The organism is Rhizobium sp. RHZ02 (assembly GCF_014851575.1).
GTDB lineage: Bacteria > Pseudomonadota > Alphaproteobacteria > Rhizobiales > Rhizobiaceae > Rhizobium > Rhizobium altiplani.
Genome location: NZ_JACUZX010000033.1, coordinates 1 through 57,671 on the forward strand (window position 1 = coordinate 1; position 57,671 = coordinate 57,671).

Below are 57,671 nucleotides of genomic sequence, written 5' to 3' on the forward strand. Positions count from 1 at the left end.
CCGCAAGGAGCTTCGACGCAATATCGAATGCCCTCAGTGACATCTGCGCACTGTTCTCCGTTGAGGAATGTCGAAACTACTTCAAGGCCGCAGGGTATGAGGCGATTTAGATGCGACAAGCTTTAGTCTGAAGCAACAAATGTCTGAGGAGATTAATCCCATGAAAACGATCATAGTAACTGATCAAGCCGCGGGAACGGCCGGCATGAAGCTGGTGGAGCGGCCCGAGCCGCAGGCGGCGATAAACGACGTCATCGTTGAGGTTCATGCGGCGGGATTCGTCCCGACAGAACTGACCTGGCCCTCGACCTGGGTCGACCGGGGTGGCCGCGAGCGAACACCATCGGTCCCGGGGCATGAGCTGGCCGGGGTGGTCACTGCTCTGGGCTATGGTACGACCGGACTGTCGGTGGGGCAGCGGGTGTTCGGCCTCACGGATTGGTATCGCGACGGGACCTTAGGGGAATACGTGGCTGTCGAGGCGCGCAACCTCGCGCCGCTGCCAGGCGAAGTCGATTTCGCGGTGGGCGCGAGCTTGCCAATCTCGGGCCTGACCGCATGGCAGGGATTGTTTCAGCACGGCCGCCTTCAGGCTGGCCAGAGCATCCTCGTACACGGTGCCGCCGGCGCAGTCGGCTCGATTGCAGTGCAGCTAGCGCGCGACTTTGGTGCTTATGTTATTGGCACCGGACGCTCCGCCGACCGTCAGAAGGCTCTCGAATTCGGGGCCCAAGAGTTCGTGGATCTTCAAAATGATGTGCTCGAAGACGTCGGTGGCGTCGATCTGGTGTATGATGTCATTGGCGGCGATATTGGAAAGCGTTCTGCGGGCCTCATACGCGCCGGAGGAACGCTGGTGTCCATTGTTGGGCCAGTCGAGGCGCGGCCCGCCGACGGTCTGGCAATCGACTTCGTCGTTGAATCCAATCGTGCCCAGCTGGACGAAATCGTTCAGCGGGTACGGGACGGACGCCTACGGACGAACATCGGCAACATCTCTACACTCGATAGCGCTATTGCCACCTTTAACTCGACCGAGCGGCGCACTGGGAAGACGATCATCCGCATTCGTCCATGATCGGTATCGATACAATACATCGATCGGCCTGATAGCAAGCGCGGTCCTCGACCTGATCCTTTTCGGCCGGCGCAACAACTCCGGCCGACACACGCTAGCGAGATTTCCAGGGCCGTCCACGGGCGGCCACTGTCCACTTGATGAGCATCGGACCGGCTACCCGCTTTGTCGCACAAAGGTTTTAGCTGCACGAGCGGAACACCGATCGCTACAATGCCATCAGAAGCCAACCTCTTTCTGATGGCGCAGGGCGAGGACCGTCAAATAATTCTCATCGATACGGTAGCGTGCAATCCGCTGTCACCGAATTCCATGAGCCATTCCCGATACTGATCGGGCAGATCTTCAATGAGCGACCCATGTAGGGATGCGCGCCAAGCGCCCGTAGACCTTGGAGAATAAATTCGCCCGCTCGCTTGGCCGCTAACGGGGTCTTCCGTCGCAAGAACTCCCGAAGTCTCTCGAGATCACGAACGGAGGCCGGAAAGAAGATTATTTGTGGCATCCGGGCGCAGCGCGCTGCTCGTCGTCGGCTCCCCACGTCGAAAGCCATTTTTCGACCTCATCGGTTGTCACATGCAGGCCGGTCGCCTGAAATTCATCCCAGGCCTTCAGGGTCTCACTCCGCAGCGCCTCCCGCTTCTCTTCACGTTCCACGTATTGCTCAATCGCTTCGCGCATGATCCAGTGGGACGAACGGCGACGGACTTCGGCCAAGTGTTGGACGCGGCCCTTTAACTCGCCATCGAGCTTCAGCGAGGTAGGTGATGCCATGTCAGCTCCTTAGTCAAAGGTAATACCCGTCGCTACTATAGGTTGCCTCGCTGCTCCTGTCTATAATCTCGTGGCAGGAGTGATTTCGTGAAACGATCGTCCCCGTATTGAAAAGCTTTGCATTTTTTCGCCCGGAGCTTTGGCCGTGCCTTCTTATTCCTTTGGTCCATATGTGCTTGTACCGGAACGCCAGTCGCTGATGCGGGATCAGACGGCCGTCCGTATCGGTAGCCGCGCTCTGGAAATTTTGGTGGCTCTGATTGAGCGACCTGGTGAACCGGTGAGCAAGGCTGAGCTGGTGTCGCGGGCCTGGCCGGATACTTTCGTCGAGGAAAGCAATCTCAAGGTGAACGTTGCGGCACTTCGTCGGGTGCTTGGGGACGCCCCCGACGGCACGCAATACATAGCGACGGTGAGCGGCCGCGGCTATCAGTTCGTGTTTCCCGTGGATATTTCCGGGCACAGTGACGCCTCCGTTATCGCGACGTCTGCCCGCAAGCATAACCTGCCGGTTTCAGCGACCCGCTTGGTGGGAAGAGATCCTGCCATTGATGCGATCGGGCATGCCCTTGAGGGCTCACGCCTCGTGACGATCGTAGGCCCGGGCGGCGTTGGCAAGACGAGATTGGCGCTCGCAATCGCTGACCGACTGACCACAGCTTATGAGCATGGCGTCTGGTTCGTTGATCTGGCGACTGTGAACGATGCCACTCTCGTACCGTCGTCGATCGCCACGGCGATCGGATTGAGGGTTCACTCGGCAAATATCAAAGCTGCGATCGCCGCCTTCGCGGCCGACCGGGATTTCATGCTTGTCCTCGACAATTGTGAACATGTTGTCGAAGCGGTGGCTGCTTGCGCAGACGCGATTCTGGCTGCCGCAGCAAGGGTGCGAATTCTCGCGACAAGCCGAGAACCAATACGGGTTCTTGGAGAACAGATCCATCGCCTGCCGCCGCTCGAAACCCCACCGGAGGCGTCCGGACTTTCTGCAGCCGGGGCTTTGGCGTTCCCAGCCGTCGAGCTCTTTGTCGAACGCGCGGCTGGAAGTCGCAACGAGTTCAAGCTCAGCGACGAGAACGCACCAATCGTTGCCGAGATCTGCCGCAGGCTCGATGGTCTGGCACTCGCAATCGAACTTGCAGCGCCTCGACTGGAGGCATTCAGTACACGCGAACTCCTCGATATTCTTTCCGATCAATCTCATGTGTTGAGCGATAGGCGCGGCCGTGACTCTCGCCACCATACCTTGGCTGCGACGATGGACTGGAGCTACGGACTGCTCGTCGAGCCTGAACGCGTCCTGCTGCGACGCCTCTCGGTCTTTGCTGGAGCCTTTAGTCTTGAATCCGCTTGCGCCGTTGCGGTCGACAAAGGTCGCCCCCGCTCTGAATGCATTCACGCTGTCGCGAACCTCGTTGCGAAGTCGCTTGTCTCGACGGAGCGAGGAGAGTTCGGGACGCAGTACAGATTGCTCGATACGACACGCAGATATGCGCTGCAGAAACTTGCCGAAAGCGGCGAAAGCGACAGCATGCGTCAACGCCACGCCGAACATCTCCTCGAACTCGCCAAACGCGCTGAAGTCGAATGGAAAATTCGGCCGACCGCCGACTGGCTCGCCGAGTACGGGCGGAAGATGGATGATATCCGCAGTGCTTTGGGCTGGGCGTTCTCCGGGAACCGCAGCGGCGCAATCGGCGTAGCGCTCACGGTAGCGGCTCTTCCCTTCTGGGAGCATCTATCGCTCGTGGAAGAGTGTCGCGCGGGGGTGGAACATGCTCTTAGCAGTCGCTTTGCCAATTTCCGCAGTGCGGGCGACGAAATGAAGCTGCAATTTGCCTATGGAACCACGCTGCTTCATACGCGGGGGCCCCTCCCCGAGGTCAAGGCAGCCTGGACGGCAGCACTCGGTTGCGCCGAGTCACTCCGCGACACCGACTACGCGCTCAGATGTCTCTGGGGGTTGTGCGACTATTTCACATGGACGGGCGACCATCGCGCCGCTCTGGCGATGGCGGAGAAGATCCGAGAGCTGGCAACCGATCGCGGCGATCTCGACGCACGCAATAATGTCGGCAGGCAGGCGGGAACTGCCCTGCGTTACCTCGGTGAGCTTGCCGACGCACAGCATCACCTTGAACGCATGATAGCCAGATACATTCCTCCCGTGACTCGCTCGGACACTGCGCGGTTTCAATTGGACCCGCGATCTGCGGCGCGGGGCACCCTTGCAAACGTTACCTGGCTACAGGGACATCCCGACAAGGCGGTTGCCATGGCACAGCGTCAATTGGAAGAAGCGCGCGCCGCGCAACATGCCCTCGCGCTCTGCAACGCCGTGGTCCATACTGCCTGCCCTATCGCGCTGCTGACGGGAGACCTTGTTGCCGCTGAGCGCCTGCTTGTCGCCATCGAAGCTCATGTCGCCGAACACGCCATGACGGTTTGGAGTGCCATGGGCCGCTGCTTGCGCGCAGAGTGGCTCCTGCAAAGCGGCGACGCAGCTGGACTGGCAATCTTGAGAGGCGCGCTTGATGAGCTTCTCGCTGTGGACTTCCGCATGCGGTGCCCATTCTACATCGGCGTTTATGCTGCGGATCTGGGAAAATACGGAGACGTCGAAGCGGGGCGCATGGCAATCGACGAGGCCCTCTCACTTTCGGCTTCGACCGGCGAAATTTGGTGCATGCCTGAACTGTTGCGCATAAAGGCGGATTTGTTGGGCAAGGAGGGCGACCACCGGACGGACAAACCCGCCGAGGCGCTTTATGTGCAAGCAATCGATCTGGCACGCCGGCAGGGCGCACTGTCATGGGAGTTGCGCGCGGCGACGGCTCTGGCCGAGCACTGGCTTCGGACGGATCAAGACGTCAAGGCCGCAGGAGTTTTGGCGCCCGTCTACGGGCGCTTCAACGACGGGTTCGCAACCCGTGATCTTGCTAGAGCTCGCGAGCTCCTCAATGTTTTGAAGGACGTCGGCAGGAGGCGCGCGGCCGCCGTCCCTGTCACTCGGCGCGCAAAGCGTACTCAGTCTGCTCCCGAGCAGTAAGCGATCGCGTACGACCATCCAAAAGCAGAAGCACCGGAGCGATCGCCGCAATGACGGCAAAGATCGTGAAAGCCTCAAGGTAGTGGGTGCCTTCGGCCGCCATGATATGCAATGAGGCCGGTCCGAGGCCCGCGCCAAACGTCAAAGCCATGTAGTTGATGCCGAAGAGCTTACCGAAGCTGCGCATTCCGAAGCGCTTCGCCAGGAGATAACCGATCGCGTCACCTTCCGCTCCGGTGGCAAGGCCGAAAAAGACGGCACTGACATAGACTGGGATGAGACCCTCCGAGCTCAATAAAATGAGGTGACCGACAGCGGGTGACAAAAAGGCCAGGCTGGTCAATGGCACCGGCGGCAATCTGTCGAGCAACGCCCCATAGCCGAGGCGCATGGCGATGAAAGCGAGGCCCACAAGGCTCATGACAAAAGCTGCATTCGCCGGATCGGCCCCGCGATCCGCCAAAACGACAGGAAGTGAAATCGATCCGGCCGCAGCAGCGAAGTAATTGAAAAAGAAGGCGGCCAACATAAGCCAGAAGCTGGCGGTTTCCACCGCCTGGCGAACAGTGTGGCCCTCGCCCCCTGAACCCACGACCTCCCGACGTGCAGGTGGATCGCGAACAACGAAAAGCGCGACAGGTAGCGTAGCCGCCACGGACACCAGACCGGCAGCCACAAAGGCAAAGCGCCAGCCCCACACTGAAATCAGGAATGCGAGGAAGGGAGGAACCGTCGCGATCCCAAGTCCAACGAAGGCAAGCATGGCACCCAATGCGAGACCGCGTCGTGAGGAGAACCATCCGACGATCATATAGGTATAGGGCACGCCGGTCTGCGCGGCGCCCATGAGGCTCGCCACAACGACGGCCACGATGAATGTCTCCAGGCTATTTGGCGCGATTCCCACACCAACAAGGCCGATGGCCATCGACACGGATGAAACAACAAGCACCCGACGCGGACCGAACCGATCCGTTAGTGCACCCACTACGGGCGACATGAGACCGTTTACGATGGCTATGGGTGCGACCACGGCGGCCACCACTGTCCGATCCCACTGAGTATCCGCGGTGATCGGTACAATGAAAACGCTAAAGCCATAGATCAGCACGATCCCGATGCTGAAATACATCCCCACGCCTGCACCCAACACGATCGCAATCCGTCTGGTTCGCCCCGCCGTCCTGTCCATACCCATATGAGCCTTTGGTTGGTGCCGCTCTCGGAGACCGCAGTCCGCCCACAGGCGTCGATATCGTGCTGACGGGATTGCGGCTCGGTTCACCGAATTTCCCCGATCTTAACCAGCCTCGCAAGCGCATCCGCGTTAGAATTTTCGCAATCACCCCAACGAACCACGGGAGCTAACGATGCCGCGCACGCAAAAGACTTCTATCCAACCGGACGACCCGGATCGCCGAGCTGTTCTTTGCGCTGCGGGAGGCGTTGCTCTCGGCGGAATTGCCGCCGCCCTCGGCGGTAGCGCCACTGCCTTCGCGGAGGAAACGCCGGCAGCAACCCGCGCCACGGGTTCGCTAGGCGCCCGGCTCCAGGGTGTGCAGCATTTCGGCCTCACCGTACAGAACATGGAACGCGCTTATGAGTTCTACACGGCAGTGCTCGGCGGAACCGAAGTCTTCCGCCACGGCGATTTCCAAGGCGACGCGGTCCAGAACACGCTTTTGGCCGACCAGGAAATTCTCGCCAATCAACTCGGCGTAAATCCACGGACAATCGGCGTTCCCGATCTCAGAGGAGGCACCCAACGCCTCGACGTGCGGTTCATTCAGTTCGATAATGTCGTAATCGAACTGTTGCAGTATCGCGATGCCGACCAGCCGATGGGCGGCCCGAAGGCTTTCGCCGAACCGCTGGAGCACATGAGCCCGGCCTTCCCGCGAATGATGCACATCTGCTTCCATGTCGGAGACGATGTCGACTTCAACCAGTTCATCGCCGATCTCGAGGCGGAGTCCGCACGACGCGGAATGACGCAGGTACGAGCAAATCGCATCATTCGCGTTTCGACTGAAGTGGAGCGAAAGGCGGCTCCTTTGAGTGCTAACACCAACAAGGTGACTGTCGCGCCATCAGACGGATGGGAACTGATCTATTGCAAAGGCCCCGAGGGGGAACAACTGGAGTTTGTGAAGGCGCTCGGGCCGGTGAAAAAGCGGTTTGCCGACGCGCTGGCAGCGCATCTGCAACTCGCCGCGAAGTAGTCCCAAAACGCATCGACATCACGTCTCAAACCGGTCCTGGCTTTGTCAGCGGCCACTGCGATTGGGCGAGATAGGGAGATATGACATGATCAGAACATTGCGGCTGCAAACCTCGGCTATTCTGCTTGGTGGCCTGCTTGCGGGAACGGTTCTCCAAACGGAAGCGCTCGCACAGGAAGGTCCGGGACAGGGCTATGCCAAAATTGCCAGCGGAGCTTACTCGGTCGTTGCCGAGGTCCGTGCCAAACCGGGCAAGGAGACCGAACTGAGAGCCATCACGCTTCCACTCATCGACCTCGTGCGTAGCGATCCTGCAAACCTCGTCTACTTCCTGCAGGAGAGCCGAGAGACCCCCGGACACTTCATCTTCTACGAGATATTTGCCAACGAAACCGACTTCGAGGCACATAACGCAATGCCTTATGTGAAGGAGTGGTTTGCCAAGCTACCAGAACTCGCCGACGGGGGCGTGAAGGTGATGCGAATGCAAATTCTGGCGCCGGCCAGCGACTAGCAAGCCTGACAAGACCATACGTCGGCGAATGAAGGCAATCGCGGTGCGGGGAAAACACACCCGCCCCGTAGACGCCTCCGCCTACGAGACCGTCAGACCAGGAGTTGCTATATGAGACTCAAAGGCAAGGTTGCATTGGTCACGGGAGCCGCTGGTGGTATTGGCTTCGCCGTGGCGGAACTCTTCGATAACGAGGGCGCCATCGTCGTCGCGGGCGACATCAAGCCGCCCGAGCAACCATACCCCGAAGGGGTTGAAGCGGTGACACTTGATGTCACCAGCGAAGAGCAATGGGCAACCGTCGTTAGCGCGATCCTCCGGAAGCATGGCCGCCTGGACGTGCTGGTAAATAGCGCCGGCATTATCGCTTACGAACCCCTCGACAAGTTGGAAATGAAGGACTGGCTGAAGATGATCGCCGTCGACCAGACCGGCGTCTTCCTCGGCATGCGGGAAGCAGTTCGTGTCATGCGCAAGCAGCAGGCGGGTTCGATCGTCAACATCTCCTCGATATGGGGCAGTGCGGCAGTTGCAGGTGCGCATTCCTACCATGCCGCCAAAGGTGCTGTCCGCAACATGTCCAAAAACGCAGCGATAACGTTCGTATCCGACGGGATCAGGGTCAACTCCGTACATCCGGGCTTCATACATACGCCGCTCACGGACAAGCAAGCGCCAGCACTCAACGATGCCGTCATCGCCATGACTCCGATGAAACGCGGCGGCAAGCCGATCGAGATCGCATATGGCTGTCTCTACTTGGCTTCCGAAGAGGCAAGCTACGTGACCGGCATCGAATTGAATATCGACGGGGGTTATCTCGCCCAGTAGCGCGAGGGGAAATGAGGATCATAAAAGGCCCCTGTCCTGCAAGCCGCTCCGGGCGGTCGGCAATCGCGGCACCGCGTAGGATCGCTCACGAGACGGCTGCAGCACATCTTTTCGGAAGTAAGCGTCATTTAACAATCGTGATGCCTTCTCAGCAGTAAGGTTCTCGGTAGCGGCACCCTTGATCGGCTGCTGCAATTCCAAATGAAACAGACCGCGTCGAGACGAGGCAGTCACCTTAAATCAACGGAGGCCAAAATGCTCAGTAAAGCCTTTGAAGCCCAATGCGCCGCTGTAAACGTTCACTGTACTGACCAGCGACAACGGCAGAAAGCCGGCCTCACTCTCTTCGCTCTTGCGCTCGGAAGCTTCTGTATTGGCACATCCGAATTCGCGAGTATGGGAATTCTGCAGCTGTTCTCGGCGAGTTTGCAGATCGATCTGCCGGCCGCTACGAACGCGATAACAGCATACGCATTCGGTGTCGTGATCGGTGCACCCCTCGTCACGCTGGCCGCGGCTCATCTTAACCGCAGAACTTTGCTTCTGTTGCTTATGACTGTCTTCGTGTGCGGAAACATCCTCTCAGCCTTGGCGACAGGCCTCGGCACGCTTGCGGTGGCTCGCTTTATCAGTGGCGTGCCCCAAGGCGCCTACTTCGGGGCGGGTGCGGTCGTGGCATCATATATTGTCGGCCCGGGACATGGTGGGAAAGCGTTCGCCCTCGTGATGAGCGGCCTGACGATTGCCACGATCGTCGGATCACCACTCGCCACCTTCCTCGGCCAAAACCTGGGATGGAGGAATACCTACTTTGCCGTTGCAGCTCTCGGCGTGGCGTCCGCCGCTGCGTTGTGGCTATGGCTCCCCAGGGCGAATGCCTTGAATGGCGGTTCAATCGTCCGAGAGCTAAGTTCGCTCGGCAAACCGGCGGTCTGGTGGATGATGCTGGTGGCAGCGCTTGGCGTATCGAGCATCTTTGCCGTCTATACTTTCATCGGCCCTTTCGTGACCGATGTCGTTTCGATGAGCCCGGGATGGATCCCGATCGCTCTCGCCCTGTTCGGGATCGGCATGACGGCAGGAAACCTTCTTGGCGGCAGAATTGCTGACCTGCACCCGGCACGCGGCATCGTGGTGGGCTTCGGGAGCGCCGTCATCGTACTCGCGATCGTTGCCAGCTTCGGCTCCAACGCCCCCACGCTTTTCGTCGGGCTTTTCTGCGTCGGGGCAACCATGATGACAGCAATACCCACGATCCAGGTCCGCCTTACGCGACTTGCGCCGGAAGCCCCAACTTTGATGGGTGCCATGAACCTGGCCGCTCTCAACGTCGCAAATGCCATCGGCGCCTGGGCGGGCGGGCTGGCCATCGGCAGCGGCCTGGGTTTGCTCTCTGCGGTATGGGCAGGGTTTTGCCTCACCCTTCTGGGACTTGGCGCATTCGCACTTGTCCTGCGCGGCAGTCCGCGCATGGCTCCCGCGCAATGAGCAGTGACATTCAAGCAAGCACAAGGCTCGTCAGCAGCACCCACGACGAGCATGAGTGCCATCGTCTACCCCTTGGTGTTGGATTTTCGTTGCCCTGGTGAGTAGATCTCCGTGAACCGCTCTCCTGTCGCGTGGACCGACCCCCATAGTTATCGAAACCTCGGAAGTCTCAAGAATGATCGGGGCTAAAGACTGAAGCGACATTCTCACGCGCTAACGCCACAAGGCCGATATTGGAACAGCGGACAAACGTTCTCCGAAAGGGATCACCTTCTGGTGGTCATACAAGACCATGCCCGAAACAAACCGTTCTCCGGATGCTTCGGCCAGAATTCGCAATCCCGAAAAATCGGAATTCGAGACGGATGCTGACGCTTTTATCCCGATACCGACGATCCGCCCTCTTGTATCTTCGATGACGACATCGACTTCGTTCTGCTGCTTGTCACGAAAATGCGAAAACTCGAGGCGGGTTTGCGCGCCGCTGGCGAGTTTAAGGATCTCTCCAAAAACGAAAGTCTCCAGCAACGCCCCGAACTGACCCCTGTCGTCGCGAAGGCGGTCGAGAGAGAGGTCTCGAAGGGATGCGAGAAGGCCGGAATCGAGGAAATGTATTTTCGGTGTCTTCGTCAGACGTTTCAGTTTGTTGGAAAACCAGGGTTGTACGGTTCGAGCGAGGAAAAGGCTCTCGAAGATGCCGACATATTTTTGCGTTGTGATGTGGTTCATCCCAATGGCCGCGCCAGTTCTGGAATAGTTCACGAGCTGTCCCGAATGCTCTGCCAGAATGCGTAGCAGGCGCGGCATTTGAGCGATCTGCTCGATTTGCGCGACATCGCGAACGTCGCGTTGAACGATCGCCTGGACATAATCCGCATACCAGTCCTGTCTGCGGCTCAAGGTTTTGCGGCCCAGTGCCTCGGGATATCCACCGGCCAAAACTGCAGCCATAAGGTCGTCTCCGAAGATTGGCTCTCCGGCCTTGGCTTCGTTTCGAAAGGCGTCGCGCAGGAAGCTGCTGCCAGCGGTTCTGATCTCGCTTTGCGCAAGCGGCAGCAATCGAACGACCTCCATGCGCCCTGCGAGCGAGTCTGCCACGCGTGGCAACGTCATGAGATTGGCTGAACCGGTCAGAAGGAAACGCCCTGGGCGCTGGTCGGTATCCACGCTTTCCTTGATGGCCAACAACAGCTCGGGCGCGCGCTGAATTTCATCGATGATGGCGCGATCCATACCTCTTACAAAACCAACTGGATCCTGTCGCGCTGCGTCCAGGGTCGTTGCATTGTCCAGCGTGTAATACTCCATCCCCTCGTTGGCCATCTTCTTGGCCAACGTCGTTTTTCCTGATTGTCTGGGACCGACGATCAGTACGACTCGCGTGTCTGACATGGCGTCGGCAATGCGTTGCTCAACGAGCCTTGGGTACAGCGCCACAGCTTCATTCCTTTGATGACTGTTTGAAATTAGGGCTATGACCGATTGAAAGTCAAGGAATGACCATTTGAAATCTGCATGGCGACTGATTGAAAGGATAGGCGCTCGACGCAGGCGAGGACAGGACGTTAAAAGTCTCGGCGACCTTGTAGGCGCTATAGTGTTGCAGCATCACGCCGCCCGAGCCGATACGGATCGAGCACGTGCGTGCAAGTAGATAGGCGATCAGCGCCTCGGGTGCGGAACTCGCCAGGTTGGTCATGCTATGATGCTCGGCGACCCAGAAGCGGTGACAACCGAATTCCTCGACCGCAATGGCCAGCTTGACGGCCGCCACAAGCGCATCCGCCGCGGTCGCACCAGCTTCGACCGGGGCCTTGTCCAGCAAGCTGAGAAGATAGGTCATCACATCGGCTCACAAATAAGTAGATATTTAGCTCGATAGGAAACCGCTTTCTCTTTGGAGTTGAAAGAAAGGAAAAAAGCACCGTGCGGCTGAGGTGGGATGACGCTACCGTCAGGCAGGTATGAACGATCTTGATTATGGAGTGAATTCGATGCCCGAAGCCTTGGAGAATGTAAGGGTAACGCTGGCATCAAGGCCCAAAGGGCTGCCGTCGCCTGAGAACTTCCGAACCGAGCGCGGCCCCCTGCCGACGGCCGCAGAAGGTGAGGTCCTTCTGCAGGTTCTTTATCTATCACTCGATCCCTATATGCGCGGACGCATGGATGACGCGAAATCTTATGCTCCACCCGTTGCTATCGGCGGGGTCATGGAAGGCGGCACGGTTGCCCGCGTCATCGGCAGCCGCAACAGCAATTTTGCGCCGGGCGACATCGTCCTGTCCCATTCGGGCTGGCAGACCTACGCTACATCGAGCGGCGACGGGCTGAGAAGGCTTGACGCCACGCAGGCACCCCTGACCGCGGCGCTCGGCGTGCTCGGCATGCCAGGCTTCACCGCCTATGCCGGACTTCGCAATATCGGCAGGCCAAAGCCCGGCGAGACCGTTGTTGTCGCCGCAGCAAGCGGCGCCGTCGGATCGGTTGTCGGCCAGATTGCGAAAATTGAAGGTGCAAGGGCTGTCGGCATTGCCGGCGGCCCTGAGAAATGCGCATTCGTCCGCGACGAACTAGGCTTCGATGTTGCAATCGATCACCGCGCCAAGGATTTCAACGCCCAACTCGCGTTAGCCTGCCCCGATGGGATTGACGTCTATTTCGAGAATGTCGGCGGCCCCGTTGCCGAAGCGGTCTTTCCTCTTCTCAATGATTTCGCACGCATACCCGTCTGTGGCCTGATTGCCCACTATAACAACGAACCGGCAGAAGGCGTCGATCGCCTTCCCGGCTTCATGCGAGCCGTGCTTCGCAAGAGCCTGACGGTGCGTGGCTTCATTCAGCGCGAATTCGCGGACCAGCGGCCCGATTTTCTGAGCGAAGCGTCGGCATGGCTGGCCGACGGCCGCCTGAAATTCCGCGAGGACATCGTCGATGGCCTGGAGAATGCCCCCGAGGCCTTCATCGGCCTGCTGCAGGGCAAGAATTTCGGTAAGCTGATTGTACGTGTCAGCGAATAACATCAAAAGTAGAGATGCCCACTTGGCCCGGCGGCTAGCGGAATGCCTGCAAGACTGCCGAGGCCGATCGGAACGACTGCAAACAGCCCGGGGCGCTGGAACGATCACCGACCGGCACAAGCCCGTTTTCACCGACGACGATGCCAAATTCCAGTTCATCCGCGGGGCAGCCCGGAAGCGACCCGTGAATTAAGCAGAGTATCGCTCCCGCCCCCTGCAGCCGGCAATCGATGATGAAATCAGCGGTGGTGAACAACATACCCTCTACATGGCTGTTCACCGTCGTGACTATGCGGTGAACTTTATGAGTGGAGACCGTCATAAAGGCATCGCATGCGCTTTGGGCGCCAAACCTCCAGACTTCATCATGTGGTGGGCGTCGTTTTCCGTCTGCCTTCCTTCGAAGCACTGCGCCATTACTTCTCGGCCTTGAACCGAAAGGATCGGAACCAACGACCCTGTTACTGCAAATTCCCTCTGTGGCAGATTCGTAGGCGAGCCAGGGACTTGGCCTAGCGGCGGTGTGTCTATTGGATACTTGCCTCTGACCACCTCTGGCGGGCGCGTTCCACGATTTCACCTTCAGAACGTGCCCCTTCCTGAAACAAGGCGATCACCATAGCAGCGACCTCGACCCTTGCCCTGCGGTCGCGCTCAATTCCGTTCTCGCGACAGATGCTCTTTAGAGCATGCTTGATGAATGAGAAGTCCAGGTAATATGGAGGAATGTTGCGGGCGTCGAATGGCGCACCTCGCAGAAGGATGCTGCTCTGAACCGGAGCGGCTGCTCCGAGGTATTCTTTGTTCACAGCCGTCTTTCGCAAATCAGCCTCCGTGTCATTCGATAGAGCCGTTAACTGCTAAGATCGAATAAGCGTAGCAGATTTAGTCTTTGCTAATAAATCGCGTGACCGACGTTATCTACAGTTTTTTGGGAGGGGCCGGCTGATTGGCAGTGGGCGGTGCTTGGGGACGTCAAGCCCGCGGGTCTTCGGCAGCAAGCGGTCGTCTAAGCACAGCCTTGCTCAACGATACTGGGTTCTACTAACGTTGCGCGGTATGTATGCCAGGGAGAAATCATCATGCGCCTGACAATAGCAATCAGCCTCGTAGTCTTGGTGCCCTTGGCCGCGTTCGCCAAATCGCCATCCGATATCGCCGACCTCGTGGGCTCGCGAGCCGCTGGCGCCGAGAGCGAAATGCAGGCGCGGGGCTATGTTGACGTGGGCGGCAACAATACCTGGTGGAACGCCGACAAGAAGCAGTGCGTCAAGGTTCGCGTCTCTCAGGGGCGTTATGCATCGATATCGCAGATTAAGGCATCGTCATGCGGCCAGAAGGCCACAGGCGCCGTGAAATGCCCGCCCGATCTGTCCCAAGCCGACCTCTACAAATATCCCGGTTGCAGCCTGTAGCGCGTGGCGGACTCTAGGAGTCTGGAGTTCAGGTCATGCGCAAATGGGAGTGGACTCTGAACAACGTTGGGACGCTGATTGCGGGACGCGATATACGATGGTTAACACTCCCTGCGAGCTCGCATCGACCGAGTGGCGATGCCGCGAACCGGAATGGCTTTGCAGCGCACGCGAATGAGAGCTGCGCACTGGTGCATTCCAAGGACCAGTGAAACCAGGAGGTCCTGCCCGATTTCGGTTGAGTGTAGCGTCGGAATTGAACCGGCGTCACGCGATCAACCCAACTTAAGTCCCTGAAAATCAAACATTCTGGCGTAGGTTCTGTGCAATATCGCGAACCTCTGTGGTAAGGTATCGCGCAATCCTGGCAGGCGCAGCGTCAGGAGAACGAGTTTATTGGTACCATGGCGACCGGGCTTTGACGTTCTCGCGCGTGCCGCGAGTTAACGCTCCGAGCATTTGGTAGGGCTTGGACCGCAAGACAAGCACGATTCTGCGCCGGTCGGAGAAAATGACGGATCAAACAGCGGTGTGGTTCACCCCTTCGAACCAATCGAACTGTCGGACGTTCAACGAGATCATTAGCCGTAACCTCGAAAAGATACTCACTCCCATCAGGACTGCCCGGTGACCTATCCGCAACTCCGATCCGAAGACCCGGAACTGGCGATTGAGACACGAAGCGGGTTACCCGCTTTGGTTTTGGCAGCGCTTGGTGTCGTTTACGGCGATATCGGGACCAGTCCGCTCTATGCGTTTCGCGAGGCTCTGCATGCGACAGCAGGATCGGGATCGCACCGGGAGAACGTGCTCGGCATTCTTTCGCTGATTGTATGGGCTCTGACGATCGTCGTCACGGTGAAGTACGTAACGTTCGTTCTGAGGGCCGACAATCGAGGCGAAGGCGGGACGCTCTCCTTAATGACGCTTGCACGCCAGAGTTTCGCTGGGAAGCCGGCATGGATCCTCGTTCTGGGCGTCGCAGGCGCTTCCCTGTTTCTCGGCGACGCGATCATAACGCCTGCAATCTCCGTGTTGTCCGCCGTCGAAGGAATCCAGGTCGTCGCCCCTGGGCTCTCCGGATGGATCGTGCCGATCACCGTCACCATCATTGCTGTGCTGTTCTTCGTACAGCGCTTCGGGACAGGCGGGGTTGCATCGGTGTTCGGCCCCATCATGGCAGTCTGGTTTCTAATTCTCGGAATAAGTGGCGGCATCCATATTCTCGACGACTTAGAAATCTTTAGCGCCATCAACCCGCTTCATGGCATTCTATATGCCTCGAGCAATGTCGGGCACGCGATCGCCGTCCTAGGAGCAGTGTTTCTTGCGGTCACAGGGGCGGAGGCGCTCTATGTGGACCTGGGCCATTTCGGCCGACGGCCGATCGTGACGGCATGGTTTTTTCTCGTCTTCCCCTGCCTGCTTCTGAACTACTTCGGACAGGGTGCGTTCGTGCTTGCAAACCCGGATATGACGAAGCATCCCTTTTTTGACATGCATCCGGAATGGGCGCGGGTGCCGATCGTGTGTATGGCAACCGCGGCCACGGTCATTGCGAGCCAAGCAGTTATCTCGGGGGCATATTCCCTTGTTCGTCAGGCAATGCACCTCAATGTGCTACCGCGTCTCCAGATCCTGCACACCTCGGAAACACACTCCGGTCAGATCTTCATGCCGCAAGTGAACGCGTTCCTTTTCGTATTCGTCGTAGCACTCGTTCTGTATTTCAGGAGTTCGAGCGGACTTTCTGCCGCATACGGTATCGCGGTTACCGGCGAGATGCTCATCACCAGCGTGCTGCTCTTCGTCGTGATGAAGCACATCTGGAAATGGACGACCGCGACCACTGCAGCCGTCATCGTCCCGCTCTTTCTCATTGACGCCGGGTTCTTCGTCGCAAATATCGCCAAGTTTCCTGAGGGAGGATGGGTTCCGGTCACCGTGGCATGCACCATGGGCCTTATCATGCAGACGTGGATGGCGGGACGCCGACTGTTGGCCGCCCGCACACGTGCCGATGAAGTTCCGCTCGAGGGTATCATCCACAGGCTTGCCAAGCGGCCGCCTCCCACTGTGCACGGAACGGCCGTCTTTCTGACGAGCGACGTCGAAGGCGCGCCCACGGCGTTGCTGCACAGCCTGAAGCACTACAAGGTCCTCCATGAGCACAATGTCATCCTCAGCGTCGTCACCGCGACGGAGCCGTTCGTGCCTGACGAGGAGAAGATCTTTCTCGAGAGTTTCAGTCCTCTGTTCAGCCGACTGGTGATTACGTTCGGATACATGGAGACGCCGAACATTCCGCGCGCCTTGGTGCTTGTGCGTAAGCTCGGACTGAAGTTCGATATCATGTCGACGTCGTTCTTCCTGTCACGCCGGACCATCCTTCCTTCGAAGAAGGGCGGAATGCCCTTCTGGCAGGATCGGCTGTTCATCGTTCTCGCGCAGAACGCAGGCAATGCCACCGATTACTTCGGCCTTCCCAGTGGCAGAGTAGTGGAACTCGGGCTTCAAACTGTCATCTGACTGTTTGTTGACTGCGACGATGTCGGCGCCTGCTGGCGGAACCGCGAAGACAGCCGTTGCGTTTTCGCTGCGGAGGACGTGCTCGATGTCAAAACATGGCGAGATTTCAAAAGACGAGGTATCTGAACTCGAGTTGGCGCAACAGGTTTCGTCCGAAGCTCACGAGGGGCAGATGGACAAGACCGGCAATCCGTACATCAGCCACTGCAAGCGAGTGGCTGATCGCGTCGAAGGTGCAAAAGAAAAGACAGTCGCATTCCTTCACGATATCGTGGAGAAGTGCGACGGGTGGAACCTCGAACGTCTTCAACAATTGGGCTTCAGCAATGGCGTCATTGATGCGGTGAACGCTCTGACCCGCCGCAAGGACGAAACCGACGATCAGTTTGTTATTCGAGCAGTCGAAAACAAGATCGCCTGCCCTGTAAAGATCGCCGATCTCCAAGACAATTTGCAGCAGGCCAACGTGGTAGGATCAGATCCCGTGAAATACAAACGAGGCTTGGAGCTTGTCGCAATGATACAGGCGGATCCAAATTTGACAGGTTTGACTTGAAGGAGTGTCCCTTCCTCCTGTCCATCATAACGAATCCCCCCGGCTACACAGTTGTTCATTTGGCCCGCCGCTCAGGAATCTCATGCGTTTGAGTATCGTCACTCGGCATGGACCAGACAGGCAAGCCTGCCATAAAACTGCAAACTGCTCCAGGCAGGCTTGCGAATCGCATAAGTGTGTGCTTATGTGTAATCATGATCGAACATGATATTTTCCGTGCTCTGGCGGATCCGACCCGCCGCACGATTTTCGAAAAGCTCGCGAACGGCAGCATGAACGCCACTACGCTGCGCCAGGGCATGGATATCAGCCAGCCGGCGATGTCCCAACATCTCGCGGTCTTGCGAGCGGCAAGGCTGGTGCGTGAACAAAAGGAGGGCCGCTTCGTGAACTATGAAGTCGATCCCGACGGGCTGGCCCTTATCGCGCAATGGCTGGCGAAATACCGCGCCTACTGGCCGGCTCGCATCGACGCTCTCAAGCTCTTGCTGAAGGATATGGATCAATGAACGACGTGAAGGCCAAGGTGCAGGCGAAGGTGCCGGAAAGCGGTTTCGAGCAGAGATACGAACTGGACGCGTCGCCGGAGAAAGTCTGGCAGGCGATCAGCATCGCGGAATTCCGGGAGAAGTGGCTGCCGAAGGAGGCGCTTGCCGAGCCACAGTCGCTCTCTGAAACGCCGGGCAAGGAAATCCGCTACAAAATGCGCGACGATACCCCGCCCCATCTCGAAAGCACCGTCACCTTCACGATCGCCCCGAATGGATCGGGCGGAACCAGCCTGCGGATCCTCCACGAGCTGACCGGCGCGACCTTCGAGCGGCTGGCGAAAACGGTCGCCAACGGCAACAGCCCGCCCCTCATGCTCGCCGCCTGACGCGGCAAGCCCCCGAAAAATCTCGAATGATTGGAGTTCGCCGATGCGCGAAGCAATGCAACTCGTCCCTATGGTCGTCGAACAATCCAGCAGAGGAGAGCGGTCTTTCGACATCTATTCCCGTCTGCTTCGTGAGCGGATCATCTTCCTCAACGGGGAGGTGAACGACACGGTCTCGGCGCTTGTCTGCGCACAATTGCTGTTTCTCGAAGCCGAAAGCCCCAAAAGGCCAATCCATCTCTACATCAATTCGCCAGGTGGCGTCGTAACCAGCGGTCTCGCGATGTACGATACGATGCGTTACATTCACGCCCCTGTGCACACGCTGTGCATGGGAACCGCCCGCTCGATGGGCTCGTTCCTTTTGATGTCCGGCCAGCCGGGCGAACGCACTGCGCTTCCCAATGCCAGCATTCATATTCATCAGCCGCTAGGCGGATTCCAAGGACAGGCATCGGACATGCTGATCCATGCCGAGGAAATGCAGAAGACAAAGCATCGCATGACAAGGCTTTATGCCGAGCATTGCGGCCGTACCTACGAAGAATTCGAGCAAGCGATGGATCGCGACCGCTTCATGACGGCGGAAGAGGCATTGGAATGGGGCCTTATCGACCGCATCCTGCAGGTTCGGGCAGTTGCCCCCGACCACATCGACGCCACTTGAAACAAGCCCGGCGCAATCCGGGGGCACCGCTACTTCGCGAACGCACCTCATGCGCAGGTTTCGATCGAGCCTTTTGCATTCACAGGTCATGAGATTCCACGTGACATGGCGTCAGCCTGGCCCAGTGAGAGCCTGCTATCCCTCCGGGCTCTGCGCAACTTAGTGATCCACGTATTGCGCTCATCAAGGGCGATGACAAGATAAGATTTGCGTCCTGCATTCTCGAACCAACACTCTTGTTGCAATTTGGTTGTGGGATAGGAATTTTGAAGCTGGCTCTTGGAGTGTCCTTGAGTTTTCGGGACGCTGTGGAGTGCCGGTGTGACACCTGGATGGCTGGCCGTGGCGATGTGTCCAATCCTGGCACTCGTTGTGTGGGGCGTATCGCTCCGGACTAAAGCATTATTTTTCTTTATGCCTTGACCGGACATGTCGAATGAACATCATCCGGAAATCGGCAAATCCGTCAAAACCGGCGGCTTGAGCAGCTCGAAAGACGGTGGTGTTTGCGACTGCACATTCCCGTGCCACCGATTGCAGCGTTCCAAAGGCGATAGCCTCTGGCCTGTCGAGAGCAAGCCTTGCCACCCGTTCCGACCGGTCCGGAAAGACGAGCAGGCGCGTAGCAATCATCTGCCTGAATGCCTCGAGATCTTTTGGGGCACAGAGCCGACTTTGTGCCCTAACCATATGCTGACAACATTTTTGGTTGCGATCCTTGTTTCAATTCGATGCCTGCGACGACGCCGTTTCGATCATCTTGATCCAGCCGGCTGCGCGCTCCGCTGCCTCGGCAAGCACCGGCTTCGGCGCCTTGTAGTATTCTTCGACGGGAAGCTCACGGCGCAACCGAACGAAGACGATCGCGTCCTTTAGCGTCGGAAATTGCGACGGCAATGTCAGGTGCAGAAATAGCGAGACGACCGCGACCGAACGTGACCGGCCGCCACGGCAGTTGATGAGGACACTGCCTTTCTCTCGTCGCGGATAGGACGGCTTGTCAGGCAACACCTGCTCGAGTGCAGCACGCAAGATATAATGAGCGGCGACCATTTGCGTATCCGGATTCCCAGCCCCGTCGATCAACCCGATCTTGTAGTAGCGGATTTCGCCCGGCCCGTAGATGCTTCCCTGATGATCCGAAACAAGGTTGGACTTCTCGACAAAATTGAAGTCTAGATTAACGGCGCAATTGACGACGGTCGTGATCCCCCTGCTTCTCAAAAGTTCAAGATCGCTCGCTCCTTCTTTCCCGGAAATGAAAAGGTCTACGCCATAGAGTGGGTGGGCTTCGTATATTAGACTGAGCTTTGGAAGGGTATCCGCGGCTGCTTCACTGGTGCGTTCGGTTAGGGTCATTTTTTCTCCATTTGACCGCTGGATGTTTGAACCTGCGCCTGGAAAACGGGCAACCCCGATCGCGCGCACGGTGTTAGCTAGGCAGCGGCCCGAGCAATTCTTGTTTCGCTGATTTGACGCGCAACGCGCTCCAATGTCGGATATATCGCACCCTGCCCGGTCGCGACGTATCCTGGACATAGGAACTCCGTCGAACCGGCCGGAACTTTCCCGAGGGTCAGGGGATAGTATCGGCCTCCCGCGTTCCTGAGAATTAGCGTTGCTGCCGCCACGTCCCAAGCGTTGACGCCGAACCCCGCCGCAGCATCGGCCCAGCCGGCGGCGACATGGGCGATACTGAGCGCCGCGCTGCCGGGACGGCGCAATGTCGAAAATGTCTCGACCAGCTCCCCCAGATTGGCGAGGGCCGCATCCCGACCGTCAATCCGGAAGTCTCGTGAAACCGGATAGCCGGTTATCAAGGTCGCATGTGTCTCATCCGGGATGGAGCGAGACTGCAAGATTTTGCCATTGAGATAGGACCGGCTCAGATCCGCGGAAAACATGAACTCTGTCACGGGATCGTAGATAGCGCCGGCCACAACGCGGCCCTCGATGACTGCAGCGACCGAGACGCACCAGAATGCGAGCCCTCTTGCAAAGTTGGAGGTGCCATCGATCGGATCGACATACCATTGAATGTGGCCCGAACCGGTCTGTCCGCCCTCCTCGCCCATAATTGCGGAATCCGGTTCGTGCTCCAGGATAAAATTCCGGATCGTGTTTTCCGCCTGCTCGTCATGGACAGTAACGACGTCGTGGAGATCGACCTTGTAGTCGACAGCGACGTTTGAACGGAATGCCTTGATGAGGGGATCGTGAACGGCAAGTGCCGCGCCCTTGGCAATCTCGGTGAGCTTTTTTGATCGGGCAATTGTCTTTTCGTCCAAATGCGGCGGATCGCCAGGGGCACGGTTTTTCATCTTCTGTAATCCACTTGATGTGCGAGGCTAATGTCGGCTGGCGCCGGCAAGACGGCGCCAATTCCAGCTATTTCGTGTAATTCACCCGCCAGAAATCCTGCCATTCCTCGCGCCGGTCGAAATCGTCGAGCCCTGTGGAGGAATCGTAGGCCTGCAGCTTGGTCGAGATCCTCATCAACCCGGATGGCTCGTCGTCGGGCATCTTGATTGCCGTGCTTGTCGGGAGCTTGCCGTCCTTCATCTGCGGCGCGATGCCTTCTTCTGTCAGGATGTAGTGGATGAAGAGCTTGGCGGCGTTCGGACTCTGCGTCTTCGCCGCAATCAGCCCAAGCTTGACGTAGTTCCAACCTACCCAAGGCTCGAGTGTGGTGCAAATGCCGAGCTTGTATCCCTTGTCCTGGTTGTCGCGAAACTTCGCCGAACTCAACAGCCCGAAGAACGGGTCCTTCTGACCCGGCGCGCCAACTGCTTCCGAGACCTTGTCATCGCTATCCGTTGCAAGTGGCCCGTTTTGAGCGAAAGCCTTGATCCAGGCCGCAGCGGCACTCTTCTCGCCAGTTTCCAGCTCCTTGCCGAATTGAGCCTTGTATGCCGCGGCCACCGCCTCGCTGCCGTGGGCCTGTAGTTGATTGAACCAGTCGGTATAGTTGCCTTTCGTCAACGGATCGATGACCGCAACCTTGCCCTTCCACTTGGGCTCCGTCAGTTCCCAGATGTTGGTGACCGGGCACTTTTCATAGGTCTCGGTATTGTAGGCCCAGACATTGGCATTGGTCGATATCGCCAATGGATTCTGGAACTGTGGAGGTATCGTCGATGCCTTGTCGGCCGGGACAAAGTTTTCGACGAATTTCTCGGGCAGAAGCTGCGCGAGCGCTGCCGGCGCATCGGTGATCAGGACGACATCGCCTTGCACATTGTTGGCTTGGCTCTCGCGAATGATCATCTCCAGCTGGCTATTTGCCGAGACCTTCATTCCTGTTGCCTTGATGCCGTACTTCCTCGTGAAGTTTTCCGCCATCTCGACGATCTTGCCGGTGCTGTCATAGACGTTGATTGGCTTTTCGGCTTTTGCCGCTTGAACCAGAGCTTCAAGGTCGAATTCGTCGGCCGCTGCGACCGGAATTGCTGAGGCGGCCGCGAGGGCGGCAATCACCACACACTTCAGATTTGACATGCTTCTCATTGCTTTCCTCCCCCGTTGACTCTGACCGGCGTTTACTTGCGGTAATTCGTCCGCCAGAAGTCTTGCCAGCTCTCGCGCTTGTCGAGATCGGCCGCCGCCGTGGATGAATCGAATGCCATGAGCTCGTCGATATGCCGTGAAACACCAGACGGCTCGTCGAGCGGCAGGTTGATCTTCGAATTGCCAGAGATTTTCCCGTCGACAGTCTGTGGTGCAATTCCCTCCTCGGTCATCAGATAGTGGACGAAGAGCCTGGCCGCATTCGGGCTTTTGGTCTGGGTGGCGATCAGACCGAAACCCGGATAGAGAAAGCCGGAAAATGGCTTGATCCCGGCGCACAGTCCGAGCTTCAGACCCTTGGCCTCGTTGTCCCGATACTTCGCTGTCGAGGTAATGACGAAGAACGGATCGGCTTGCCCTGGCGCGCCGGCAGCATCGGCGACCGTCGTCGAATCCGAAAGAAGCGGCCCGTTTTCGGCGAAAGCTTTCACCCAGGCGGCAGTGGCGGTCGCACCGCCGGTATCCAGCTTTTTGCCGTAGAGGTCTTCGTATGCCTTGGCCACTTCGGCGTCGTGATGCATCTCGATCTGATTGAACCAGTCAGCGTAGAGCGGCTTGTCGAAAAGGTCGAGCATGGCGAGCTTTCCCTTCCATTGCGGTTCGGTCAGCTGCCAGATGTTGGTGACAGGGCACTTAGCGTATTTTTCTGTATTGTAGGTCCAAACATGTGCGTCGGACACGACCGTCAGCGGATTGCGAAGCTTTTCAGGGATATCCGCCTCGATGTCCGGAGGCGTCCAGCTCGTCACAATTCCTTCGGGCAACAGTTCGCCCATTGCAGAAGCGACATCCGTTGCAACACTGACATCACCGACGACATTGCCCGCCTGGCGCTCGCGGATCAACAGTTCGACCTGTGTCGCCTCATTGACCTTCTTGCCGCTCGCCTGAACCCCATATTTCTTGGTAAAGGCTTGCGCGGTATCAACAATCTTGCCGGTCACGGCGTAGACGGTGATCGGCGGCTCTTGTCTGGCGGCCTCGATCATTGCGCCGAGATCGAACGCGTCGGCGGCTCGGGCCGCTTCGCTGGCAATGGAAGCGACGGAGATTGCTGCAACATAGGCAAGTCCGGCAGCCCTGACCTTCTTCAAGTTCGTCATGTATTTCCTCCGTACCCGTTTTATTTTTGGTAGTTCATTCGCCAGAAGTCCTGCCACGTCTCACGAGCATCCCAGTCGTCAAGGCTCGTCGCCATGGAATAGGGCAGGAGCTGGTTCAACGCGGCGCCAATTCCCGAAGGCTCGTCCGCCGGCAGCTTGACATCCTTGTTAGTCGACATTTTTCCGTCGATCGCCTGTGGGGTGATGCCTTCTTCTGTCATGATGAAGTGGACGAAGAGCTTGGCCGCGTTCGGGCTGTCAGTACCCTTGGTAATCAGACCGACGCCCGGGTAAAGCCAGCCGAGCCATGGCTTCAGGTCCTTGCAGAGACCGAGTTTCATGCCCTTGTCGGCATTGTCGCGAAACTTGGCAGAGCTGATCAACCCCATGAAAGGCTGCGACTGACCTGGAGCGCCTACCGCATCGGCAGCGGCGGCATCGGCATCAGTCAGAAGCGGCGCGTTTGCGGCGAGCGCCTTGACCCAGGCCGCAGTGGCGCTTGTCTCATTTGTTTGCAGATCCTTTCCGTAGTGCGCCTTGTAGGCCGCCCTGACCTCTTCGTCCCCGTGCTTTGCCATCTGGTTGAACCAGTCGACATAGGAGGCTTTTCCGAGCGGATCCTGCATGGCCACCTTAGCCTTCCACTTCGGCTCGGTGAGCTCCCAAATATTACTGACTGGACAACTGTCGAAAAGCGCCGTGTTGTAGGACCAAACATTGGCGCTTGTGACCACGGTCAAGGGATCCTGGTATTCGACGGGAATCTTGGCGGCAAGGTCGGGCGGCAGCCAGCTTTCCGCAAAACCCTGCGGGATAAGCTGGGCGACGGCGGCAGGCGCGTCGCTGATGATCGATACGTCACCTTGAATGTTGTTGGCACGTGCTTCACGGATAATCATCTCAAGCTGGGCCGACGCCTTCACCTTCGAACCTTCCGCCTCAAGACCGTATTTCTTGGCGAAGTTCTTCGCCATCTCCACGATCTTGCCGGTGCTGTCGTAAACCGTTATCGGCTTTTCCTTTTTTGCGGCTGCAACGAGCCCGTCGAGGTCAAAACCATCGCCCGCGCCTGCAGCTCCCGCCGTTGTCGCAACGATTGATGCCGCGCAAAGCAACCTGCGAGCACTGTCTTTCATCATGCGCCTCATACTGCTCCTCCTTCAGTAAGAACGTTATTCAGTCAGTTCAAAACGCCAACGCGCAGCAATATGTCTGCCTCGATGAGACGATCTCCCTGCGCGTCGAAGACATGGAGCGCTTCTGGCGGTGCGTGGAAAAACACGCGCTCGCCTCCTTCGAGACGCGGCAATGCGTGGGTGGTCAAAAAGAGCGTGTGGTTGTCGCTTCTCAGTTCAAGGATCCAGCTGCCCCCCGTCGGCAGGACGCCGGTAACCGTCATTTCTGCGGAAAATTCACCTTGAGGCACGTCCTCGATCCTGGTGACGTAGCCCATTGCCTCCGGCCTCACGCCAACCGAACCGATGCCCCGCAAAGCTGAGTAGCGTGCAGAAAAATAGGCTTCGGCCTTGTCGGCAATATCGGAGGCACCGGGTTTGCCGAAGGTCAGGATATTGATCGGAGGACTTCCGACAAACTCGGCAACGAAGCGGTTGGCCGGCTTGTCATAGATGTCGTTCGGCGTTCCCATCTGCTGAAGGGTGCCCTCGTTCATCACGGCGATCGTTGTCGCGAGCGTCATCGCTTCCCATTGATCATGAGTGACGAAGACGATGGTTGTCTTGAACTCCTTGTGCAGCCGCTTGAGCTCTGCGCGCATCTCTAGACGAAGCCTCGCATCAAGGTTCGACAAAGGTTCGTCAAGAAGCAGGACACCCGGGTTGACCGCAAGCATGCGGGCGAGCGCCACGCGCTGCTGCTGCCCTCCAGAAAGTTGCGAGGGGTAGCGGTCGCGGTACTTGGCAATGTCGAGAGCCTGCATCACCTTCTCGACACGCGCCTCACGCTCTGCCTTCGGCAGCTTTCGCAAGCGCAGGCCGAAATCGGTGTTGCGCTCGATTGTCAGGTGGGGCCAGAGTGCGTAGCTCTGAAAGACGAGGCCCATCTCCCGCTTTTCCGGCGGAACGAATATCCCCTCGGCCACGGAGTCGATCACGCGCTCGCCAACCATGATCTCGCCGCCGGAGAGGTTTTCCAGCCCCGCGATCATTCGCAATGTCGTGGTCTTGCCGCAGCCAGAAGGGCCAAGGAGACACATGAATTCGCCATCACGGATTTCCAGATCGAGATCGGAAACAGCATTTGTCGAGTTCATGCCGTAGTTCTTTTGCGCACCGCGCAGGTTGATAGTGGGCATCAGCTTCCAAGTCCTTCTGCAAGATTTGTGCGCGTGAGTTTCTGAGCGAGCAGCGTGCCGAAATAGGCGATGCCGGCGATGATGAGGACCACCGCATTGGCGGCCTGCGTGTAGTGGTAATCGACCAGTCGGAGCGAGTAGGTCGTAAGGACGTCAGTGCTTGGCACAGCGAGAATGACAAAGAGGCTGAGGCCCTTGATGCCTGATATGAACGGCAGGAGGACACCTGTTACCAGCGACCCCTTCTGGATCGGGATAACGATCGAAACCATGCGTCGCAGCCAACCGGCGCCGGCGATCTGCGCGGCCTCTTCGGGGTCCTTTCCAAGCTGCGTCATCGCCGAAATGCCAGCACGCGAGGCATAGGGCATCTGGTCGGCAATGAGGGCGAGCACAAGAATGGTCACTGTTCCATAAAGCGCCGGCATCGGGCCCCGAGGCACTGCGAAGAGCGAGAGATAAGCGGCTGCAAATGCGATGCCGGGAACAAGGTATGGGAGGAAAGTGACCTGGCGAAGGTACACGGAGAGTGCACGCACCGGTGTGCGGATCACGACATAGCCAACGAAGAGGCCAAGAATTCCCGATGTCAGCGAGGCAAGCCCGACAATCATCATGGTATTCTTGGCCGCCGCCCAAAGGTCTGGGCTTAGCAGGATGCCGCTCTGCAACGCCACGGTGTCAAGGTTCGTGCCGATCCAGTAGTCCAGCGTGAAATTATCGAAGGTGAACTGCGCGGGGATCTTCATGACTGTAGAGAGCGCAAGGGTCAGGATCGGCAAGCCGACGCTCAGAACGAAGATCGCCGCAGCAAATGCGGTTGCCGGGATGCGCATGTTGCCGAGCCGGCTTTGCCGGTTCATCGACCCTTTCGATCCGATGGTGACGAACCGCCGGGCTTCCCTCACCAGGCGCGCATCGATCATGAGCGTGATGATGCCGATGACCATAATCGAGGCAGCCACAACGCCGGCGACACCTGTCTGGCGCGACGCGATGCTGCGAAAAAGCGACGTCGAGAGCACCTCGAACTTCACGGGCAGGCCGAGCACATAGGGGACGCCGAATTCGCCCAGACATTTCGCGAAGATCAGAACCATCGACGAGAGAAGTGCCGGGCGCATCAGCGGGAGGATGACCTGGATTGCGACCTGATACCGGCGGGCGCCAAGGATGCGGGCCGAGTCTTCAAGTTGTGAATCGAACCGACGCAGGGCCGAACCAAAAAGCAGGATGACGAACGGGGTATAGTGAAGGGCCAGGATGATCGTGATCGGGAAGCGTCCATAGGCGACCCAGTCGGGTGGGGTCATACCCATGGCTTCGAACCAGCCGGGCGTGCCGCCGATGGTGCGATTTTTGAACAAGGTCGTCCAGGCAAGCGCGAATGTCCAGGCGGGAAGCATGTAAGGCACGATGAGCGCGGTCGCAAACCATCGGCGGCCGAACATATCCGTCCTGCTGATCAGCCAGGCAAGCATCGTCCCGATCACAAGAGACAGGGCGATCGCGCCAAGCGCAACTGTCAGCGTATTGAAAAGCGGGTACCAGAAGAGGTCGGAGGCAACCGGCGAGAAGAATGCCCGGTCGAGATAGTAAAGGGTTAGGTCTCCAACCTCCTTGCCGAGGCGGCGCTCGTGACCAAACTGCACCCTAACCGCGTCGAGCACGATCGATATGATCGGCACGACTATGAGGTAGGTAAAGAGCAGAGCCACAAAAATGCCGACGAGGGTCGTTGGCTCACGCAAGGCAATCTTCAGACGGTACCGCCACCGCTGCCAGTTGGACGGTGCTGCGAGTGCGTTCTTATGAGACGCTTCTGCTTTCATGGCTTCACTGTAAAAACTCAACCGTTCCTCCCATCGCGTCATGTTCGCAGCCCAAGCTGGTCGGCCAGCACTCCGGGCGCAACAAGCCGTCCGCGGTAACACCACGGTCTCGCCCAGCAAGGGTTACGAAAATGTCCTCCGAAGGTGGACCGTCGCGATCCGCCTCCCACCAAGCAGGCCAGCTCCTTCCGGCGTGCTTGTCACAGGAGAATACAGAATAAATATTCCATATTCTCCTGCTTATAGAATGCATGATCCACGTAATCGGCATATTTGTCAACAGAAAATTGCACACGTGCGCAACGTCTATGCCGTTGTTTTTTCATGCTTATTTTTTGCTGTATATGATATTTTTCGAACGGGCTTGCAGTCAATCGATTGAGCGATGGAATAAACGCTCCGTTTCGACCGCATGCATCTTCTCCGCACCAAAGCTGGAGCCGCCTGCGAATCCCGACTTTTTGCAGCGCGAACCGGTCGAGAAATTTTCCGGTTGGAAAAGTCGAAGCTTTGTGGCCTGTGATAACCGCGCTGATTTGTTGAAAGTGGCATATGGCAACAACGTTTGTAACAGCTGAAGATGTAGCCAAGCGGGCGGGTGTTTCCCGCTCCGCCGTGTCGCGGACGTTCACTCCAGGTGGGAGCGTCTCGAAGCTTGTCAGGCGAAAGGTTCTGAAAGCCGCGCGGGAACTCGGCTATCGGGTCAATCGCCTGGCCCAGGGCCTTAACAGCGATCGGTCAAATCTGATCGGTGTTGTCGGTGCCAATCTCGGCTCTCCATTCATTTCGAAGCAGCTCGATCTTCTGAGTATCGGGCTTTTGCGCCGCGGGCTGCAATGCTTGCTTCTAAATGCTGCCGATGCTCGCAAGGACATCGCGCCGCTGATTGAGCTGTTGTTTGAGTTCAGGGTGCAGGCGATCGTGGTCCTGTCCGGCGAGCCGCCCGCATCGATTGTTGATGAGTGCATTGCCAATGGTGTCCGACTGATTCTCATCAATCAGAGGCTCGATCGCACGGACACCAACATGGTTCTCAGCGACGATTCACATGGGGCGGACCTCGCGGCCATGCGTCTGGTTGAGGCGGGATGCAAGAAGGTTGCCGTTGTCTCCGGCAGCAGCCAGACACCGGCACAGACACGGCGAGCCCATGCCTTTAGCCAGCGAATGGGTATTGAAGGCATCGAGGTCGTGGCCTGGTCCGATGGCCCGACGAGTTACGAGAGCGGATATAGGGCCGGTTGCGAACTACTCACCGATACGGCGATCGACGGTGCTTTCTGTGTTACCGACTTGCTTGCTCTGGGCTTTCTCGATGCTGCTCGCCTTGAGATGGGCCGCAGGGTTCCCGAGGAGGTCTCGATTATCGGCTTTGATGACATTCCACAAGCCGGCTGGAAGGGATACCAGCTCACAACTGTCGCCCAGTCGCTCGAGGAACTGACAGACAAAGTGCTTGGCGCCCTGGACAATGACGAGGCGGAAACGAGGCTACAAGTCGTTTCCGTAACAATGGTAGAACGCACGACGGCACGCTAGACTCCCTGGCGAATGCGGCTTTCGATCAAAAGGCCGCTATCGTCGAGAATGGGATGCGCAACCGATGCCAGATGCGCATGTATCCGCTTGAGGTCGCGCAACAGATCGAGATGCAGCGAGCTTGTCTGCACGCTATCGAGCCGGCCTTCACGAAGTCGTTGCAAATGGCGTTCAGCAGATTGCTTCTCCAGACGACGCACCTCTTCCTTGACCTCGACAAGGCGCCGGGCAAGATCCGGATCGCGCGTGGAAAAGACAGCCTGTGCCATGCGAAGACTGTCGAGTGTCAGGGCGAATAAAGCCGTTATCTCGCGGTGTCCCTCTTCAGAAAACTGCAGACCGCGGTCGATCTTCTTGGCGATTTCAGGAGCGATCCCCTTTTCGATGATGTCGCCGATATGCTCCAGATTGATTGCATATTCCACGATATCCATCGACTGCCGATGCTCGGCCGTACTCAGGCCATCGTGACCAAGCTTTGCGATGTAGACCTTGATGTCATGCTGTATGCGGTCGACCTGTCCTTCAAGCTTGATGATGCCTGCGAGCTCTGCCTGGTCATTGCGCGTATTTGCGCTGGCTGCCTGCGACAGCATTCGCTCGACAAGGTCTCCGACCGCCATCGCTTCACGGCTTGCGCCCGCCATGGCGGCGACTGGATGCGAGAGGTTGCCGCGATCGAGAAAACTGGTCTGGCTGTCATCCATCTTCGGGTCGGGTAATAGGGAGCTCGTCGCCTTGAGGAGTACCCTCGACAAGGGCCAGGCTACAAGCGCAAGGGCGAGATTGAAGGCAAGGTGCGCATCGACTGCAAAATTCGGATGTGGAAGCGGCGACGCCTCCAACAGCAACGCACCGTAGCCTGCCAATGGCAGAGCAAGGCAGACACCCGCAGCGCGCACGATCAGATTGCCAACCGCGACCCGCCTTGCGCTTGGAGGCGCTTTCAGCGTTGCTAGCACGGGGGGAACGGCGCCGCCAAGATTGGCTCCAAGGATCAGCACGATGACTAGACCGGTGTCGACCTGACCGCTTGCCGAGAGCGACAAGATGAGCACGACGACCGCAAGGCTCGATGATGCCAGGATGGCAAGGAATGCTGAAAACAGCAAAGCGACGGGCCACGCGTTTCCAAGCATCCTGATGAAGACGCTCAGCGCCGGCGATTGGCGCAAGGGTTCCGTCGCTGCTGAAAGCAAATGAAGCGACAAGAGCATCAGGCCGACGCCGATCAAAGCAACGCCGGTCCCCTGCACCGCCGTCGAGCGCCGGCGCATCAGGACAGCACCGACAAGAAGAAGGAGCGGTGACAGCCACTCAAGACCAAGCGCCACGATCCAGGCTGTGGCAGCCGTGCCGATATTGGCTCCGAGCAGAACGATCTGGGCCATTGCCGGGACAATCAGGTCACGCTCGACGAATGATGCTACCATGAGCGCGGTTGCGGTCGAACTCTGAAGAGCAATTGTCGCAATGAAGCCGGCGACCAACGAGCGAAAGCCGCTGCGCGTTCCCCTTGCCAGGCCAACCCTAAGCTTCGCGCCGAAGGCACGTGTCATCCCGTCCTTGACCTGGCTGAGGCCAAAGAGCAGGAGCGCAACTGCGCCAAAGAGATTGACGCTGACAATCGCCGATTCCATTAGCATCACTCACTATTTCGCGGCGGCCACTTAACGCCGCCCACCCGCTTCGGACTTTTGCCTCGCTCAAGCGGGCATTCTGTCCATGACGTCGTCAAACTTTATCGTAACCGACTTACCGGCATTCTGAGCGCGATCGAGGAAGGATCCCAATGCACCGAAGAAGATCGCCAGGAAGCCCTCTGTCGTTTTGTCATGGGCTTGCGGTTGCTGCCCGCAGCACGCCGCAACGATGCGATAGAGTGCGAGCCTCTCGGCCTCGACATGACCGAAGGCCAGGCAAGAGCCCTGCCTGAGGCAGTACCAATCAGCGATGAGCTCGGTCATCGGAACACTTTTGGCGAGTTCGATCGTTGCAGGATCGAGAGCGGGCAGAGCGTCTGTCACGCATTTGGCCGCTTCCCAAACGTTCATGACGGCAATTGAAGCCGCAACCTGGGCCGGCCATTCCTTCGCAAGATAGCGATGGATGACAAGCGCCTGTTTGTGCGCGCGCAAAAATTCACCGTAGCTGCTGGAGGCGAACGATCGATCGACCTCTTCCCCGCGAAATGCCACTTCCCTTGCATATCCATCCAGGATTGCCGGATTGACGGGAATGGAAGCCAGCTCGATGGCCGCGACCGATATCTCGTCGCTGGAGAGCGTCACGACCTTGAAGGCAGGCGGAAAGGCAACAAGCGAGGGAACCGCGACATTCGTCAAGTTTCGATTGGCGCGTGTCCTCCGGGTTAGCCCCTCGACATGGAGATGGCCACTGAAATGAACTTCTATGCCGACTGTGAAAAACGCGTCCTGGACCGGCTGGCGAGGTGTGCGCCGCACGACATTCGTCTCGCCGAACAGGAACCGCTCGGCCTCTGCCGCACCGTCGAACGGATCCAGCGCCGGATAATGCGAAAAGGTAAGGAGCGTCTTGCCCAGCATCCGCGCGCGTTGCGCGACGTCGTTCATCCAGGAAAGGATGAAGGGCTTGGCGCGGAGCATTGCGTTCCAGCCACCGGCAGTGCTGTCGGTAAATGCCGCCTCTTCTCCACGCCCGAACGCGCCATTCAGCGGCTCAAACACATTGGCGTCAATCATCATGAGCCAGAGCCCGTCTTCTGGTTCGACAAGATAGGAGGCATCCATCAGCCGGTATTGATTCCGCCCGTCAGGCGATGCAGCGTCATAGAGACGGTCACACGAAGCGTCGGAGCCCCCGAAGGGACTTTCCCAGTGGAGGTACTCCGCTCGCCTGAAGTAGCCGAACTCGGCCATCGGACCGAGACCTTTAGGATATCCGGCGCAATACATGGCTCGGTTGATCACGGTACCCGGTCCAGCCTGCGTCTCGTCGCTGGATATCAGGATGGTATTGCCGTTGTCCTTCAAGAATTCCTTCGTGTGGTGGCGTCCGCAAGGCCCGAAGATGTCGTGATTACCAGGCAACGCGTAGAATGCCGTTCCATGAGCATCGCGGTACCGTCTCAAGATGCTGGCCAAAGCTTCGGTGGTGCTTTTCTGCCCGTCGTCGGTGTAGTCGCCAAGGAGAACGACGTGGCGGACACGCCGCTTGGCGACCTCGTCAAGTGCCGCTGTTAAGGCGCCAGCACTTTCATTGAAGACACGCGTCGATTGACGCGTGTCGGCCCAGCTGCGCAGGGACATCCCTTCACCGTCCGCAGTGTCTCCTGAAAGACAGAAATCGCTGTTCAGTTCATGGAAATGCGCGTCTGCGATCACCGCGATGTCGGAGAAACGGCGAACGCTCATCCGCCGGTCGCTCCTTGTTCGATGGTATCAATCCAGTTCGAGGCTCGCTTCGCTGCCGCCAAAAGCATTGGTTTGGGCGTCTCGAACCATTCTTCGGGGCGAAGTTCACGGCGCTCGCGAATGTGGGAAATGGCGTCCTCGATTGTTGGGAAAAGGTCGCGCTGTTGCCTATAAATGCAAAGCGCCACGAGCGCGACAGAACGGCTACGGCCGCTCCTGCAGTTGACCAATACGTTTCCGCCATCAGCGAAGGGGTACGTATGCCGCTTCGGCATGGTCTGGCGCAGGGCACCATCAAGGATGTAATAAGCCCCGAGCATCATCGTATCGGGACTTCCCTCCCCGTCGATCAGACCGACCTTGTAGTAGCGAATATCCCCATATCCTGAGGCCCTGACGTCTTCGCTCTCCGGTTCACCTCGCACGTAGTTTATGTCAAGATTGACGGCGCAATTGACAACGGTCGTAATGCCATGCCGGCGAAGCAGACCGAGATCGCTCGCCCCGTCACTGCCGCCGATGTAAAGCGATGAGCCATGGGGGCCGAGGCCATCGGTGATCAGGCTGATTGCCGGGCGCGAATAGACTGGTCCATCCATCTCGAAATCCTTTGGTTGGTACGCTAACGCTTGTTCCGGCGCCTCGTGACTGTCATCAGCCGGAGGCAGCCAGCCTGTCAGCTGTTGGTGCAACGGCAATCGGAATACGGGCCGCATTGCTGACGCCGCTGGCCACCCCGGGCGCCGCCGCAAGCACAGGTCCACCAAATTCCAGGGTCCCAATTTCAAAAAACGGGCAGACGGCCCCGCCGGCTTCGCTGACGAGCAGTAATCCTGCCAGGCAGTCCCAGGCATTCATGTGGAGTTCGACATAACCGTCGGAACGGCCATCGGCGACATAGGCGAGAGCCATGGCACCTGACCCTGCCCGTCGCACATTGGCGCCAAGCGCAAGCAGCTCGCCCATCACACCAAGGTAGGTCTCATTCGGTACCCTGGTCGACCAGCCCATCTCGATGGAGGCGGCCTCGAACCTGTTGGTCCTGGCCGTATCAATTGATCGGTCGTTCAGCGTGGCGCCCTTGCCGCGTTCGGCGAAGTAAAGTTCGTCGAGCGCGGGGTTGAAGATTGCGCCAAATTGTGTTTGCCCGGCCTCGACGTAGGCGATCGAAATGCAGAAATGTGGAATCCCGCGTGCAAAGTTCGCAGTACCATCGACCGGGTCGACCACCCAGATCCTGTCACCAATTACTCCGCCACCTTCCTCACCAAAAAAATGATCATCCGGAAAATGCTCGGCGATCACTGCGCGGATATGCGCCTCGGAAGCGGCGTCGGTCTCGGTCAGATAGTCTTGAGGACCCTTCATGGACGACGTTGCCGTCCGCTTTCGAAAGCCCTGCAGAACAAGCTCGCCGGCTGAGCGGATCACTGTCTTGCACAGCGCTACGCGTTCTTGAGCTTCACAGAATTCGGCTTCGCGCATGAGGCCCTCCCAATTGCACACGCGTTCATATTGCACACGCGTGCAAAAACGTCAATAATGGTTTTGCAAGGCACCAAACGGATTCTCCGTCAAATATCTTGCAGGTTTGCTCACGCGTTCGCGGTGTTACACGGTGTCGATCCGGGCCACGAAATCGCGACGTGAGAGGTTCATTCGCACTCGGCGAGCGTCTGATCGTCGCCTCCGACCCTATCTTAACCCGATAGGACTTATTAGGGTCTGACAAAACATGGAACTCGATTTGATGCCGAGAAAAAAGCAGAAGGTGGAAGCGCCGGGAAGCCGTCCGTCCCTCTTGGCGCAGTTGGCGCGGGAACCGGAAAAATTGTTTTCTGCGGCCTTCCGGCAACAATATGGTGCAGTCTGCTTCCGCTACATCGATGACACCGAGAACATTGAAGTCCTCCTGATTTCCTCCCGGGATTCCGGTCGATGGATTGTGCCCAAGGGCTGGCCGATGAAAAGGAAGAAGCCATACGAGACAGCTGAAATCGAGGCCTGGGAGGAGGCCGGCGTCAATGGCGTCGTGCACAAGACACCCGTAGGCCGCTATACCTACCTCAAGTTCGTCGACGATGGCGAGATCGCGCCGATCATCGTCGACCTGTTCCAAATTGAGGTGACGGACCAGAAGAACGTGTTCAAGGAAAAAGGGCAGCGGCAAATGGCCTGGCTTGCTCCGGACGAAGCTGCCCGGCGGGTTCGTGAACTGGAACTCAAATCACTGCTGGTGGACTTTACGCCGAGAGGCAAGCGCAGGAAGCAAGAACCCCCATTGGTGCCTGACGAAAAGCCATCGCGACAATGTGGAAACGAATGAGGGTCTTGAGCGGAGTCGAACGCACGACGCCGCAAGGATTGGCTGCTCCTGCAGGAAAGCTTCTATGCGCAACGACCTAATTTAGAAATCCCAATCTTCGTCCTCGGTCGCAACCGTCTTGCCGATAACATACGACGAACCGGATCCTGAGAAAAAGTCGTGGTTCTCGTCGGCGTTCGGCGATAGCGCCGACAGGATGGCCGGATTGACCTTGCACGCCTCTGCTGGAAACAAGGCCTCGTAGCCGAGGTTCATCAGCGCCTTGTTGGCATTGTAGTGCAGGAACTTCTTTACGTCTTCTGTGAGGCCCACGCCGTCATAGAGCGCCTCGGTATATTTCGCCTCGTTGTCATAGAGTTCCAGCAACAGGTCGAAGGAGAAGTCCTTGATTTCCTGGCGCCGCGCCTCCGGCAATCGCTCGATAGCTCGCTGGAACTTGTAGCCGATATAATAGCCATGCACCGCTTCATCCCGGATGATCAGCCGGATCATGTCGGCGGTGTTGGTGAGCTTGGCACGGCTCGACCAGTACATCGGCAGATAGAAGCCGGAATAGAAGAGGAAGCCTTCGAGGAAAACCGACGCGATCTTCTTTTTCAAGGGATCGGCGGATCCGTACTGCTCCATGATCAGCGCCGACTTCCGCTGAAGGAACTCGTTTTCTTCCGACCAACGATACGCGTCATCGACATCAGGCGTCGAGCAGAGCGTCGAGAAGATCGACGAATAGGAGCGCGCGTGGACCGCCTCCATGAAGGAGATGTTGGAAACCACGGCCTCCTCATGGGGCGTTGTTGCATCCGCCATCAGTTCGACCGAGCCGACGCCGTTCTGGATCGTGTCGAGCAGCGTCAGTCCGGTGAAGACGCGGATCGCGAGCTGCTGTTCTTCCGGTTTCAGCGTCGCCCAGGAGGGGATGTCGTTCGACAGCGGCACTTTTTCCGGCAGCCAGAAATTGCCGGTGAGCCGGTTCCAGACCTCGAGGTCCTTATCGTCCTCGATGCGGTTCCAGTTGATGGCACGCACGGCGGCGGCAGTCTTCGGGGCTTTGGTTCTTACTTGGATGTTCATCTCGTTCACCTGATATCAAAGGGCACAGGAGACGCAGCCCTGCACTTCCGTGCCGGTCAGCGCCATCTGGCGAAGGCGGATGTAGTAGATGGTCTTGATGCCCTTCTTCCAGGCGTGGATCTGCGCCCGGTTGATATCACGGGTCGTCGCAGTATCACGGAAGAACAGCGTCAACGACAGGCCCTGGTCGACGTGCTGGGTGGCCGCGGCGTAGGTGTCGATGATCTTTTCCGGCCCGATCTCGTAAGCATCCTGGTAGTAGTCGAGATTGTCGTTGGTCAAGAAGGCGGCTGGATAATAGACGCGGCCGATTTTGCCTTCCTTGCGGATTTCGATCTTCGAAACGATCGGGTGGATCGAGGAGGTCGAGTGGTTTATGTAGGAAATCGAGCCCGTTGGCGGCACCGCCTGCAGGTTCTGGTTATAGAGACCGCCTTCCACGACGGCCTGCTTCAGTTCCAACCAGTCGTCTTGCGTCGGAACGTGGACCCCTGCCGTCTCGAAAAGCTCTGCTACACGCGCTGTCGCGGGCTTCCACTCAGCTTCGGTGTACTTGTTGAAATATTCGCCCGAAGCGTACTTCGAATTCTCGAAACCCTTAAAGCTCTGACCCCGCTCGACGGCCAGCCGGTTCGAGGCACGGATGGCATGATAGGTGACTGTGTAAAAGTACATGTTGGTGAAGTCGACGCCCTCTTCGGAGCCATAGTAGATACGTTCGCGGGCGAGATAGCCGTGAAGGTTCATCTGCCCGAGACCAATCGCGTGACTGTCGGCGTTACCCTTAGCCACGGCTGGAACGGACGTGATGTTGCTCATGTCGGAAACGGCAGTCAGCGCCCGGATCGAGGTTTCGATCGTCTTGCCGAAATCGGATGAATCCATCGCTGCAGCGATATTCAGCGAGCCGAGATTGCAGGAGATGTCCTTGCCCATGTGCTTGTAGGAGAGATCGTCATTGTAGTCGCTCGCCTCGCTCACCTGCAGGATTTCCGAGCAGAGGTTGCTCATGGTAATGCGTCCGGCAATCGGGTTCGTCTTATTCACCGTGTCTTCAAACATGATGTAGGGATAGCCGCTTTCGAACTGGATCTCGGCAACAACCTGAAAGAAGTCACGCGCTTTGATCTTCTTTTTCTTGATGCGGCTGTCGGCCACCATCTCCCGGTACTTTTCCGTCACCGAGATCTCGCTGAAGGCGACGCCGTAGACACGCTCCACATCGTAGGGCGAGAACAGGTACATATCCTCGTTGTTCTTTGCCAGTTCGAATGTGATGTCGGGGACAACAACGCCGAGGGACAGCGTCTTGATGCGGATCTTCTCATCGGCATTCTCGCGCTTGGTGTCGAGGAACCGCATGATGTCGGGGTGGTGGGCGTTGAGGTAGACGGCGCCTGCCCCCTGCCGCGCGCCGAGCTGGTTGGCGTAGGAGAAGCTGTCCTCAAGGAGCTTCATGACCGGGATTACGCCTGACGACTGGTTCTCGATCTGCTTGATCGGCGCTCCCGCCTCGCGCAGGTTCGTCAACGACAGAGCGACACCGCCGCCGCGCTTGGAGAGCTGCAAAGCGGAATTGATGCCGCGTGCGATGCTCTCCATATTGTCCTCGATGCGTAGCAGGAAGCAGGAGACAAGCTCACCGCGCTGCTTCTTTCCGGCATTGAGGAAGGTCGGGGTCGCCGGCTGGAAGCGGCCCGAGATGATCTCATCAACCATGTCGCGGGCCAGCGCTTCGCTGCCCTGCGCCAGCGTCAGTGCCACCATGCAGATACGGTCTTCGTAGCGCTCGAGATAACGCTTCCCGTCGAAGGTCTTCAGCGTGTAACTGGTGTAGTACTTGAACGCGCCGAGGAAGGTCGGGAAGCGGAACTTCTTATCGTAGGCGTGATCGAACAGGTCGCGGACGAAATTGAACGAATACTGGTCCAGAACCTCCTGCTCATAATAGCCTTCGGTCACGAGGTAATCGAGCTTCTCCCTGAGATTATGGAAGAACACTGTATTCTGGTTTACGTGCTGCAGGAAATACTGCTTGGCCGCTTGCCGATCCTTGTCGAGCTGAATCCTTCCGTCCTCGTCATAGAGGTTCAGCATCGCGTTGAGTGCGTGGTAGTCGAGCGTTGCGTCCGCCACCTTCGTATCCGCCACCTTCACAGGGCGTTCGAGAACTGCCGTGTCCAAAATCGTTCCAATCCATGTTTGACATTGGCGACATCCTCCACGGTGCCCAGAAGCTCGAACCTGTAGAGGTAGGGCACCTGACATTTCCTTGCGATGATGTCGCCGGCAAGCCCGTAGGTCTCGCCGAAGTTGCTGTTGCCCGCGGCAATCACGCCACGGAGGTTCGAGCGGTTCGCCGCATCGTTGAGGAAACGGATCACCTGCTTGGGGACGGCGCCCTTGCCGCCGTCGCCGCAATAAGTCGGGACGATCAGGACGAAGGGACGTTCCGCCGTAAGCGTGAGCTCGGCGCCGATCGGAATCCGCGATGCGGGCAGCCTGAGTTTTTCGACAAAGCGGCGGGTGTTCTCGGATCTGCTGGAGAAATAGACGAGCTCACCCATCGGCCGATCCTCAGGCCAGAGCGTTGATCATATCAGGTCGGAAGCCAGCCCAGTGCAGGTCACCGGCAACGACGACGGGAACCTGACGGTAGCCGAGACCCTGCACGAGCTCGTAGGCCGCGGTGTCGGTCGAGACGTCGATCACGTCATAGTTGATCCCTTGCCGATCGAGCGCGCGTGTGGTCGCCGTGCACTGAACGCAGGCAGGCTTGCTGTAGACGGTGATGGTCATGGTAATCCTCATGTCAGATAGGCGGGCGATAGCGATCGGACATCCTCCGACGTCCGGCCAAAAGTGAGCGATGATGAAGGCAGCCGCTTGCGGTCGCCGGACGCTCAGGCGCCCGTCATTCGCGCGGACGGATTTCGAAACTCAAGATCATAAGACTTCACCCCGAAGTGGCTCATGCGGCGGTCAGGGGAAGCGGCACGCACGGCAACATCCCGCACGCAATCGCGACCTTCCGGACACCCCGCCCGTGGACGTTTGCGTTGCAAGGCAGGTCTCCTGGCTTGCGGGTCATCACATTCGATCTGCCTTCCCAATGCCCTCAAGGCGTTCAGTGGACCTATCGATCGAATGCTCGCCGCTCACAGTTGCGGGGGCAGCTCCGGCATTGCTCGACCCATCATGGGCCTCACGCACCGTATTCCCGTCTTAGCTTCCGACGCGAATCGGAAGAACCTCGAACACAAGATATAGTATACGAGGCGAAAATCGCGTCAACGGATACCATCAGACAGACGCAGAAACGCTGGGGACAAATAATGAAGGCAACGAAGCCGGACCTTCGCCCGGCTTCGGGGTTCGGTGGCACGGTAGGGCTAGCCCTCTACCGCGGCTACTTCGCGCAGGCTGCGCGCGGCTTTCACCATATTGACGAGTGCGGGTTTGACCTCTTCCCATTGCGGGTTTTCAAGCCGCAGTCCGGGTTGACTCAAAGTTGGCGGTCGCTCAAATGTGTGCGCGCCAGACTGAGCAACGCTCGCATCTCCTCGGCATGAGGAACCCGCGGCGAGTGGATGTCATAGACACCCAGTCCGATTTCGTTCGGATAACCTTCTCCGACGAATGCATCGAGCAGTTCCATTTTCGACCTTGATGTCTCGATCGAGATCCCATCCGCGTCCATCGCGGCGATCGAATCCATGATGTCGTTGAACTCGGAATAGCACATGTGCGTATGGATCTGCGTGTCGTCCGCCACGTCGCTGGAGCAAATTCGGAAGCACTCGACAGCCCAATCGAGATAATGCTGCCAGGCACCCTTCCTGAGGGGAAGGCCTTCGCGTAACGCCGCTTCGTCGATCTGGATCATCGCCGCGCCCGCTTGCTCGAGATCCTTCACCTCATCATGGATGGCGAGCGCGATCTGTCGGCACACGGTCTCGCGAGGCAGGTCGTCGCGAACGAAGGACCAGTTGAAGAATGGTAACCGGTCCCGTCAGCATCCCCTTCATGGGCTGCGTTCAAGCCAGGCAAGCAGGCTTCCCCTCACTTCGGTCGTGATCTCGAATTGTACGGGACGTCCGGTCTTTCGCTGGACGACCATGGCGCGGGTTCGAATTTCTTGAACGAGAGTCCCGATTTTGATCTTAGCGCGACGCCCGCCTCGTGCCCTCTACCTCAACCCACGCGCCCTCCCGTGCAGCGGTTCGTTCATCGATCCAAATCGGCCGTCAGCATTGCAGAACACTTCAATATTTACCGTAACGTACTTCCTCTCGTGCCTCGAAAAGCGAGGATGTTGTCAGCGCCGCTAACAAGGTCAAGGTCATCATGTCGCTACGCTCTGTTACTTTCCTCCTCCTCGCTTTTTTGATGGTGGCAGGTGGGACCTCGGCGCAGACCGCTCAGGTCAGCGATGAAGAGATCAGCCAGGCCTATATCTACCTGCTTGGCCGGCTGCTGATCACGCGCCAACAACAGCTCGACTTCCAGGAAGGTTTTAAGTGGAACGAGTTGGTTCACAGGAAGCCCGGCGCGGTGGACTGGCCCAATCCGAACCTGGACGTCGCCTATTCCGAGGCCTGGGTTGCAGTCGACGAGACCAGTTGCACAATCGTCTCGGTCCCTGAAATCAAAGACCGGTACTTTACCGTCCAATTCCTGAACGGGTGGGGCGAGACGCTTGCCAATATCAACGAACGCGTCTTCCCCAACAAGGCGTCGGGCGATTTCGCCGTTTGTCTGCGAGGCGCAAAAGTGGAGCTGCCTCAGGAGGCCATCCGCATCGATCTTCCTGTTCCGCATGCTCGGATCCTTGCCCGCGTGGCCCTCGGCAACGACCCCGATCGCGCTGTCGTCCTGCAGCATGAGTTCAAGTTGCGGGCGACAGGTTCGCCGAAGCTGCCGGATATCCCGAAGACCCCGATCTTCGAGCTGGAAGAGCTTCCAGGCGTGGAGGCGTTCGATGCGGCGATCCCGGCCCTCGACAGCGAGCCGGACCTTAGTCCGGGGCTGGAGAGACTTCAGACGGACGCGAGACAGATCGCAGCCGCCGTGAAGGACAATGCTGAGGAGCGCAAACGCGTGGACGCCGTCATCAAACAGCACGCCTTTTCGGAACTCGCCAAGGCTGGTGCCACGATCGGCCATGGCGTCGTTCACAACGGATGGGCGCGTCCGGGCGTCGTCGGCGAATACGGCCTGGATTATGTGGCACGGACGCTGGTGAACAACGGCGGCATCTGGGCGAACGTGAAACCCGAGGTTCTCTACTATCGCGGCGGGAAGGACGAGAGTGGTGACGACCTTTCCGGGGACCACGTCTACAAGGTGACATTCCCCAAGGACGCGCTGCCCTCGCGCTTCGCCAAGTACTTCTGGTCTGTCATCGCTGTCGACAATGTCCACTTTCGCGTCCTGCCAAATCCATCGAACCGTTACCTGCTGAACGAGCATACGCATCCACAGTTCGGCACTGACGGCTCGCTCACACTCTATTTCGCAACGAGCAAGCCTGCCGACGCTCCTGACGGAAACTGGCTACCGATCCCAAAGGGGCAGAAGTTCCGACTGACGTTCCGCTTCTACGGTCCGCTCGATGGTGTCTCAAACGGCACGTACTGGCCACCAGCCCTGGTCAAGCTGAATTGAACCGAGCGACGCCCTTCCATGATGGAATGGCGTTCGCCGCGATGTCCACTGCCGCGAACCGCTTCTTGGGTTCTGGCAGATATCCAAGGAGAAGTACTATGCGGCTTTTTCACCTTGCCTCTGTGGCAACTCTTTGCTTCAGCGCAGGAATGCAGGCAGCGCGCGCTGCAGACATGCCCGTTACCGTCGACAATTTTACGCGCGCCGAAACCGATCTCTATTTCAACAACGCACTCAAGGATGCGGGTGGCACGACTGGCAAGTTTGGTCATCATCGCGAACCGATGTCGATCGACCATCAGACCGTTGTCCGCCCCAACCGTGATACGCTTTATTCGGTCGCCCTTATCGACCTTGAGGCAGGCCCGGTCACCGTCACTCTCCCTGACGCTGGCACACGCTTCCGATCGCTGCAGATCATCAACGAAGACCACTATCTGGTAGGCGACGAAAAGTACGACGCTGGCAGCTACACCTATACCCGCGATCAAGCTGGAACACGTTATATTCTTGTCGGATTGCGCACCTTGGTCGACCCCAACAGCCCGGATGATATCCAGCAGGTGCACAGCCTGCAGGATGCCACGAAGGTTAGCCAGACCAGCGCTGGGAAGTTCGAGGCCCCTCAATGGGACACGGCTAGTCAAAAGAAGGTGCGAGACGCCCTACTGGTGCTTGGTTCAACCATACCGGACTTCAAAGGTGCGTTCGGCGCGAAAGATAAGGTTGATCCGATCCGCCACCTGATCGGCACCGCCGCAGGATGGGGTGGCAACCCTGAACACGATGCCACCTACCTGAATGTCACCCCGCCCAAAAACGACGGAAAGACGATCTATAGGCTGTCCGTCAGGGACGTGCCGGTCGACGGGTTCTGGTCGATCAGCGTCTACAATTCCAAAGGCTACTTCGAGAAGAACAAGCTGAACGCCTATACGCTGAACAACATTACGGCTGCCAAGGCTGCCGATGGTTCCATCAACGTGCAGTTCGGCGACTGCGATAAGACGAAGGTCGAAAACTGTATTCCGACAATGGCAGGTTGGAATTACACCGTGCGCCTATACCGGCCTCGCGCTCAAGTGCTCGATGGAAGTTGGACGTTTCCGCAGGCTATGCCATCAGCACAATGACGCTTCTGGCGCAACTGCGACCCCTGTCGTCACTACGTCACGTCCGCTTTGCAGCGACAGCGACCGATGGCTCGATGACCGTTATGAAGGCGCAAAGCTGCCATTCCCCGATGCGAGCTTCTATGTCGGCTCTGGGGCCGATCGTCCGGTGCGAGGAAATGCAACACGACAAGCCGACAAATTGATGAAAGATCCGCGGCCTGCGGTACAGCTCGCCTTGGCGGTACCAGCTCGTGTAACGCGCGCCTTCCTTCGCGATCCGGTCGATGTTTGGTGTTGCATGCCTATGCGCCGCACCGCCTCCCGTATAGGCAGGTCGGTCTAAAACCGACAAACGATGCACCTGACAATCGATATACTTGCTGAGCGAGAGCAGCCCGCTTTTGGAGAAACGACTAGCTCGCCCGCAAGGTTGTGAAGTCTACACCTGCTTCGACCAACTATCACGAAGTAGCCCGAGCCGCGACGGCTAGGCTCAAACCTGTAAGTTGCAGAGCTTGAACGGCACTTCCCTTTAAGGCGCCTAGAATCTGTCCGCAATCGTGCGCCGGTTCAGGGTCTGGTGTGCGTGGGTCGTTCCGCCTCTGGCAATGTTCGCCTTCGTGATCTCACCATGCCGTGGTCCGTGGTTTCGGCTTTAGTCGCGAGCCTTTAGAAGCGTCGCGCACACCGTCACCGAGGCACACACTCAGCCGCGCCAATCCCGCACCAGATCCTCTTTGCGAACAACAACTCATGGCTCACCAACACAATTAGTGCGACACTGCAGTAGACATAGCAAGCCAGCGCTGACCATCCGATGCCGGTGCTGAGCCGCGGCCTAGATCGGTATTCTTTATGTAGTCATCGATGGCAGCGCCGCCAAATACTCTGCAGGACCAATGACAGGTTGGCGAAGTGGAAGCACAACAGAGGAACAGGCAGTGTGAGCGAAGAGACCGTAGCCGATTTGGACGTCAATTCCGCGATATTGTCCATTGAGAAGGGTGCCGACGGTTTTGCGGCGGGGCTGAGGGTGCGGTTCTCCGCTTTGTCGGATCTGCCCGGCGAGTTGGCAAACTTGCGGAGCTCCATGGTGGGTGCATCGAGCTCGCCGGTCTTGCTTTCCCTTGCAATCGTCCTGGTAGTAGTGTTGACGGCGGGCACCTTCCTCGTGCTAGCGCTGCAAGTGAACAAATGGACTGCCACGAGTGCCGGTTGGCGTAGATTTGGATTGAGTGCTGCGGCCATGGGCGTTGCTCTCACGGTGGGTCTTGTCGCAGCTCGAATGCTTGCGCCGCCGGCCCTGCCTTTGCGAACCCTTCGGCTATGGGTGGTTGCGACTGTCGTTGTCATTGTCGTTTTATATCTGACGAGACTTATATTGACAGCATCGCGACGGCCGGAGGTCCGCGGCCGGTCCTTTCATGTGCTGGCTTTGTCCCGTGACCTGTCGATCGCTATCGGTTGGGCTATAGTCGGGGTTGCCCTTGTCACCACATTGCAGATTTGGGATGCAGGGCCGGGCCTCAGGGATCTGACGCGGACGGTTTTGATGGCCATCCCGGCCTACCTTTTGCTTGCAGGTATGGTGTGGCGACACAAACGCACGATGGCCGCTGCCGTTGCCGGTCCGCACCCGCGAAGCCGTTGGCGCAGTCGTCTTTCGCGATGTTGGCCGGCGATCGTCATCGGATTTCTCGTCATCACGTTTGTCAGCAGCCAGACCGCTCTGACATTGGGGGCGCCGCTCCCCGGATCAGCGGTGATTGTAACTGTCCTCATGCTGCTTCTAACACCGCATCTCGATGCGATGCTCGGAAGCTGGGCGCAGCGTAAGTTGGAGGCCCCGGACATTTCCATCCCTGCTGCGGCTGGGCGGCAGACACTCCGCTTTGCCATCCTGATTGCTGCATTTTCCATGTTGGGTGTGCTATGGGCGACGCCATTGGCTCTCGGACTTGGCTTCGAATTGCGAAGCGTCGCGCGCGACGCGCTCGGGATGGCGTTGATTGCGCTTGTCGCGGCGTTTCTCTGGAATGTGGTCGGGACGGTGACAGAGCGTGCCGTGCTCGTAGCGGGTCCTACGCTCGGCGGTGGAGAGCCAGGAGTACCTCGTTCGAGACTGGGCACGATCGTCCCGCTGATCAGCGCCGTCGGAAAATCGAGTATTCTAGCACTGGCGCTGCTCTCGATCCTGGTGTCACAAGGCGTCAACGTCTGGCCGCTCATCACCGGCCTGAGCGTCTTTGGGCTTGCGATCGGTTTCGGTTCGCAGACGCTTGTCAAGGACGTCGTATCCGGACTTTTCTTCCTGATCGACGATGCCTTCCGTTTCGGCGAATACATCGAGACGTCGGGTGCCAAGGGAACCGTGGAGAAGATTTCTATACGGTCCGTATCGCTGCGCAACTCGCGTGGTGCAATTGCGACGGTGCCCTATGGCCAGATCGGCAAGATCCAGAATTTCAGTCGCGATTGGGCGATCGAAAAGCTGAGCTTTCGTGTTGCGTTCGACACCGACGTCGAATTGGTCCGAAGGCTCTTCAAAAAGATCGGGCAGGACATTGCCGCCGACCCGGAGCTTGCCCCAGACCTCATCGAGACTTTCAAGAGCAAAGGAATCGGCGACGTTGAGGACGGGACGCTGATCATCAAGGCGTCGTTTACGGCAAAACCCGGCAAGCAGTCGATGATCCGCCGCGCGGCCTTGGTGGCGGTCCAAACCGCGTTCAGGGAGAACGGTATTAAAGCCGTGCCGAAACCAATGACGACAAATGCCGGTCCAGCGGACTCTGGTTAGCCAACCGGCTGCTCTCCTTCTTTCTCGGGGACGCTGCCGGTCGGGCACCCTGCAGCGTCAAGTGTGCGTTGCAGCAAGCTGACACAACCACGACGACTGGTTTTGGCGCAAACCTACCGCCTGGCTGATCCGCCGAGATGTCCGCTTATGGGGAGCCTGCTAGGGTGCAAGCTATGTGCGGGATGCGGGCGCAAAGCTGTTATAGCCCGAGACATTTGGTCTTGAACGGAATCGAACCGTCGGTCCTTAACTTGATTTGATCACGCATCCGATTCGTATGCCAGTGCGCGGTATAAGATCCTCATGGGCAAATCGGCATGGCGCTCGGTGACCACAGGTAGCATCATTGCGCGAATTCTACCGCCGAACACCAAGGATATCGATCGAACACCGTTTGGGCTTCTGATCCGCCGGTGACGCCGAAGATGATGCGACGCCAAACGCCCGCGCAATTCGGTAGCGCCGATCGCAATTGCATCATCGTGACCGCTGCCAGCGCTTGGCGGCTTGGCGCTCTCCGGTATTGCTATAGTGCGTCCAGTAGCCGACATCGTGGTCTGGATGTCCGGCCACATCTGCAATGTATTCAGCATGCGATAGCGGTTATTGCCCGAGCGCAGGAGCCTGCCCGATTTCGGTTGAGCGGAGCGTCCGAATTCAACCGGCGCCGAAGCCCCCCGCTTGCCGGCGATCACAGACGTCCAAGAACCGTCCGCTTTCCGTGGATAGTCATTTCCGTGTCGTCCGCGTCGGCGCCATCTGTACAAAGAAGGATGACGGCTCGATGGAGATGGAGATCGCCAGGGCGCTACCTCTTAGCACTTGTTGACTCACCCGCGGTTGAACAATAACTTGCTAACTCAGTCGTTAGGCTTGTCCTCTTATGACGGATCAATCTCTTCAGCGTCGCCTTGCTGCCATCGTCGTTGCCGACGTGGTGGGATATTCACGCCTGATGGAGGCTGATGAAGTCGCAACGCTGGCGAACCTCAGGGAACTCCGTTTTGGCGTTATCGAGCCGGCTGTGATGCGCCACAACGGTCGCATCTTCAAGGTCGTGGGAGACGGATTCTTAATCGAATTCAGTAGCGCGGTGGGCGCGGTGGCAGCAGCGTTGGAAATGCAACGGGCCACCACTGCTGTTGAGGCTCCCGGAGACCGGCGCCTGCTTTTGCGTGTGGGCGTCAATCTGGGAGATGTCATTGACGACGGTGCAGACGTCCTCGGCGACGGCGTCAATGTCGCGGCGCGACTCGAAACGCAGGCCGCACCGGGAGGTATCTGCATTTCAGCCAACGTTCACGGCGAGATCGTCGGCAAGATCCGCGACCAATTCTTTGATGGAGGCGAACGCTACCTAAAAAACCTCACTCGCCCGGTCCACGTGTGGCATTGGCCAAATGCGCCGCAGAGCATACTGCCGCTGCCCGAATGTCCCTCGATCGCTGTATTGCCGTTCACGAATATGAGTGGGGATGAAGCGGACGCGCCTTTCGTCGACGGCTTGACCGAAGACCTGATCATCGACCTTTCCCGTACGGCTGGCCTGTTCGTCATCGCGCGCAATTCCGTGAACGGCTACAAGGGAAGGCCGGTTGATGTACGGCTGGTCGCCCAGGAACTCGGCGTCCGCTACATCCTCGAGGGGAGCGCCAGACGCGCGAGGGGCCGTGTCCGCATCAAGGCCCAATTGATCGATGCGCTTGGCGGCCAGCACTTGTGGGCCGACCGGTTTGACAGGACGGTGGAAGATGTTTTCGAGTTACAGGATGAAGTTAACGCCAAGATTGTTGAAGCCCTCGTCGGCCGGCTGACCATCCCGAAGCAGCGCAATCGGCCGAAGAACCTTGAGGCCTACGATCTGTGTGTGCGCGCCCGCCGTCTGACGGAAGAGTCGCCGCAAACTGAGCGTGAGGCCTATATGCTGCTCCAACGCGCGGTTGAGCTCGAGCCATCATATGCCGAGGCGCTCGGTCTGCTCGCCTACAACCGTTGGCTTGCCTGGACTCATTTCGGCGAGCCTGAAGATCCTAACCGTCGGATGGCGGTGACGTTCGCGCAGAAGGCGGTCGACCTGGATCCCAACGATGCCGGCTGCCGTTACGTTCTGGGAACCATTTTGGCTTATGAGCGGCGATGGGAGGAATCGGAGGCCGCCTTCGCCAGGGCCCTGGAGCTGGACCCCAACCACGCCGACACCTGGGCCGCCATGTCAGACATGTCCGTGCTGGACGGCAGGGTTGCCGACGGACTAGCGCAGATCGAAAAAGCTTTGCGACTCAATCCCTACCCAACCTGCTGGTATCTTTGTCATCTTGGGCAGGCGCAATACGCCGCGCGTGACTATGAGGCGGCAACCGCTACACTCCGCAGGGAAGACACTTATCGTACCAACTCACGCAAATTCCTGGCTGCTGCGCTTGCGCAGTTGGGCCACAGTGAGGAGGCACGGCGAGAAGCAGAATTGTTCCTGATCGCCCACCCTCATTTCACGATCGGTCATTGGCTCAGCTCCCAGCCGCTGCGCGATGCATCCGTACGAGACCACTTTGTCGACGGGTTCCGAAAGGCCGGCCTGCCGGAGATGTGACAGCGGGTGGGGACAATCGCGACGCGTTCGAGAACGTTGGAAATCATCCCAAGTTCCGTTGACGCGCGCCCCTTTCGACACCATCTGCTGCGAGATGCAAAAGACGAAGACGAAAAACAAGGAAAGCGACGATCCCGAGCTGATCAGGGAGTGGCCGCTTCCCGTGGAGGCGACCCTGGGATCTGGTGTCAGGGTGAAAGGGATCCTACAGGAAATCCGCTCCCGGCTACCATCCCCAGTCCGGAAATCGCTGGACATGCAGGCAGGCGGGCTCATTCTTGTCATGCCAGAGACTTCGAAGACAGCATTCAGAGCGACGGCATCGGCCGTTTCCAAGGCGCTCGACGACATCGCGGACCTTCCGATCATTCCCAGGGAGATTGAGGATATCCTGACCATCACGGCATCAGAGCGGAAGCGCTGGCTCGAAGACGGCCGCCTGCCCAGCGCTGGAACACGAACGGTCAGGCTGCAAGGGCGCGCAAGAAAGATCACCTTTCACGTATTCGACCCCCATGTTGTCGAAGATCTTCTCGACCGTAGCGCTGTGGACGAATGGCGCGAGGAGGACGCTGCGGCTAAAGCGGAAAATCGCAGACGGGCCGCGTATCAGGCGAAGCTGACGCGCTCGCTGAAGAAAAAAGAAAAAACCGAACCACCCGATGAAGCCGCAACCGGGTTAATCGGATGGGACGAGTTCGGGATCGACGGCCTCCTTCGGTAGTGCCACCGCATGAAGATGTCGCGAGGGTGAACCGCAGGCATCGGCTTGTCGCGTGGATCCGGCCCGCCACCATGGGCGAACTCGTCACCCCTGCCCGTCGGCAGCTTGAACATGTCGCGATCCGCCTGACCGGACAGGTCTCCCGACAAATCGAAAAGCTGCTGCGCGACGAGATGCACGACATCCCCTTCCCGCCGGATCTTGCCGTTGATTGCCACCATCGAAGATCCCAGCACTACGCGCCGGCGCTTCTCGAAGCTGCCAGTACGACGACCTTCGCCCGGCCGCCTCGTCCTCGATGGTCAAGAACATGACACCTTTCGCGAATCCGGCTTCTGGCGGCCAGGACCAGCCCGGCCGTCATCAGCCATCTCCCATCGCGGCCTTTCATGGCGCGCGCGCGATTACAGCGCCCCTCGCAGTGTGCGTCTGTCGCCTTCCGCCTTCGGACCACATTCTAGCATATCCCACACGTTCCTCGGGTCGAACTCGAACGGCAGCAAAGGGGCCGGCCGACTTCAGACCGTCTAGTTCTGGATAGCGACGCAGGGAAAGCGAACATGCTGCACTTCAGGAAAAAGCGTGAGCCCAAGAATTCACGGGGCCGGTGGCGGACTGGCAGCTTACGGCGTCCTCGACGAGATCATTCAATCGCCACCAGTTGAGGAAAGACCGCGGCCCCTTCAGTCTATCCCACGTTCTTTCCTAGAGCTTAATTTCAGCCCTCCAGAATTCTCGCGATCCTAACCAGATCTGCAACTGAGGATGCGTGCATTTTCCGCATCATATGGCCGCGATGAAGCTTCACGGTGGCCTCGGCGAGTTGAACCTCAGCGGCGATCTGCTTGTTCAGCTTCCCGGCAACAACCAAAGTCATAATCTGCCGCTCGCGATCGGTGAGTTTGGAATACCTCAGGCGCACTGCTGCCGTTTGATTTGCCTCTTCCCGTCGGGCGCTATCACTCGCCAAAGCGCGGTTCACGGCTTCGAGCAGGTCCTGTTCGCGTACTGGCTTGGTAAGGACATCGATTGCTCCGGCCTTCATGGCGCGGACAGCCATCGCCACGTCGACATGAGCACTTATCAGCACGACAGACCTGGGGTGTCGGCTTTTCGCGAGCGCCTCTTGAAACTCCAGTCCGCTTTGACCCGGCAGGCGAATATCCAGAACAATGCAGCCAGCCCGATCCGGATCATCCGCAGCAAGAAACTCTGTCACCGAACCATGGGTTTCGGCGGTCAATTCGACAGATTCAAAAAGCCCTCTCAGAGCTTCGCGGACACTTTCGTCATCATCGATGATGATGACGGTCGGCCGGCCTCTTTTGCGATCATCCATCATACGGCGCCTGTATCCTCCGCCCTTGGCAAGGTGAATGAGAACACTGATCCTCCCCCATTTTCCGCCTCTGAAGCCCAGATCCGGCCACCATGCGCTTCGACGATGGAGCGGCAAATCGACAAGCCCATTCCGATACCATCGGCCTTCGTGCTGTAGAATGCTTCGAAAATCCGATCCAACTCACCGACCGGTACCCCACGGCCTGTATCCGAGATACTCACGATTACACGCTGTTTCTGAACCGCACATCTGATGGCGATGCGCTTTGCCCTTGGCGAAGCTGTCATCGCTTCAGCGCTGTTCATGACCAGGTTGAGAACAACCTGTTGCAGTTGCGTCCGGTCTCCTACGACTTCGATAGGCAATTCCCCCATATCGAGGCCGACCTCTATCTCACGCCTTTGCAGTTCGCCCGTCAAAAGACTCAACACCTCATGCAGGGCACCTTGTAAATCCGTCTGCTCCATTCGCGCTGGTGATTTCTGAGCCATTGCGCGGATACTCGTGATAATATCGCCCGCGCGATGTCCGTCCCGAACAACCCTTTCGGCGGCCATCCGCGCCTGCTCCAGATCAGTGTGGCCCGGTTGCAGCCAGCGCAGACATGTGCCAGCACTCGTGACGATTGCCATCAGTGGCTGGTTGACTTCATGGGCAATCGAAACGGCAAGCTCCCCTGTGGCCGTCATCCGCGTCACGTGCGCGAGGTCACTCTGGCTCTGCCGCAGGGACTCTTCAGCCCGCTTGCGATCCTCGATATCAACGACGACGCCGTACCATCTCACAACATTTCCGTCTGCATCCAACAGCGGGCTTTGTCGCAAGTTGAACCATCGATATTCGCCATCGGCGCGTCTGATACGAGCATCGACCGGGCGACTTATTTTCGAAGCAACAATCTCGTCCCATGCCGCACGCATCGGCTCGACGTCATCAGGATGAAACATACGATAGAAGCCGAAGCCGACAATTTCATCAAAAGGCAGACCGACATAATCGATCAAGTTGCGATTGAAATATTCAAGCCGTCCATCCGGGGTGCAGGACCAGGCCATCGCGGGTATGGTGTTGATGATAAGATTCAGCTTATGCTCACTTTCCCTGAGAGCAGCTTCGCTGTCCCGGAGAGCAATCTCCGCACGTTGTAGGTCTTCGATATCGATATTGCAGCCGAACCAACGCACGATTCCGTTGGCATCAACCAGCTTGCGGCCCGCGAAATAGAACCAGCGGTAGTTGCCGTCGGCTCCGCGGATGCGTCCCTTCAGAACGGTGTGGTCGGAATGCTCAAGGTCTCTCTTCCAAATGTCCACCATGCTTGGGATATCGTCAGGATGATATAAGTCCAAAAAACCCCATTCGAGGATTTGATCAGCGGGGCGACCCGCGTAGTCCAACCAGCTTTTATTGACAAAATCCGCGCTGCCATCCGGTCTTGCAGACCATACGAGAACCGGAAGCGAATTAATGATCAGGCTGAGGTTCTCTTCGCTGGCCGCAAGTGCAGTCTTGGTTTCCTTCAATGCGTTTTCGGCCTGCTTGCGGTCTTCGATATCCAGGACGACGCCATACCATCTCGTGACATTTCCTTCGGCGTCGAGCCGAGGTTTCTGCCGAAGCGTGCACCAGCGATATTGGCCATCTGCGCGCTTGAGCCTCCCCACGACCTCTCTGGCAGTCTTCGAGGCCATGATAGCATGCCATTCAGAAGCGAGATGTGCCGTGTCGTCAGGGTGAAACAACTTGTAGAAGCCCTCTCCGGAAATTTCCTCAAGCGGCGCACCGATAAATTCGAGAAAATGCTGGTTGGCAAAATCCAGCATGCCATCCGAGGTTGCTGACCACACCATGGCGGGGATCAGGTCGATAATGGGATCGGTTTCCGGCTCTCGTTCCACAACCCTCTCCGTTCAGAGTTCGGGACGACTTCGTGTCAGGAAATGTAGAAGGATGGTCAATCGTCCGCCGGAAATAGTTACGGGATTTCTGCGGGTTGCGTAAGGACAAATCAATAGACGAAGGTCTAGGACGGCAATGCCATTGTCTAGTTGCGAGTGACCTAGATCGCAATTGAGAGCAGTCGAAAACCAGCCTACTCCTATCCATCGAGGCGCTTAATGAACGACGACGACGACGGCCGGTCCGCCGGCGCGTTCATACCCAAGATTTACGTGCATCGAATTCCACACAACTGACACTTCCGACCTGGGGCTGTCGCCTCCGGTACGTTGTTTATCGCGGACGATTGCTCGGCAAGAACGGCCAAAGCAACCCTCATTCAGAACCAATTTTCGTTTCATCTCGACTTATGAGGAGACTATCATGCGTAGCTTGATTATGTGCCTGATGCTGGCGACCGCCAGCATGACTGCCGCAACAGTTGTGTCCGCGTGTCCCGCGCAGGCCACGACAGATGTTCGCGAGGCTCCGGTTCCCATCCACTACCGAACTGCAAAGATCGATGGCCTCGATATCTTCTACCGGGAAGCCGGTCCGGCCGACGCTCCGGTCGTGCTGCTGCTTCATGGCTTTCCCACATCGTCTCATATGTTCCGGAATCTGATTCCGCTTCTTGCAGACCGGTACCATGTCGTCGCGCCGGATTATCCCGGCTACGGGCAAAGCGCCACTCCCGATCGCAGTATGTATGCCTATACGTTTGCCGCGACCGCCGACATCGTCGACAAGCTAATGGTTCGTCTGGAGGCCAAGAGCTACGCAATGTACGTCATGGATTATGGCGCGCCCGTCGGCTATCGCCTGGCGCTGAAGCATCCGGAACGGGTCAGCGGTCTGATCATCCAGAACGGCAATGCCTATGATGAAGGACTGAAGGAATTCTGGGATCCCATCAAGACCTACTGGTCCGATGGATCAGCAAAGAGCCGCGAAGCGCTCTCCGGCTTGCTCACGCTCGAAACCACCAAGTTCCAGTACACCGACGGCATGGAAGACGTGTCGCGCATTAGCCCGGACAACTGGGTTCACGACCAAGCCCTTCTGGATCGCCCTGGGAACAAGGACATCCAGCTCGATATGCTGTACGATTACCGAACCAACGTGCCGCTATATCCTGACTTCCAACGTTTCTTTCGTGAGCGCAAGCCACCCACGCTCATCGTCTGGGGCAAGAACGATTCTATCTTTCCCGAGGCAGGCGCTCATCCTTACCTCAAGGATCTACCGGATGCAGAAATCCATATCCTGAACTCAGGTCATTTCCTGCTCGAAGAAAAGCTGGATGTCGCTGCTCCCCTTATCAACGACTTCCTGGATCGCAACGTCGCCAAGAAGTGACTAGCCATGGTCGCCGGCGGTGTGACCGAAGCTCCGCCAAATCGAGGTCGCACCGCTGAATAGCGGATACTATACTTCGAATTTGGAGGCACCCATGCCTTACCGTTTTTTGGAAGTTGCAATCACTCCGAATGTGCGGCAGGCCCAAGCTGAAATGGGTGCTGATCAGATATGGTTAGGCGAGCACCATTGCGCGTCTGATAGTTTCACCGAGAGTGAACTTGCCTTCATCGCGGCACGCGACAGCTTCTATATCGCCTCTGTGTCGGAAACCGACTGGCCCTATGTCCAGCATCGCGGTGGACCGCAGGGCTTTCTCAAAGCCGTCGACAACAAGACGCTGGCTTTCGCCGACTATCGGGGTAACCGCCAATATATCAGCACCGGCAACTTTGTCGCAAACGACCGGGCCTGTCTCTTTTTAGTCGATTATCCGCGACGCGCCCGTCTCAAGATCTATATGCATGTCGAGAAGCTGGCACTCGATGCCGACCCGGCACTGACCGACCTTGTTTTCGATGCTGGCTACCGGGCGAAGGCCGAGCGGATTTTACGGCTACACCTGGAGGCTTTCGACTGGAATTGCGCTCAGCACATCACTCCCCGCTACACCGAAGGCGAGGTGGAGAAAGCGGTGACACCGTTGCGCGAGCGTTTGGGTCAACTGGAATCGGAAAATACAGAGCTGCGTGCCCGGCTCGCCGCCGCCTTGGGAGAAAAATAATGGACGCCACAAGACCGCCTTTGCCTCCGTTTTCAACGGCTTCAGCAACAGAAAAGGTTCGACTTGCCGAGGATGGCTGGAATAGTAACAACCCCGAAAAGGTAGCGCTGGCCTATAGCAAGGACAGCCAGTGGCGCAACCGCTCGGAATTTGTAACCGGCCGCGAAGCGATCGTTGGCTTTCTAACCCGGAAATGGCAACGCGAGCTCGAATATCGACTGATAAAGGAGCTTTGGGCCTTTACCGGCAATCGCATCGCGGTTCGCTTTGCCTATGAATGGCATGACGACAGCGGTAGTTGGTTTCGGTCATACGGGAACGAAAATTGGGAGTTCGGAGCCGATGGGCTCATGCAAAAACGCTTCGCTTGCATCAACGATTTGCCGATCCTTGCCGCGGATCGACGCTTCCACTGGCCGCTTGGCCGGCGACCGGATGAACACCCCTGCCTCAGCGATTTTAGCTTTTAAAGCGAGGACAAGATGAAGCGTTCGACCTACCACCGCATCAATATCGACGGTTGCGAGATGTTCTATCGGCAAGCCGGGGAGCAAACAAAACCGATCCTGCTGTTGCTGCACGGTTTTCCGTCTTCAAGCCACATGTTTCGTGATCTCATGCCACTGCTCGCCGATCGGTTCCACTTGGTCGCGCCGGATATACCGGGGTTCGGTCAGTCACAGGCGCCCTCGCGTGAAAATTTCGCCTACACCTTCGACAATCTTGCCCACTGCATAAAAAGGTTCATTGAGGTCTTGGGCTTCGAGCGATTTACGCTCTACGCTTTCGATATCGGTGCACCGATCGGCTTCCGCATCGCGATGGAGTATCCCGAGCGGGTGACCGCGATTATCTCCCAAAATGGCAATGCCTACGAGGAAGGGTTGAGCGACGTCTGGAACCCGATAAAGCGATACTGGTCCGAGCCGACGGAGGCCAATCGGGACGCACTACGGGAAATCATGAGACCTCCCGCCATTCGTTGGCAATACGAACACGGCGTTTCGGACTTATCAACGGTGTCTCCCGACGGGTATTCGCTCGATGCCTTCTTCATGGCGCGCCCGGACGCTGAAGAAATCCAGCTCGACATTGCACTCGATTACGCGAGCAATGTCGCTCTATATCCGATGTTCCAACGCTATTTACGCCAGAACCAGCCGAAGTTTTTGGCTATCTGGGGCGACAAGGATCCATTCTTTCTACCTGCCGGCGCAGAAGCCTTCAAACGGGACCTGCCGAATGCCGAGATTCGCTTCGTCGATACAGGGCATTTTGCACTAGAGACGCATGCCTTTGAAGTCGCCGCTGCGATCGTGAATTTCCTCACCTAGCTGCCGTTGCAGTAGCCGGCGTTCGTCCCCAGCCTGGCCTAACCGCGGCGCCTCCTCGCTGTCTTGTCGAAGTTTTCAAGGACACTGCCATGGATCGTCTAATAGACTCGCGCCAACTTGTGCCCGAAGAAGATATCATTGAGGTGAGAGCATTTGTTGACCTGTTCATGATCGCACCGCAGACGGTCGTGGACGAGGCTGAGTTTTGTTGCATGCAGCTGGGTGCAGGTTGCGCAATATCGCTGCCCTCAGCGCCCGCAATTGGTCTCAACCGCATTCTTGGTCTTGCCGCACTCGATGACGTCGAAAAGGCCTACGAATGGATGACCAAAAAGACAGGCCGCCGCTATTTGCAATTGAACACCGACGTCGTTCCTCTTCAGGTACTCGATTGGATAAGGACACGAGGCCTGTTTCCTGAGGGGAACGGATGGGCAAAGCTGCGACGAGCAGCTCCAGCCGCTCCGCTCGCCCACGCTGGAGAAGTCACCACCCGAGAGGTAAATATAGACGAAGCCGAAATTTTCGGTTCGATGATGTGTGCCGGATTTAACTTTCCAGAAAAGCTGATACCGCTCTGGTCTGCAATCGTCGGGAAAGAAGGTTGGACTTGCTTTTTCGCTGAGCTAGGCGGCAAGCCGATAGCGACAGGTGCGATGTACGCGTCAGGCAATTTTGCATGGCTCGGCGGCGGCGCGACAGTTCCCGAGTTTCGTAATCGCGGCGCGCAGAAGGCTCTTATTGCTGCGCGTCTAAATCATGGCGCCCGTCAGGGCGTCCAGACATTCGTCGTCGAAACCGCCCAGCCGTCGGCCCAAGAGCCGAACATCTCTCACGCGAATCTCATCGCAACCGGATTTGAACAGATTTACTCGAGAGTGAACTACCGATTTACGGATGCTTCATAAGATGCGTCAAGCACCGTGTCTCTGAGCCTCGAATTGCTGCTTTCTTTCAAGTTGTCGTGCTTGACGGACGAGCGCTTCGAATTCGGAAAGAACGTTGTCCCCTTCTAAATCCAATTATGCACCCACACCGTCCTCGATGACCGAGCGTTACGCGGGTTGAACGGTTGTCGCGCACTTATCCTCGGCGACACCATCCGAGCGGTCGCCGTTGCCGTAACTTCGGTCTCCGACCGCGATCGCCGTCTGAGTGTCCGCAGGATTAGAAGTAGTTGCCACTACAGCCTACACAAATTCGCCTGCCGTCGACTGGAGTTGTCCCGCCGACTGCGCAGCAAGTCTGGCGATCACATCAGGTAGGAAACCTCCTTTTCGAAGAACCGGGGGTTTTTTGCATGGGCGCCTTTTAGCCGGCGGGCCTTTGCCTTGCGCATCCGAAGTCCATATTTGCCTGCAATTAGATCCTAAGATCGTGTACTGTGCCAGACGTCGAAATCGAGGGTCAGCGGACATGGACGAGGAGGGCTTGGCTGAGATCTCAGCCTGGTATGTTCGCTTCGCCGATGCAGAAGCCCTCGGCCGTTCGCCGCTCTATGAGGCGTTAGCTCGTGCGGTTGCTGCAGACCGGGAGACCCTCAGCTTCCTATCGACCCTGCCAGACATGAAAAGGCAACCGAACCTTCTGCTTGCGGCGGTGCGTCACCTGTTCGGCACGCCGACGGGCTGGAGCGAGTTCCGACGGGTGCTCCTGGCCCATCCCGACGCTGTTCGTTCGCTGATGCTCGAGCGTTCGACACAAACCAACGAACCAGGAAGGTGCGCTTCGCTACTCCCCGTCCTGGCGCGATTGCCACAGCCGCTGGCGCTCCTCGAAGTCGGGACCTCCGCAGGGCTCTGCCTCATGCCCGACCTCTATGGCTACGACTACGGCCACAAGGCGATCCGCGCACCCGTGATGGCCTTGGAGCCGCCCGTGTTCCGTTGCTCCGCCAGCGAGATGACCCCA

49 protein-coding genes, 3 pseudogenes and 1 riboswitch (1 of these 53 running past the window's edge) are annotated in these 57,671 nt (G+C 58.0%); of the genes and pseudogenes, 26 read left to right on the top strand and 26 right to left on the bottom strand.

Going from position 1 to position 57,671, the window contains the following annotated elements; genetic code table 11:
• The first annotated feature begins 160 nt into the window (after positions 1 to 160).
• Positions 161 to 1,078 carry an NADP-dependent oxidoreductase gene (locus IB244_RS28340; protein ID WP_192306430.1) on the top strand — a complete coding sequence of 306 codons (918 nt, stop codon included), beginning with the start codon at positions 161 to 163 and terminating at the stop codon, positions 1,076 to 1,078.
• Positions 1,079 to 1,349: 271 nt separating this feature from the next.
• Here IB244_RS28340 and IB244_RS28345 read toward each other — a convergent pair whose 3' ends face one another.
• On the bottom strand, positions 1,350 to 1,631 hold the full coding sequence (locus IB244_RS28345; RefSeq protein ID WP_312867277.1) for a type II toxin-antitoxin system RelE/ParE family toxin: 282 nt from the start codon (positions 1,629 to 1,631) through the stop codon (positions 1,350 to 1,352).
• Entirely contained in the window at positions 1,571 to 1,852 is a 282-nt protein-coding gene (locus tag IB244_RS28350) for a CopG family ribbon-helix-helix protein (RefSeq protein WP_169682004.1), read from the bottom strand. The genes IB244_RS28345 and IB244_RS28350 overlap by 61 nt, the downstream gene beginning before the upstream one ends.
• Positions 1,853 to 1,997: 145 nt before the next feature.
• On the opposite strand from IB244_RS28350, the gene IB244_RS28355 reads away from it, so the two are divergent.
• Positions 1,998 to 4,904 (top strand): winged helix-turn-helix domain-containing protein, encoded by a 2,907-nt coding sequence (locus IB244_RS28355; RefSeq protein ID WP_312867278.1) that lies wholly within the window; start codon positions 1,998 to 2,000, stop codon positions 4,902 to 4,904.
• On the opposite strand, the gene IB244_RS28360 is transcribed toward IB244_RS28355, so the two are convergent.
• On the bottom strand, positions 4,861 to 6,102 hold the full coding sequence (locus IB244_RS28360; RefSeq protein WP_246734749.1) for an MFS transporter: 1,242 nt from the start codon (positions 6,100 to 6,102) through the stop codon (positions 4,861 to 4,863). The two genes, IB244_RS28355 and IB244_RS28360, sit on opposite strands and share 44 nt — an antisense overlap.
• A gap of 172 nt (positions 6,103 to 6,274) precedes the next feature.
• Here IB244_RS28360 and IB244_RS28365 point away from each other — a divergent pair, with 172 nt between their 5' ends.
• From IB244_RS28365 to IB244_RS28380, 4 genes are all read left to right on the top strand, one after another.
• Positions 6,275 to 7,126, top strand: coding sequence for a VOC family protein (locus tag IB244_RS28365; RefSeq protein ID WP_192306432.1), 852 nt, complete (start codon positions 6,275 to 6,277; stop codon positions 7,124 to 7,126).
• Between the two features lie 85 nt (positions 7,127 to 7,211).
• Positions 7,212 to 7,640: a putative quinol monooxygenase gene (locus IB244_RS28370; RefSeq protein ID WP_025661424.1), complete on the top strand. Its 429-nt coding sequence runs from the start codon at positions 7,212 to 7,214 to the stop codon at positions 7,638 to 7,640.
• A gap of 111 nt (positions 7,641 to 7,751) precedes the next feature.
• On the top strand, positions 7,752 to 8,471 hold the full coding sequence (locus tag IB244_RS28375) for an SDR family NAD(P)-dependent oxidoreductase (protein ID WP_192306434.1): 720 nt from the start codon (positions 7,752 to 7,754) through the stop codon (positions 8,469 to 8,471).
• Between the two features lie 255 nt (positions 8,472 to 8,726).
• Positions 8,727 to 9,959, top strand: a complete 1,233-nt coding sequence (locus tag IB244_RS28380) for an MFS transporter (RefSeq protein WP_192306436.1) — start codon at positions 8,727 to 8,729, stop codon at positions 9,957 to 9,959.
• 213 nt (positions 9,960 to 10,172) lie between these two features.
• Here the strand turns inward: IB244_RS28380 and IB244_RS28385 are convergent, their stop codons facing one another.
• Together IB244_RS28385 and IB244_RS28390 are read right to left on the bottom strand one after the other, a co-directional pair.
• Positions 10,173 to 11,396, bottom strand: a complete 1,224-nt coding sequence (locus tag IB244_RS28385; protein WP_192306438.1) for an ATP-binding protein — start codon at positions 11,394 to 11,396, stop codon at positions 10,173 to 10,175.
• A 109-nt stretch (positions 11,397 to 11,505) separates the two neighbouring features.
• Positions 11,506 to 11,802, bottom strand: a pseudogene (locus IB244_RS28390) (LLM class flavin-dependent oxidoreductase); the annotation flags it as partial.
• Positions 11,803 to 11,953: 151 nt separating this feature from the next.
• On the opposite strand from IB244_RS28390, the gene IB244_RS28395 reads away from it, so the two are divergent.
• The gene (locus IB244_RS28395) at positions 11,954 to 12,976 is read left to right on the top strand and encodes an NADP-dependent oxidoreductase (RefSeq protein WP_192306442.1); all 1,023 of its coding nucleotides are present in this window, start codon (positions 11,954 to 11,956) and stop codon (positions 12,974 to 12,976) included.
• A 34-nt stretch (positions 12,977 to 13,010) separates the two neighbouring features.
• On the opposite strand, the gene IB244_RS28400 is transcribed toward IB244_RS28395, so the two are convergent.
• Positions 13,011 to 13,298, bottom strand: a complete 288-nt coding sequence (locus IB244_RS28400) for a hypothetical protein (RefSeq protein ID WP_192306444.1) — start codon at positions 13,296 to 13,298, stop codon at positions 13,011 to 13,013.
• Positions 13,299 to 14,058: 760 nt separating this feature from the next.
• On the opposite strand from IB244_RS28400, the gene IB244_RS28405 reads away from it, so the two are divergent.
• The 6 genes from IB244_RS28405 (at position 14,059) to IB244_RS28430 (ending at position 19,020) form a co-directional block, all read left to right on the top strand.
• Positions 14,059 to 14,391, top strand: coding sequence for a hypothetical protein (locus IB244_RS28405; RefSeq protein ID WP_112648199.1), 333 nt, complete (start codon positions 14,059 to 14,061; stop codon positions 14,389 to 14,391).
• A gap of 627 nt (positions 14,392 to 15,018) precedes the next feature.
• Positions 15,019 to 16,920 carry a potassium transporter Kup gene (locus IB244_RS28410; protein WP_026372033.1) on the top strand — a complete coding sequence of 634 codons (1,902 nt, stop codon included), beginning with the start codon at positions 15,019 to 15,021 and terminating at the stop codon, positions 16,918 to 16,920.
• Positions 16,921 to 17,005: 85 nt separating this feature from the next.
• Positions 17,006 to 17,476: an HD domain-containing protein gene (locus IB244_RS28415; RefSeq protein ID WP_083929902.1), complete on the top strand. Its 471-nt coding sequence runs from the start codon at positions 17,006 to 17,008 to the stop codon at positions 17,474 to 17,476.
• 194 nt (positions 17,477 to 17,670) lie between these two features.
• Positions 17,671 to 17,985, top strand: a complete 315-nt coding sequence (locus IB244_RS28420; protein WP_018859114.1) for an ArsR/SmtB family transcription factor — start codon at positions 17,671 to 17,673, stop codon at positions 17,983 to 17,985.
• Positions 17,982 to 18,353 (top strand): SRPBCC domain-containing protein, encoded by a 372-nt coding sequence (locus IB244_RS28425; RefSeq protein ID WP_192306445.1) that lies wholly within the window; start codon positions 17,982 to 17,984, stop codon positions 18,351 to 18,353. The genes IB244_RS28420 and IB244_RS28425 overlap by 4 nt, the downstream gene beginning before the upstream one ends.
• 43 nt (positions 18,354 to 18,396) lie before the next feature.
• Positions 18,397 to 19,020, top strand: coding sequence for an ATP-dependent Clp protease proteolytic subunit (locus tag IB244_RS28430; RefSeq protein WP_169681990.1), 624 nt, complete (start codon positions 18,397 to 18,399; stop codon positions 19,018 to 19,020).
• 402 nt (positions 19,021 to 19,422) lie between these two features.
• On the opposite strand, the gene IB244_RS28435 is transcribed toward IB244_RS28430, so the two are convergent.
• The 8 genes from IB244_RS28435 to IB244_RS28470 form a co-directional block, all read right to left on the bottom strand.
• The gene (locus IB244_RS28435) at positions 19,423 to 19,710 is read right to left on the bottom strand and encodes a MurR/RpiR family transcriptional regulator (protein ID WP_312867279.1); all 288 of its coding nucleotides are present in this window, start codon (positions 19,708 to 19,710) and stop codon (positions 19,423 to 19,425) included.
• Positions 19,711 to 19,743: 33 nt separating this feature from the next.
• A complete protein-coding gene (locus IB244_RS28440; protein WP_192306447.1) occupies positions 19,744 to 20,379 on the bottom strand; it encodes a dual specificity protein phosphatase family protein in 636 nt (211 codons plus the stop codon).
• A 77-nt stretch (positions 20,380 to 20,456) separates the two neighbouring features.
• Complete coding sequence (locus tag IB244_RS28445) at positions 20,457 to 21,341, bottom strand: inositol monophosphatase family protein (protein WP_192306448.1); 885 nt, start codon at positions 21,339 to 21,341, stop codon at positions 20,457 to 20,459.
• 67 nt (positions 21,342 to 21,408) lie between these two features.
• A complete protein-coding gene (locus tag IB244_RS28450) occupies positions 21,409 to 22,518 on the bottom strand; it encodes an ABC transporter substrate-binding protein (RefSeq protein WP_246733682.1) in 1,110 nt (369 codons plus the stop codon).
• Positions 22,519 to 22,559: 41 nt separating this feature from the next.
• Positions 22,560 to 23,690 (bottom strand): ABC transporter substrate-binding protein, encoded by a 1,131-nt coding sequence (locus tag IB244_RS28455; RefSeq protein WP_192306449.1) that lies wholly within the window; start codon positions 23,688 to 23,690, stop codon positions 22,560 to 22,562.
• A 20-nt stretch (positions 23,691 to 23,710) separates the two neighbouring features.
• Positions 23,711 to 24,829 (bottom strand): ABC transporter substrate-binding protein, encoded by a 1,119-nt coding sequence (locus IB244_RS28460; RefSeq protein ID WP_409564091.1) that lies wholly within the window; start codon positions 24,827 to 24,829, stop codon positions 23,711 to 23,713.
• A gap of 41 nt (positions 24,830 to 24,870) precedes the next feature.
• Complete coding sequence (locus tag IB244_RS28465; RefSeq protein WP_192306452.1) at positions 24,871 to 26,004, bottom strand: ABC transporter ATP-binding protein; 1,134 nt, start codon at positions 26,002 to 26,004, stop codon at positions 24,871 to 24,873.
• Entirely contained in the window at positions 26,004 to 27,836 is a 1,833-nt protein-coding gene (locus IB244_RS28470; RefSeq protein WP_169682073.1) for an ABC transporter permease, read from the bottom strand. Before IB244_RS28470 ends, IB244_RS28465 begins: the two co-directional genes overlap by 1 nt.
• A gap of 552 nt (positions 27,837 to 28,388) precedes the next feature.
• On the opposite strand from IB244_RS28470, the gene IB244_RS28475 reads away from it, so the two are divergent.
• Complete coding sequence (locus tag IB244_RS28475) at positions 28,389 to 29,375, top strand: LacI family DNA-binding transcriptional regulator (RefSeq protein ID WP_169681982.1); 987 nt, start codon at positions 28,389 to 28,391, stop codon at positions 29,373 to 29,375.
• On the opposite strand, the gene IB244_RS28480 is transcribed toward IB244_RS28475, so the two are convergent.
• From IB244_RS28480 to IB244_RS28495, 4 genes are all read right to left on the bottom strand, one after another.
• Entirely contained in the window at positions 29,372 to 31,015 is a 1,644-nt protein-coding gene (locus IB244_RS28480) for a Na/Pi cotransporter family protein (protein ID WP_192306454.1), read from the bottom strand. The genes IB244_RS28475 and IB244_RS28480 overlap by 4 nt on opposite strands.
• Positions 31,016 to 31,081: 66 nt before the next feature.
• Positions 31,082 to 32,770 (bottom strand): metallophosphoesterase, encoded by a 1,689-nt coding sequence (locus IB244_RS28485; RefSeq protein ID WP_192306456.1) that lies wholly within the window; start codon positions 32,768 to 32,770, stop codon positions 31,082 to 31,084.
• The gene (locus IB244_RS28490) at positions 32,767 to 33,369 is read right to left on the bottom strand and encodes a dual specificity protein phosphatase (RefSeq protein WP_169681978.1); all 603 of its coding nucleotides are present in this window, start codon (positions 33,367 to 33,369) and stop codon (positions 32,767 to 32,769) included. Before IB244_RS28490 ends, IB244_RS28485 begins: the two co-directional genes overlap by 4 nt.
• A gap of 55 nt (positions 33,370 to 33,424) precedes the next feature.
• Positions 33,425 to 34,255: an inositol monophosphatase family protein gene (locus tag IB244_RS28495; RefSeq protein ID WP_192306458.1), complete on the bottom strand. Its 831-nt coding sequence runs from the start codon at positions 34,253 to 34,255 to the stop codon at positions 33,425 to 33,427.
• Between the two features lie 250 nt (positions 34,256 to 34,505).
• Between IB244_RS28495 and IB244_RS28500 the strand changes: the two genes are divergently transcribed.
• Positions 34,506 to 35,096, top strand: coding sequence for an NUDIX hydrolase (locus IB244_RS28500; protein WP_246734751.1), 591 nt, complete (start codon positions 34,506 to 34,508; stop codon positions 35,094 to 35,096).
• A gap of 81 nt (positions 35,097 to 35,177) precedes the next feature.
• On the opposite strand, the gene nrdF is transcribed toward IB244_RS28500, so the two are convergent.
• The 5 genes and pseudogenes from nrdF to IB244_RS28525 all read right to left on the bottom strand — a co-directional run.
• Positions 35,178 to 36,167, bottom strand: coding sequence for a class 1b ribonucleoside-diphosphate reductase subunit beta (gene nrdF, locus IB244_RS28505; protein WP_169681976.1), 990 nt, complete (start codon positions 36,165 to 36,167; stop codon positions 35,178 to 35,180).
• Positions 36,168 to 36,182: 15 nt separating this feature from the next.
• Complete coding sequence (nrdE, locus tag IB244_RS28510; RefSeq protein ID WP_192306460.1) at positions 36,183 to 38,351, bottom strand: class 1b ribonucleoside-diphosphate reductase subunit alpha; 2,169 nt, start codon at positions 38,349 to 38,351, stop codon at positions 36,183 to 36,185.
• On the bottom strand, positions 38,321 to 38,734 hold the full coding sequence (gene nrdI, locus IB244_RS28515; RefSeq protein ID WP_169681973.1) for a class Ib ribonucleoside-diphosphate reductase assembly flavoprotein NrdI: 414 nt from the start codon (positions 38,732 to 38,734) through the stop codon (positions 38,321 to 38,323). Before nrdI ends, nrdE begins: the two co-directional genes overlap by 31 nt.
• 10 nt (positions 38,735 to 38,744) lie before the next feature.
• Complete coding sequence (gene nrdH, locus IB244_RS28520) at positions 38,745 to 38,966, bottom strand: glutaredoxin-like protein NrdH (RefSeq protein ID WP_169681970.1); 222 nt, start codon at positions 38,964 to 38,966, stop codon at positions 38,745 to 38,747.
• 248 nt (positions 38,967 to 39,214) lie between these two features.
• Positions 39,215 to 39,438, bottom strand: a riboswitch (cobalamin riboswitch).
• A gap of 121 nt (positions 39,439 to 39,559) precedes the next feature.
• Positions 39,560 to 40,201 (bottom strand): annotated as a pseudogene (locus IB244_RS28525) (5-methyltetrahydropteroyltriglutamate--homocysteine S-methyltransferase); the annotation flags it as partial.
• Positions 40,202 to 40,514: 313 nt separating this feature from the next.
• On the opposite strand from IB244_RS28525, the gene IB244_RS28530 reads away from it, so the two are divergent.
• The 5 genes from IB244_RS28530 (at position 40,515) to IB244_RS28550 (ending at position 49,063) form a co-directional block, all read left to right on the top strand.
• The gene (locus IB244_RS28530; protein ID WP_192306462.1) at positions 40,515 to 41,834 is read left to right on the top strand and encodes a DUF1214 domain-containing protein; all 1,320 of its coding nucleotides are present in this window, start codon (positions 40,515 to 40,517) and stop codon (positions 41,832 to 41,834) included.
• Positions 41,835 to 41,983: 149 nt separating this feature from the next.
• Entirely contained in the window at positions 41,984 to 42,967 is a 984-nt protein-coding gene (locus tag IB244_RS28535; protein WP_246734758.1) for a DUF1254 domain-containing protein, read from the top strand.
• A 925-nt stretch (positions 42,968 to 43,892) separates the two neighbouring features.
• The gene (locus IB244_RS28540) at positions 43,893 to 45,749 is read left to right on the top strand and encodes a mechanosensitive ion channel family protein (protein ID WP_192306464.1); all 1,857 of its coding nucleotides are present in this window, start codon (positions 43,893 to 43,895) and stop codon (positions 45,747 to 45,749) included.
• 883 nt (positions 45,750 to 46,632) lie between these two features.
• Positions 46,633 to 48,339 (top strand): adenylate/guanylate cyclase domain-containing protein, encoded by a 1,707-nt coding sequence (locus tag IB244_RS28545; protein WP_192306466.1) that lies wholly within the window; start codon positions 46,633 to 46,635, stop codon positions 48,337 to 48,339.
• 94 nt (positions 48,340 to 48,433) lie between these two features.
• Positions 48,434 to 49,063 (top strand): hypothetical protein, encoded by a 630-nt coding sequence (locus IB244_RS28550; protein WP_192306507.1) that lies wholly within the window; start codon positions 48,434 to 48,436, stop codon positions 49,061 to 49,063.
• An 8-nt stretch (positions 49,064 to 49,071) separates the two neighbouring features.
• On the opposite strand, the pseudogene dnaE2 reads toward IB244_RS28550, so the two are convergent.
• The 3 genes and pseudogenes from dnaE2 to IB244_RS28565 form a co-directional block, all read right to left on the bottom strand.
• A pseudogene (dnaE2, locus tag IB244_RS32615) lies at positions 49,072 to 49,463 on the bottom strand (error-prone DNA polymerase); the annotation flags it as partial.
• A gap of 318 nt (positions 49,464 to 49,781) precedes the next feature.
• Complete coding sequence (locus IB244_RS28560) at positions 49,782 to 50,405, bottom strand: response regulator transcription factor (protein ID WP_018859103.1); 624 nt, start codon at positions 50,403 to 50,405, stop codon at positions 49,782 to 49,784.
• Positions 50,402 to 52,303 (bottom strand): PAS domain S-box protein, encoded by a 1,902-nt coding sequence (locus IB244_RS28565; RefSeq protein ID WP_192306470.1) that lies wholly within the window; start codon positions 52,301 to 52,303, stop codon positions 50,402 to 50,404. Before IB244_RS28565 ends, IB244_RS28560 begins: the two co-directional genes overlap by 4 nt.
• Positions 52,304 to 52,727: 424 nt before the next feature.
• Between IB244_RS28565 and IB244_RS28570 the strand changes: the two genes are divergently transcribed.
• The 6 genes from IB244_RS28570 to IB244_RS28595 all read left to right on the top strand — a co-directional run.
• On the top strand, positions 52,728 to 53,702 hold the full coding sequence (locus tag IB244_RS28570; RefSeq protein ID WP_192306472.1) for an alpha/beta fold hydrolase: 975 nt from the start codon (positions 52,728 to 52,730) through the stop codon (positions 53,700 to 53,702).
• Positions 53,703 to 53,796: 94 nt separating this feature from the next.
• On the top strand, positions 53,797 to 54,426 hold the full coding sequence (locus IB244_RS28575) for a pyridoxamine 5'-phosphate oxidase family protein (protein ID WP_192306474.1): 630 nt from the start codon (positions 53,797 to 53,799) through the stop codon (positions 54,424 to 54,426).
• Complete coding sequence (locus IB244_RS28580) at positions 54,426 to 54,896, top strand: DUF1348 family protein (RefSeq protein WP_192306476.1); 471 nt, start codon at positions 54,426 to 54,428, stop codon at positions 54,894 to 54,896. The genes IB244_RS28575 and IB244_RS28580 overlap by 1 nt, the downstream gene beginning before the upstream one ends.
• A 12-nt stretch (positions 54,897 to 54,908) precedes the next feature.
• A complete protein-coding gene (locus tag IB244_RS28585) occupies positions 54,909 to 55,760 on the top strand; it encodes an alpha/beta fold hydrolase (protein ID WP_192306478.1) in 852 nt (283 codons plus the stop codon).
• An 89-nt stretch (positions 55,761 to 55,849) separates the two neighbouring features.
• The gene (locus IB244_RS28590; RefSeq protein ID WP_192306480.1) at positions 55,850 to 56,668 is read left to right on the top strand and encodes a GNAT family N-acetyltransferase; all 819 of its coding nucleotides are present in this window, start codon (positions 55,850 to 55,852) and stop codon (positions 56,666 to 56,668) included.
• Positions 56,669 to 57,191: 523 nt separating this feature from the next.
• A protein-coding gene (locus IB244_RS28595; RefSeq protein WP_246734753.1) for a DUF2332 domain-containing protein crosses the window boundary here: on the top strand, positions 57,192 to 57,671 show its beginning. 525 nt of this gene lie beyond the right edge of the window; 480 of the gene's 1,005 nt are visible here — the first part of the coding sequence; its start codon is at positions 57,192 to 57,194; the stop codon falls past the right edge of the window.

Excerpts from the sequence above, each read along its gene's own strand:
- IB244_RS28340 (WP_192306430.1), top strand. The coding sequence starts at position 161 with ATGAAAACGATCATAGTAACTGATCAAGCCGCGGGAACGGCCGGCATG.
- IB244_RS28345 (WP_312867277.1), bottom strand. The coding sequence starts at position 1,631 with ATGGCTTTCGACGTGGGGAGCCGACGACGAGCAGCGCGCTGCGCCCGG.
- IB244_RS28350 (WP_169682004.1), bottom strand. The coding sequence starts at position 1,852 with ATGGCATCACCTACCTCGCTGAAGCTCGATGGCGAGTTAAAGGGCCGC.
- IB244_RS28360 (WP_246734749.1), bottom strand. The coding sequence starts at position 6,102 with ATGGGTATGGACAGGACGGCGGGGCGAACCAGACGGATTGCGATCGTG.
- IB244_RS28365 (WP_192306432.1), top strand. The coding sequence starts at position 6,275 with ATGCCGCGCACGCAAAAGACTTCTATCCAACCGGACGACCCGGATCGC.
- IB244_RS28370 (WP_025661424.1), top strand. The coding sequence starts at position 7,212 with ATGATCAGAACATTGCGGCTGCAAACCTCGGCTATTCTGCTTGGTGGC.
- IB244_RS28375 (WP_192306434.1), top strand. The coding sequence starts at position 7,752 with ATGAGACTCAAAGGCAAGGTTGCATTGGTCACGGGAGCCGCTGGTGGT.
- IB244_RS28380 (WP_192306436.1), top strand. The coding sequence starts at position 8,727 with ATGCTCAGTAAAGCCTTTGAAGCCCAATGCGCCGCTGTAAACGTTCAC.
- IB244_RS28395 (WP_192306442.1), top strand. The coding sequence starts at position 11,954 with ATGCCCGAAGCCTTGGAGAATGTAAGGGTAACGCTGGCATCAAGGCCC.
- IB244_RS28400 (WP_192306444.1), bottom strand. The coding sequence starts at position 13,298 with ATGACGGTCTCCACTCATAAAGTTCACCGCATAGTCACGACGGTGAAC.
- IB244_RS28405 (WP_112648199.1), top strand. The coding sequence starts at position 14,059 with ATGCGCCTGACAATAGCAATCAGCCTCGTAGTCTTGGTGCCCTTGGCC.
- IB244_RS28415 (WP_083929902.1), top strand. The coding sequence starts at position 17,006 with ATGTCAAAACATGGCGAGATTTCAAAAGACGAGGTATCTGAACTCGAG.
- IB244_RS28420 (WP_018859114.1), top strand. The coding sequence starts at position 17,671 with ATGATCGAACATGATATTTTCCGTGCTCTGGCGGATCCGACCCGCCGC.
- IB244_RS28425 (WP_192306445.1), top strand. The coding sequence starts at position 17,982 with ATGAACGACGTGAAGGCCAAGGTGCAGGCGAAGGTGCCGGAAAGCGGT.
- IB244_RS28430 (WP_169681990.1), top strand. The coding sequence starts at position 18,397 with ATGCGCGAAGCAATGCAACTCGTCCCTATGGTCGTCGAACAATCCAGC.
- IB244_RS28435 (WP_312867279.1), bottom strand. The coding sequence starts at position 19,710 with ATGGTTAGGGCACAAAGTCGGCTCTGTGCCCCAAAAGATCTCGAGGCA.
- IB244_RS28440 (WP_192306447.1), bottom strand. The coding sequence starts at position 20,379 with ATGACCCTAACCGAACGCACCAGTGAAGCAGCCGCGGATACCCTTCCA.
- IB244_RS28445 (WP_192306448.1), bottom strand. The coding sequence starts at position 21,341 with ATGAAAAACCGTGCCCCTGGCGATCCGCCGCATTTGGACGAAAAGACA.
- IB244_RS28450 (WP_246733682.1), bottom strand. The coding sequence starts at position 22,518 with ATGTCAAATCTGAAGTGTGTGGTGATTGCCGCCCTCGCGGCCGCCTCA.
- IB244_RS28455 (WP_192306449.1), bottom strand. The coding sequence starts at position 23,690 with ATGACGAACTTGAAGAAGGTCAGGGCTGCCGGACTTGCCTATGTTGCA.
- IB244_RS28460 (WP_409564091.1), bottom strand. The coding sequence starts at position 24,829 with ATGATGAAAGACAGTGCTCGCAGGTTGCTTTGCGCGGCATCAATCGTT.
- IB244_RS28465 (WP_192306452.1), bottom strand. The coding sequence starts at position 26,004 with ATGCCCACTATCAACCTGCGCGGTGCGCAAAAGAACTACGGCATGAAC.
- IB244_RS28470 (WP_169682073.1), bottom strand. The coding sequence starts at position 27,836 with ATGAAAGCAGAAGCGTCTCATAAGAACGCACTCGCAGCACCGTCCAAC.
- IB244_RS28475 (WP_169681982.1), top strand. The coding sequence starts at position 28,389 with ATGGCAACAACGTTTGTAACAGCTGAAGATGTAGCCAAGCGGGCGGGT.
- IB244_RS28480 (WP_192306454.1), bottom strand. The coding sequence starts at position 31,015 with ATGGAATCGGCGATTGTCAGCGTCAATCTCTTTGGCGCAGTTGCGCTC.
- IB244_RS28485 (WP_192306456.1), bottom strand. The coding sequence starts at position 32,770 with ATGAGCGTTCGCCGTTTCTCCGACATCGCGGTGATCGCAGACGCGCAT.
- IB244_RS28490 (WP_169681978.1), bottom strand. The coding sequence starts at position 33,369 with ATGGATGGACCAGTCTATTCGCGCCCGGCAATCAGCCTGATCACCGAT.
- IB244_RS28495 (WP_192306458.1), bottom strand. The coding sequence starts at position 34,255 with ATGCGCGAAGCCGAATTCTGTGAAGCTCAAGAACGCGTAGCGCTGTGC.
- IB244_RS28500 (WP_246734751.1), top strand. The coding sequence starts at position 34,506 with ATGGAACTCGATTTGATGCCGAGAAAAAAGCAGAAGGTGGAAGCGCCG.
- nrdF (WP_169681976.1), bottom strand. The coding sequence starts at position 36,167 with ATGAACATCCAAGTAAGAACCAAAGCCCCGAAGACTGCCGCCGCCGTG.
- nrdI (WP_169681973.1), bottom strand. The coding sequence starts at position 38,734 with ATGGGTGAGCTCGTCTATTTCTCCAGCAGATCCGAGAACACCCGCCGC.
- nrdH (WP_169681970.1), bottom strand. The coding sequence starts at position 38,966 with ATGACCATCACCGTCTACAGCAAGCCTGCCTGCGTTCAGTGCACGGCG.
- IB244_RS28530 (WP_192306462.1), top strand. The coding sequence starts at position 40,515 with ATGTCGCTACGCTCTGTTACTTTCCTCCTCCTCGCTTTTTTGATGGTG.
- IB244_RS28535 (WP_246734758.1), top strand. The coding sequence starts at position 41,984 with ATGCAGGCAGCGCGCGCTGCAGACATGCCCGTTACCGTCGACAATTTT.
- IB244_RS28545 (WP_192306466.1), top strand. The coding sequence starts at position 46,633 with ATGACGGATCAATCTCTTCAGCGTCGCCTTGCTGCCATCGTCGTTGCC.
- IB244_RS28550 (WP_192306507.1), top strand. The coding sequence starts at position 48,434 with ATGCAAAAGACGAAGACGAAAAACAAGGAAAGCGACGATCCCGAGCTG.
- IB244_RS28560 (WP_018859103.1), bottom strand. The coding sequence starts at position 50,405 with ATGATGGATGATCGCAAAAGAGGCCGGCCGACCGTCATCATCATCGAT.
- IB244_RS28570 (WP_192306472.1), top strand. The coding sequence starts at position 52,728 with ATGCGTAGCTTGATTATGTGCCTGATGCTGGCGACCGCCAGCATGACT.
- IB244_RS28575 (WP_192306474.1), top strand. The coding sequence starts at position 53,797 with ATGCCTTACCGTTTTTTGGAAGTTGCAATCACTCCGAATGTGCGGCAG.
- IB244_RS28580 (WP_192306476.1), top strand. The coding sequence starts at position 54,426 with ATGGACGCCACAAGACCGCCTTTGCCTCCGTTTTCAACGGCTTCAGCA.
- IB244_RS28585 (WP_192306478.1), top strand. The coding sequence starts at position 54,909 with ATGAAGCGTTCGACCTACCACCGCATCAATATCGACGGTTGCGAGATG.
- IB244_RS28590 (WP_192306480.1), top strand. The coding sequence starts at position 55,850 with ATGGATCGTCTAATAGACTCGCGCCAACTTGTGCCCGAAGAAGATATC.